The sequence below is a fragment of the Candidatus Harpocratesius sp. genome (genome assembly GCF_054039255.1).
The window spans coordinates 1-44,442 of record NZ_JBPLBG010000022.1 but is presented as its reverse complement, the minus strand read 5'-3'; the positions used below and the strand labels follow the sequence as shown (position 1 = coordinate 44,442).

At 30.6% G+C, this 44,442-nt stretch carries 45 protein-coding genes and 1 rRNA gene; 25 read left to right on the top strand and 21 right to left on the bottom strand.

All coding sequences use genetic code 11. The features are described 5' to 3' along the window. From rrf to ACXLDF_RS04745, 5 genes are all read right to left on the bottom strand, one after another. A 5S ribosomal RNA gene (rrf, locus tag ACXLDF_RS04765) occupies window positions 1-89 on the bottom strand; the annotation flags it as partial. A 635-nt stretch (window positions 90-724) separates the two neighbouring features. Next, window positions 725-1,834 carry an alpha/beta hydrolase gene (locus ACXLDF_RS04760; protein WP_457557352.1) on the bottom strand — a complete coding sequence of 370 codons (1,110 nt, stop codon included), beginning with the start codon at window positions 1,832-1,834 and terminating at the stop codon, window positions 725-727. A gap of 202 nt (window positions 1,835-2,036) precedes the next feature. Further along, entirely contained in the window at window positions 2,037-2,600 is a 564-nt protein-coding gene (locus tag ACXLDF_RS04755) for a Rab family GTPase (RefSeq protein ID WP_457557351.1), read from the bottom strand. A 424-nt stretch (window positions 2,601-3,024) separates the two neighbouring features. Further along, complete coding sequence (locus ACXLDF_RS04750) at window positions 3,025-4,593, bottom strand: DNA double-strand break repair nuclease NurA (RefSeq protein WP_457557350.1); 1,569 nt, start codon at window positions 4,591-4,593, stop codon at window positions 3,025-3,027. A 74-nt stretch (window positions 4,594-4,667) separates the two neighbouring features. Then, window positions 4,668-5,522 (bottom strand): TrmB family transcriptional regulator, encoded by an 855-nt coding sequence (locus ACXLDF_RS04745; protein WP_457557349.1) that lies wholly within the window; start codon window positions 5,520-5,522, stop codon window positions 4,668-4,670. 152 nt (window positions 5,523-5,674) lie between these two features. Between ACXLDF_RS04745 and ACXLDF_RS04740 the strand changes: the two genes are divergently transcribed. Together ACXLDF_RS04740 and ACXLDF_RS04735 are read left to right on the top strand one after the other, a co-directional pair. Continuing rightward, window positions 5,675-6,469, top strand: a complete 795-nt coding sequence (locus ACXLDF_RS04740) for an ABC transporter ATP-binding protein (RefSeq protein WP_457557348.1) — start codon at window positions 5,675-5,677, stop codon at window positions 6,467-6,469. 1 nt (window position 6,470) lies between these two features. Next, window positions 6,471-7,637: an ABC transporter permease gene (locus tag ACXLDF_RS04735; protein ID WP_457557347.1), complete on the top strand. Its 1,167-nt coding sequence runs from the start codon at window positions 6,471-6,473 to the stop codon at window positions 7,635-7,637. Window positions 7,638-8,085: 448 nt separating this feature from the next. Here ACXLDF_RS04735 and ACXLDF_RS04730 read toward each other — a convergent pair whose 3' ends face one another. Continuing rightward, window positions 8,086-8,724, bottom strand: coding sequence for a hypothetical protein (locus tag ACXLDF_RS04730; RefSeq protein ID WP_457557346.1), 639 nt, complete (start codon window positions 8,722-8,724; stop codon window positions 8,086-8,088). A 115-nt stretch (window positions 8,725-8,839) separates the two neighbouring features. Between ACXLDF_RS04730 and ACXLDF_RS04725 the strand changes: the two genes are divergently transcribed. Next, on the top strand, window positions 8,840-9,805 hold the full coding sequence (locus tag ACXLDF_RS04725; RefSeq protein WP_457557345.1) for a hypothetical protein: 966 nt from the start codon (window positions 8,840-8,842) through the stop codon (window positions 9,803-9,805). A 141-nt stretch (window positions 9,806-9,946) separates the two neighbouring features. Here the strand turns inward: ACXLDF_RS04725 and ACXLDF_RS04720 are convergent, their stop codons facing one another. Then, window positions 9,947-10,501 (bottom strand): YIP1 family protein, encoded by a 555-nt coding sequence (locus tag ACXLDF_RS04720; protein WP_457557344.1) that lies wholly within the window; start codon window positions 10,499-10,501, stop codon window positions 9,947-9,949. A 117-nt stretch (window positions 10,502-10,618) separates the two neighbouring features. Between ACXLDF_RS04720 and ACXLDF_RS04715 the strand changes: the two genes are divergently transcribed. The 3 genes from ACXLDF_RS04715 to ACXLDF_RS04705 all read left to right on the top strand — a co-directional run bounded on the left by ACXLDF_RS04715 (window position 10,619) and on the right by ACXLDF_RS04705 (window position 14,778). Beyond that, window positions 10,619-12,316 carry an AMP-binding protein gene (locus ACXLDF_RS04715; protein ID WP_457557343.1) on the top strand — a complete coding sequence of 566 codons (1,698 nt, stop codon included), beginning with the start codon at window positions 10,619-10,621 and terminating at the stop codon, window positions 12,314-12,316. Between the two features lie 160 nt (window positions 12,317-12,476). After that, window positions 12,477-13,793 (top strand): phosphopyruvate hydratase, encoded by a 1,317-nt coding sequence (gene eno, locus ACXLDF_RS04710; protein ID WP_457557342.1) that lies wholly within the window; start codon window positions 12,477-12,479, stop codon window positions 13,791-13,793. 166 nt (window positions 13,794-13,959) lie between these two features. Next, window positions 13,960-14,778, top strand: a complete 819-nt coding sequence (locus ACXLDF_RS04705; RefSeq protein ID WP_457557341.1) for an alpha/beta fold hydrolase — start codon at window positions 13,960-13,962, stop codon at window positions 14,776-14,778. 20 nt (window positions 14,779-14,798) lie between these two features. Here ACXLDF_RS04705 and ACXLDF_RS04700 read toward each other — a convergent pair whose 3' ends face one another. Beyond that, window positions 14,799-15,521 carry a CPBP family intramembrane glutamic endopeptidase gene (locus ACXLDF_RS04700; protein ID WP_457557340.1) on the bottom strand — a complete coding sequence of 241 codons (723 nt, stop codon included), beginning with the start codon at window positions 15,519-15,521 and terminating at the stop codon, window positions 14,799-14,801. A 25-nt stretch (window positions 15,522-15,546) separates the two neighbouring features. Continuing rightward, window positions 15,547-16,242 (bottom strand): METTL5 family protein, encoded by a 696-nt coding sequence (locus tag ACXLDF_RS04695; RefSeq protein ID WP_457557339.1) that lies wholly within the window; start codon window positions 16,240-16,242, stop codon window positions 15,547-15,549. A 100-nt stretch (window positions 16,243-16,342) separates the two neighbouring features. Here ACXLDF_RS04695 and ACXLDF_RS04690 point away from each other — a divergent pair, with 100 nt between their 5' ends. Together ACXLDF_RS04690 and ACXLDF_RS04685 are read left to right on the top strand one after the other, a co-directional pair. Next, window positions 16,343-16,948: an exosome complex RNA-binding protein Csl4 gene (locus ACXLDF_RS04690; RefSeq protein WP_457557338.1), complete on the top strand. Its 606-nt coding sequence runs from the start codon at window positions 16,343-16,345 to the stop codon at window positions 16,946-16,948. Between the two features lie 144 nt (window positions 16,949-17,092). After that, window positions 17,093-17,341 (top strand): hypothetical protein, encoded by a 249-nt coding sequence (locus ACXLDF_RS04685; RefSeq protein ID WP_457557337.1) that lies wholly within the window; start codon window positions 17,093-17,095, stop codon window positions 17,339-17,341. 33 nt (window positions 17,342-17,374) lie between these two features. Here the strand turns inward: ACXLDF_RS04685 and ACXLDF_RS04680 are convergent, their stop codons facing one another. Next, the gene (locus ACXLDF_RS04680) at window positions 17,375-17,794 is read right to left on the bottom strand and encodes a zinc-ribbon domain-containing protein (RefSeq protein WP_457557336.1); all 420 of its coding nucleotides are present in this window, start codon (window positions 17,792-17,794) and stop codon (window positions 17,375-17,377) included. Between the two features lie 77 nt (window positions 17,795-17,871). On the opposite strand from ACXLDF_RS04680, the gene ACXLDF_RS04675 reads away from it, so the two are divergent. The 3 genes from ACXLDF_RS04675 to ACXLDF_RS04665 all read left to right on the top strand — a co-directional run bounded on the left by ACXLDF_RS04675 (window position 17,872) and on the right by ACXLDF_RS04665 (window position 19,581). After that, complete coding sequence (locus ACXLDF_RS04675) at window positions 17,872-18,315, top strand: RpoL/Rpb11 RNA polymerase subunit family protein (RefSeq protein WP_457557335.1); 444 nt, start codon at window positions 17,872-17,874, stop codon at window positions 18,313-18,315. A gap of 105 nt (window positions 18,316-18,420) precedes the next feature. After that, complete coding sequence (locus tag ACXLDF_RS04670; protein ID WP_457557334.1) at window positions 18,421-18,951, top strand: ribonuclease III family protein; 531 nt, start codon at window positions 18,421-18,423, stop codon at window positions 18,949-18,951. Window positions 18,952-18,957: 6 nt separating this feature from the next. Continuing rightward, on the top strand, window positions 18,958-19,581 hold the full coding sequence (locus tag ACXLDF_RS04665; RefSeq protein ID WP_457557333.1) for an endonuclease dU: 624 nt from the start codon (window positions 18,958-18,960) through the stop codon (window positions 19,579-19,581). A 140-nt stretch (window positions 19,582-19,721) separates the two neighbouring features. Here the strand turns inward: ACXLDF_RS04665 and ACXLDF_RS04660 are convergent, their stop codons facing one another. Beyond that, on the bottom strand, window positions 19,722-20,183 hold the full coding sequence (locus tag ACXLDF_RS04660) for an ADP-ribosylation factor-like protein (protein WP_457557332.1): 462 nt from the start codon (window positions 20,181-20,183) through the stop codon (window positions 19,722-19,724). 227 nt (window positions 20,184-20,410) lie between these two features. Between ACXLDF_RS04660 and ACXLDF_RS04655 the strand changes: the two genes are divergently transcribed. Further along, window positions 20,411-21,196: a GNAT family N-acetyltransferase gene (locus tag ACXLDF_RS04655; RefSeq protein WP_457557331.1), complete on the top strand. Its 786-nt coding sequence runs from the start codon at window positions 20,411-20,413 to the stop codon at window positions 21,194-21,196. 14 nt (window positions 21,197-21,210) lie between these two features. Here the strand turns inward: ACXLDF_RS04655 and ACXLDF_RS04650 are convergent, their stop codons facing one another. Beyond that, window positions 21,211-21,885, bottom strand: coding sequence for a hypothetical protein (locus tag ACXLDF_RS04650; protein WP_457557330.1), 675 nt, complete (start codon window positions 21,883-21,885; stop codon window positions 21,211-21,213). Between the two features lie 154 nt (window positions 21,886-22,039). Between ACXLDF_RS04650 and ACXLDF_RS04645 the strand changes: the two genes are divergently transcribed. Continuing rightward, window positions 22,040-23,389, top strand: coding sequence for an MFS transporter (locus tag ACXLDF_RS04645; RefSeq protein ID WP_457557329.1), 1,350 nt, complete (start codon window positions 22,040-22,042; stop codon window positions 23,387-23,389). Window positions 23,390-23,480: 91 nt separating this feature from the next. On the opposite strand, the gene ACXLDF_RS04640 is transcribed toward ACXLDF_RS04645, so the two are convergent. Further along, complete coding sequence (locus ACXLDF_RS04640) at window positions 23,481-24,278, bottom strand: hypothetical protein (protein WP_457557328.1); 798 nt, start codon at window positions 24,276-24,278, stop codon at window positions 23,481-23,483. Window positions 24,279-24,399: 121 nt separating this feature from the next. Here ACXLDF_RS04640 and ACXLDF_RS04635 point away from each other — a divergent pair, with 121 nt between their 5' ends. After that, window positions 24,400-24,927, top strand: coding sequence for a GrpB family protein (locus ACXLDF_RS04635; protein ID WP_457557327.1), 528 nt, complete (start codon window positions 24,400-24,402; stop codon window positions 24,925-24,927). Window positions 24,928-24,968: 41 nt separating this feature from the next. On the opposite strand, the gene ACXLDF_RS04630 is transcribed toward ACXLDF_RS04635, so the two are convergent. After that, complete coding sequence (locus ACXLDF_RS04630) at window positions 24,969-26,240, bottom strand: aminotransferase class I/II-fold pyridoxal phosphate-dependent enzyme (RefSeq protein ID WP_457557326.1); 1,272 nt, start codon at window positions 26,238-26,240, stop codon at window positions 24,969-24,971. A gap of 540 nt (window positions 26,241-26,780) precedes the next feature. On the opposite strand from ACXLDF_RS04630, the gene ACXLDF_RS04625 reads away from it, so the two are divergent. Continuing rightward, window positions 26,781-27,881: an NAD-dependent epimerase/dehydratase family protein gene (locus ACXLDF_RS04625; protein ID WP_457557325.1), complete on the top strand. Its 1,101-nt coding sequence runs from the start codon at window positions 26,781-26,783 to the stop codon at window positions 27,879-27,881. Window positions 27,882-28,096: 215 nt separating this feature from the next. On the opposite strand, the gene ACXLDF_RS04620 is transcribed toward ACXLDF_RS04625, so the two are convergent. Both ACXLDF_RS04620 and ACXLDF_RS04615 read right to left on the bottom strand, forming a co-directional pair. Continuing rightward, complete coding sequence (locus tag ACXLDF_RS04620) at window positions 28,097-28,786, bottom strand: Ntn hydrolase family protein (protein ID WP_457557324.1); 690 nt, start codon at window positions 28,784-28,786, stop codon at window positions 28,097-28,099. A gap of 60 nt (window positions 28,787-28,846) precedes the next feature. Beyond that, complete coding sequence (locus ACXLDF_RS04615; RefSeq protein WP_457557323.1) at window positions 28,847-29,812, bottom strand: DUF2156 domain-containing protein; 966 nt, start codon at window positions 29,810-29,812, stop codon at window positions 28,847-28,849. Window positions 29,813-29,952: 140 nt separating this feature from the next. Here ACXLDF_RS04615 and ACXLDF_RS04610 point away from each other — a divergent pair, with 140 nt between their 5' ends. Then, window positions 29,953-30,177, top strand: a complete 225-nt coding sequence (locus ACXLDF_RS04610) for a hypothetical protein (protein ID WP_457557322.1) — start codon at window positions 29,953-29,955, stop codon at window positions 30,175-30,177. Between the two features lie 47 nt (window positions 30,178-30,224). Here ACXLDF_RS04610 and ACXLDF_RS04605 read toward each other — a convergent pair whose 3' ends face one another. After that, the gene (locus ACXLDF_RS04605; RefSeq protein ID WP_457557321.1) at window positions 30,225-30,821 is read right to left on the bottom strand and encodes a PaaI family thioesterase; all 597 of its coding nucleotides are present in this window, start codon (window positions 30,819-30,821) and stop codon (window positions 30,225-30,227) included. A gap of 49 nt (window positions 30,822-30,870) precedes the next feature. Next, window positions 30,871-32,658 carry a glutamate--tRNA ligase gene (locus ACXLDF_RS04600; RefSeq protein ID WP_457557320.1) on the bottom strand — a complete coding sequence of 596 codons (1,788 nt, stop codon included), beginning with the start codon at window positions 32,656-32,658 and terminating at the stop codon, window positions 30,871-30,873. 104 nt (window positions 32,659-32,762) lie between these two features. Between ACXLDF_RS04600 and ACXLDF_RS04595 the strand changes: the two genes are divergently transcribed. The 4 genes from ACXLDF_RS04595 (at window position 32,763) to truA (ending at window position 36,333) form a co-directional block, all read left to right on the top strand. Next, window positions 32,763-33,971, top strand: coding sequence for a CPBP family intramembrane glutamic endopeptidase (locus tag ACXLDF_RS04595; RefSeq protein ID WP_457557319.1), 1,209 nt, complete (start codon window positions 32,763-32,765; stop codon window positions 33,969-33,971). Between the two features lie 23 nt (window positions 33,972-33,994). Beyond that, window positions 33,995-34,990, top strand: coding sequence for a phosphate acetyl/acyltransferase (locus tag ACXLDF_RS04590; protein WP_457557318.1), 996 nt, complete (start codon window positions 33,995-33,997; stop codon window positions 34,988-34,990). An 81-nt stretch (window positions 34,991-35,071) separates the two neighbouring features. Next, window positions 35,072-35,425: a hypothetical protein gene (locus tag ACXLDF_RS04585; RefSeq protein ID WP_457557317.1), complete on the top strand. Its 354-nt coding sequence runs from the start codon at window positions 35,072-35,074 to the stop codon at window positions 35,423-35,425. Next, the gene (gene truA / locus ACXLDF_RS04580; RefSeq protein ID WP_457557316.1) at window positions 35,422-36,333 is read left to right on the top strand and encodes a tRNA pseudouridine(38-40) synthase TruA; all 912 of its coding nucleotides are present in this window, start codon (window positions 35,422-35,424) and stop codon (window positions 36,331-36,333) included. The genes ACXLDF_RS04585 and truA overlap by 4 nt, the downstream gene beginning before the upstream one ends. Before the next feature lie 33 nt (window positions 36,334-36,366). Here truA and ACXLDF_RS04575 read toward each other — a convergent pair whose 3' ends face one another. Beyond that, complete coding sequence (locus ACXLDF_RS04575; protein ID WP_457557315.1) at window positions 36,367-37,338, bottom strand: replication factor C small subunit; 972 nt, start codon at window positions 37,336-37,338, stop codon at window positions 36,367-36,369. Between the two features lie 324 nt (window positions 37,339-37,662). On the opposite strand from ACXLDF_RS04575, the gene ACXLDF_RS04570 reads away from it, so the two are divergent. Together ACXLDF_RS04570 and ACXLDF_RS04565 are read left to right on the top strand one after the other, a co-directional pair. Next, on the top strand, window positions 37,663-38,214 hold the full coding sequence (locus tag ACXLDF_RS04570) for an Lrp/AsnC family transcriptional regulator (RefSeq protein ID WP_457557314.1): 552 nt from the start codon (window positions 37,663-37,665) through the stop codon (window positions 38,212-38,214). A gap of 222 nt (window positions 38,215-38,436) precedes the next feature. Beyond that, window positions 38,437-38,985 carry an Lrp/AsnC family transcriptional regulator gene (locus ACXLDF_RS04565; RefSeq protein WP_457557313.1) on the top strand — a complete coding sequence of 183 codons (549 nt, stop codon included), beginning with the start codon at window positions 38,437-38,439 and terminating at the stop codon, window positions 38,983-38,985. 87 nt (window positions 38,986-39,072) lie between these two features. Here the strand turns inward: ACXLDF_RS04565 and ACXLDF_RS04560 are convergent, their stop codons facing one another. Together ACXLDF_RS04560 and ACXLDF_RS04555 are read right to left on the bottom strand one after the other, a co-directional pair. Further along, the gene (locus ACXLDF_RS04560; protein ID WP_457557312.1) at window positions 39,073-40,530 is read right to left on the bottom strand and encodes an ArsB/NhaD family transporter; all 1,458 of its coding nucleotides are present in this window, start codon (window positions 40,528-40,530) and stop codon (window positions 39,073-39,075) included. 294 nt (window positions 40,531-40,824) lie between these two features. After that, the gene (locus ACXLDF_RS04555) at window positions 40,825-42,081 is read right to left on the bottom strand and encodes an NAD(P)/FAD-dependent oxidoreductase (RefSeq protein WP_457557311.1); all 1,257 of its coding nucleotides are present in this window, start codon (window positions 42,079-42,081) and stop codon (window positions 40,825-40,827) included. A gap of 165 nt (window positions 42,082-42,246) precedes the next feature. Between ACXLDF_RS04555 and ACXLDF_RS04550 the strand changes: the two genes are divergently transcribed. The 3 genes from ACXLDF_RS04550 to ACXLDF_RS04540 all read left to right on the top strand — a co-directional run bounded on the left by ACXLDF_RS04550 (window position 42,247) and on the right by ACXLDF_RS04540 (window position 44,288). Then, entirely contained in the window at window positions 42,247-42,558 is a 312-nt protein-coding gene (locus ACXLDF_RS04550; RefSeq protein ID WP_457557310.1) for a glutaredoxin family protein, read from the top strand. Window positions 42,559-42,641: 83 nt separating this feature from the next. Next, window positions 42,642-42,980 (top strand): ferredoxin-thioredoxin reductase catalytic domain-containing protein, encoded by a 339-nt coding sequence (locus ACXLDF_RS04545; RefSeq protein WP_457557309.1) that lies wholly within the window; start codon window positions 42,642-42,644, stop codon window positions 42,978-42,980. Between the two features lie 60 nt (window positions 42,981-43,040). Continuing rightward, on the top strand, window positions 43,041-44,288 hold the full coding sequence (locus tag ACXLDF_RS04540; RefSeq protein ID WP_457557308.1) for an FprA family A-type flavoprotein: 1,248 nt from the start codon (window positions 43,041-43,043) through the stop codon (window positions 44,286-44,288). The last annotated feature ends 154 nt before the right edge of the window (window positions 44,289-44,442 follow it).

Below are 44,442 nucleotides of genomic sequence, written 5' to 3'. Positions count from 1 at the left end.
GAGATATCACTACTTACTTAAACGCATCGGAATTTAATTTCTGTGTTCGGAATGGGAACAGATGGAACTTCCGACCTATGACCGAGAGACAATTAATTCAGTAATGCAAAATATTTAAACTTGCCTTGTCGCGCCCAATTCCCACCATCCTTTTTGAACTTTCTTGAAATTGAATTGAAAAGGGAAATCCTGATAAAATAAGGAAAATACTGGAAAATATCAAAGAATTATTGTGGGACAATTTCAACAACCTTATTTTTAACATAATGTAAATGAAATACATCAATAAATATTTAGAACAATCATAGAAAAAAGAAAATTAAAAAATAAAAAAAATGTCTTTTTGGTTAAATTCTACTTTCTTCGAGGCCAACTAATTCTTGTTCACATATAATTTCGATCATGAGATATCAGTAATTTTCATATTCCATATTCTCTACTTTTTACCACCTTTAACTGAAATATCCATGTGCGAATAAATTTTTTTTTAAAATATTGAAATTCATTTTTAACTGAATTCTCTTATGATAGTATTGATTACTCGTCGATAACTTTAATCGCTAAATCATTTGAGCTAGCGAGCTTTGAATATAGATTACCTTTTCTTATTTATAAGAATTATAGAAAATTTATCTTTACAAAAAACCAAAAAAAATGAACATCTAGTTAAAAAAATTTGAAAAATTACAATTTCTCAAGATCGCTTCTATATTTTTATAGAATTCTAAAGAAAATCTTGGGTGCAGTATTGTAACGCATTCAGAAAATCAAAGGCAATACCAAAGATATGTGGAGAGAGCTCTGTTCGGGGATCATGCTCTAATGAAAAATAATGTGGAACATCCATTTCTTTTAAAAGATCATGCATATTTTGGGCAAACGAAAATAATCCATATTCATCATGAGAATCGCAAGACAACCAAATTTTCATAGATTGTAATTTTTCAGGATTCACTCTATAAATTCGTAATAAATCATATTTTTCCCAGTTTTTCCACGCTTGTTCATCATATGATATTAAAATTCCTTTAGAATCGAACTTTAAACTTGGAAGAAGGGGCCTATTTCCCGAAAAAATCATATCTTGAGTCTCTAAAATATCTTCAAACATCATTTTTCCAAATTTTTGAGCTAATCGATGTCCTAATAACCGTGAAATTAATGGAACAACCAATTCCCACTGTAATTGTTTTAATAGTGTATTAGCAGGACTCAAGGCGGCAAATGCACAAAAAAGATTAGAGAATTTGTGACCCAAATAAAGTGCGCCAAAACCACCCATTGAACCACCTATTAAGACGCGGTGTTCACGATCTGGAATGGTACGAAAGTGTGAGTCTATATATTTGATTACATCTTGAGAAATATAATCCGCATAATTACCAGAAAAAGGGGAATTGACATAAAAACTTCCTTTTGTTGAGCGGGCACCATCAAGACCTTTCAATCCTCCTTTTACTCTTAGATGCAAACTTGCATCAGGTTGAACAATAATCATAGGTGGAAGCTTATGATGTTTAATCATTTTATCAATATGAAGATACGTGGGGACTTTATCAATATGAAGTCCGTTTCCGATTGATTTCATTAATATTTTTATTGGTTGCCAAGAAATTAAATCCAAATCGGGCATTAAAAGCCAATTTCCTGCATGTCCATCATATCCATGTAAAACATAAGCCACTGGATAATTATTTTCAAAGTTAATATAATAATCTGGTGGAAGATAAACACTAATAATTCGATTTACAGGACTTTTGAGTGGGTTGTTTTCTAAATTACGAGAATGTATCGTATTCAACAAATATCGGGGGTGTTTTGATTGATATTCCATAATAATGACCAAAATTGTGGAAAAAACTATAATTGCAAACGATTTAACTCAAAAAACTTGATCTATTATATAAAGAGTGTTTTTAGTTGAATAACTATAGACCGCTCTATGGTTTTACTTTAGAATATGAATCGATTGAATAATAAATAATGTATTTTTTCCTTTTTTTTATTTTTACAGAATGTAGATTTCTTGATTTCAGTTACTGATTTGTTTCCTGCATTTGCATATATTCTTTAAAAAGTCTATTAGATTCTTCCAACAATAATTCTGAAATTAATGCAAAAGAATTTTCAACATTTTTACCTGTTTTGGATGAGAGTTCAATATGCTGAACACATGAATATTTCATGGCAATTTCTTGCGCAAATTCTGGTGAAACTTTACGGTAGGGCTCTAAATCGCATTTTGATCCAATTAAGAAAATAGGAATATTTCCTGCATTTTTCCTTACAATTTCTAACCAGATTCCAATACTCTCTAAGGATTTTTCAGATGTAATGTCATAAAGAAAAAGAGCTGCATTGGATCCTTTACTGTATGTAGGTAACAAAAATCTGAACCTCTCCTCGCCGCCAAAATCCCAAATCTGAAGTTTTACCTTCTTACCGTTGACTAATCTAACTTTTTTGGAAAAAAAATCGACACCAATAGTAAGTCTGGGCGAATCAATGAACACACCAGTAATGTATCGATGGGTGAGACTAGTTTTGCCAACTGACGCATCGCCTAACATAAGAAGTTTGTATGTAAAATCTGTGCTCAATATTGTCACCATATATAGGTTTGTTTTTTTTTCTATGAATAGGAAATATCTGGCCGTTTTTGAACGGGATAACTGGAATATAAGAATTCGAATCCTACAAAATAATATGTAGCACCAACTAATAAAGATTTATTCGATAAAGATAAAGTTGGAGTGAAAGAAAAGTTATAAAAAATATTTGAAATGAATATCAAGAAGAAATAAAAAAAATGAATATTGTAGCCAAGAGTGAGATTTATTTTCATCGATAGAAAATACCTTCTCAAATAAACACTATAGCTCTTGGCTATTATTAATAACTTAAATTCCATAATTAATATTTACTTTAATCAGAAAGAAAAGAAAGTAGGAAAATCAATAAAAAATTTTTAATTAACTGGAAAATGCAAATAAAATGAAATAGAAATCAGAAAAAAGAGAATGCTTAGAATATAGTATCAAGCCTTTTATGGCGATTGTCTAGAAATGGTGGCTGAAAAGATATCGTTAATTGTGGTTTTGAGAAATAATTGTTCTGATTCTCATGAATGATATCTGAATGAATAATCTGATTGTTGAATTTTGCTTTAGGAAAGTTCAATTGGGTTAAAAGTGGCTTTAAAATAAATTCAACATCTTTTTCTGAGAGATGTGAGCGTAAATGGGCTTCTATCTGAGGGAGTGGTAAAGTGCATTGTGGTTCAATTATAGCTAATGGTGTTAATTGATTGATGATTTGAATAAATTTTTTCTTATATTCTATTGAATTTAATTGAGCTGGACATAACATTTCAAAGCGAATTGGTAAATCTGAAGAAGAAAGTCGGAGATATGAATATAAAACATGATATTCTATTTTTGTATTGAATAATAAAGATGTTAGCTGAGGTTCATTTCTGCTTTGTGCATAATTAAAATCTTGAGTTATTGAAGATAATGAAGGTGGATTTATTTTGAATTTTCGATATTCTTGAATGATTACCGTACGAAAACCTGGATGCATAATTCGATAAAGCAATTCATAATCTGAAAATGCCATTAATTCTTTTCTAAAGTTAAAATGCATTAACGATGATGAAGATAAATTAAATCCTGAAGTATTTATATTTTTTAATAGAATTGGAAGACTTCGGATGATTAGATCCCTTAGTTGATTTGTTCGGGAATCTTTCACTGAACCAATTAAAGCAATGTTATTAGTAGAACACAAATTATAGAGATGATGATAACTATATATAACATCAAGACATAATTGTGGAGACTTCTGAATTATCCCGTAAAATCGATTACTAGGGGGAAGGTGGACACTTCCATCAAGTATTATTATATTTGGAAATGAATTTTCAGAATTTGGATTTAATGATGATTCATGTTCACATTTTTCAATATATTTGATCACCATCGAATTTTCAGCTAAAATTCTACGAAAATTTGCGACTGCAGAGAGATTTTGAGAACGATGAATTCCAAAATCAGAATAGAGAGTGAAATTTTCATCCTTTTCAACTGCAGGAAAATACGATATCTTAGGATGAGAAGGTTCTGTAAAATCATATTCTACAACAACTGCCTTAATTAGAGTCAGATCTAATCCTTGATATTCCCTGATTCCAAGACCTCCATCAACAGCTGCGATTTTTTTCCCTTTGAGAATTTTCATATCTGGAATTGCAGTATTAGACAGAGGTTGAAAAAAAGTAGACTCTGTAAAAGGATGAAAAGTTGATTTTCCATATTGAGTTAAGTCCAAAAAAGGGTGAAAGCAGAATTCACTACAAAAAACATCTAAAAATTTTTTTTTTTCTTCTAAGTGTGTTTTTATTGCGTTAATTTGAGTTTGAAGATCTAATGAAAGCAGTTCTATTCGAGAATGAAAAGGTGTTTTATTAAAATATTGTAGTGAATAAGTGCTAAAAGTATCATTTTCTAAATTATTTTTCTTGTATGATTTGCTTTGAGAAGTTGAAACAGGAGAAAAATATGATTCTTCCCATGCATTAAAATCACGCGTCATTAAGCATTCAAACAAAGGAATTTCCATTTGAAAATAAATAGTGTGAAGGTTTAGTAATTTATTAAAAGCACTTGTTATAAAAGAACTGCAGATTTAATAACTTGAGTAAGACTTTGATTATGGAATTCAACTAAATCTGGAAGATAGCTAATTACTGCTAAGGGTGTCTCAATAGGTATAGGAATAAGGAATAAGCTCTGTATTTTATCAACAATCACCAAACCCATATGATTATCAAGTTTTTCTAAAACACCTTCATATAATTGAAAACTTAATGATTCTTTCACTTTAGGTGGTAATAGCTTTGGAACTTTTTTTCGTGCGTTTTGGATAAATGCACGATCTTTTGAAGATATAAGGTAGCAACGTAAATTGCTTCTTTTTTGAATTCTACTAGCATACTGTTGATACTCTTTATTTGAATTGAAAATTAAATCGATTGAAATTGGTTTTTTTTGCTCGTTTATTGCTTTTATAACATTTGATGTCAATAAATCAGGAGGAAAAACACCTATTATGCTTATATTTGCTTGTTCCACAAGATGAATTAGTTGTTCTTCAATTTGTTTTCTACCAGCCACTCCAATTATTGATACTGGATGATTTTTTTCGGATAAATATAACGCATCAAGTTGTTCAATTATTTTTCTGTATATTGATTGATAATTCTTGAATTGGTTATCGAATTTCTCTCTTATGTATTGTTTTGGCTTAATTTGAATAATTTTAGATTTTCCTTCAGTAATTAAAAAAACAAAACCTTTTTCTTCTAATCGATTAACAACTTCATATATCTTAGATTGTGGAACTCGACTTAACTGTGCCAATTTCGCTGGTTTTAATTGATTATAGCGAACTAATGTGTCAATAACTTGAGCTTCATATTGGGTGAATTCAAATTTTTGTAAATTATCAATGAAAGTACTCATTAATAAAAAGAATAATTAATAAAAATTTAAATATTTACCACCACAGTAGTAACCTAGGACTTACCACCCTAGTAGTAATTTTTTTTTTTTTTTATTTATAAATATTCATCACAAATTATATCTATTTGATATGTAATTCAAAAGTGAGAAAAATGCAAAATATTACAGAAGAAAAAACACCTATTGTTGAAATAGCAAATCTTTCTGTTCATTTTGGCCATTTTTGTGCATTAGAAAATCTATCGTTTAGAATCGAATCAGGTCAAATTTATGGTTTGATTGGGCCCAATGGAGCAGGAAAAACAACAACAATTAATGCAATTTTAGGATTAGTGAATGTAAATCCAAATTCTCAAATTAAGTTGTTTGGAAAACAAACATCTGGTCAACTAAAGTACTGTGCTCATCGCGTTGGGTATATGCCTCAAGATATAACATTATATACAGATATTTCTATCTCACAAAACCTTCGATTTTTTGGAAAACTGTACGGACTCCCAAAAAAAGAATTAAAAAAAAATATTTCTGAAGTATTAGATTTAGTTGATTTAGATAAATTTGCTGATCGAATTATCTCGAAATGTTCTGGAGGGATGCAGAGACGCGCATCATTGGCTTGTGCACTTCTTCATAAACCTGATTTATTAATACTAGATGAACCAACAGTTGGGATTGATCCAGAGTTACGATTAATCTTTTGGGATTACTTTCGTACGCTTTCTAAGGAAGGAAAAACAATTCTAATCACAACCCATTATTTAGCAGAATCAATTAAATGCGATAAAGTTGGTTTTTTGAGGAGATCTTTAATTACTGAAGGTAGTCCTGAAATGTTGCAAAAGAGTGTTCAACTTGAGCAAAATCTTTCTGAATTACCTAATATGGAAGATGTTTTTATTTTTTACACAAAATCCATGAAAAAGGTCGAAAAATTGGAGGTTTCATAAAATGAATAAAAATAAACTTCATTTTAAAATAATTGTCGCAATTGCACAGAAAAATCTACAAATTTTGCTAAGAGATAAACGTACAGTTGGCCTTTTAATTGGAATGCCTATACTGTTAATGGTGCTATTTGGATATGGATTTGGTCAACCAATTCAACATATTCCAGTGATGGTGTTAAATTATGATCAAGGGCAATCTGGAATCCCGATTTTAGGTATTAATGATACCCAATTTTCAGATATTGCGATAGATTTCTTGGAAAACGATGAAAGAATGGATGTTTCTCTTGAAAACACAAGTACTGTCTCTGTTGATAGTTTAATAAGTGAAATTTATGGTGCAAAAAAATATTATGCTTTAATTGTGTTTCCAGAGAATTTTTCGGAGAATTTGATCAATTCTACTTCTAATATGTTCATCGATCTCTATATTGATGGCAGTGAAACAATTGTTACTTCGTCTATATTTTCTATTTGTGCCGAAATGATTGGTGAAATTGCTAAAAATCAATATTCTAATGCTGGAAAACTTCAATTGAATTTTACTTTTGTTGCAGGAAATGAAGACCTTCGTCCTATTGATACAATGGCACCTGGAATTCTAAGTTTTGCACTGTTGCTATTTATGATCCTAACAGTTACTGGTGGATTTACTAAAGAACGATTAAGTGGAACTATTCATCGTGTGTTAATATCTCCAGCATCAAAAAGTGATTTAATTATGGGTTATCTACTTGGAAATTCATTAATTGCTTTAATTCAAAGTGCATTATTATTGGGAATATGTGTTTTAATTTTCAATTTGAGTATAGTCGGAAATCTTGTCCTACTTTTTGCGATTTTGTTCCTATATGCAATTTCATCCGTGTGTTTGGGAATTTTGGCTTCAGCTTTCGCTGAAAATGAACTGCAAGCATTTCAGTTTATTCCTTTAATTTTAACTCCAAGTATGTTCTTTTCTGGATTTCTGTTTCCTTTGATCTCATTTCCCAAATTCTTCCAATATTTGTCATATATCATCCCAATGACATATTCCATAAGGATTAGTAAAGCTATTATGGTTAATGGATTTGGTATTCTTAAATTCTGGGATGATCTAGCAATTCTTTCAGGAATTACAATAATTCAATTGATTTTAGCAATAATTTTCTTTAGAGTTAAGAAATAGAATTAAAAGACCATCACACCAATTTTATATAATTTTTTTCATATAAATTGAATTTTTTTCATCTATTTCAATTATTTTTTCCTATTATATAATAACTTCATTTCTATTTGATGATGCTTTTCACAATAGAAATAAGGAAAATAAGAAAAATAAAAATAAAAAGTTGAAAAAAAAGAAAGGGATTCTTTTTATTCTAATAATAGACAATTTTCCCCGAGGTAAGAATCCCCCAAGAACCTCCCCACAATATCTAAAGCTAAATATACATATACAACTGTTCAATATTTCATAACTTCTAATCTAAAATATCTGTTGTACCTACCTTGCTTCAGCGTTACATATTTGGAAAATTCGAATATTTAAAGATATTGGTTTCTTGTTCTTTAATCTCCTTGTTAAGAACAGATGTTTTTTTATATTAGTGCTTTTTCTCATGTATTAATTGGTATTATTCCTCAGAATCACTTCTTTTGGCGGAAACTTTCTTAGATAAAACTTCAATCTCAATATGACACCGAGAACAGTAATAAACTTTTGAGTAATAATCTGTTTTACAACGAGGGCATTGGTAAACTGTAATGAATTGTATATGTTCTTGCTTTTTTCGATATTTTTTTTGAAGAAATTTGATAGAAAATACAATTATTCCACCTATTCCAAACTCCAAGCAAATATGAAGTAGAGTGTAACTTAAAAAGTTATCAAGGATCAAATCATTTTGTAATTGTAGTTTTTCAATTGTATTTCGCACCAAAACCCAATAAAAATATGGAAATAACGAATGTATTCCAAGAATTACAAAAAATGTGCTTTTCACTAACTTAAAATTCTTAGTTCTTATCTCAAATAGCCCTAAACTGATAAGAATTACAATCGATAGGAACAATGAAGCAACCATCATTATCCAATATTGATTTATACTTGAAGAATAACAAAAACTTGAGAAAAATCGAATCAATACAATTACAACAGGATCAATTTCAATTTGTGATAATTCTGTTGATTCTAAAGGTGCAAAGATATTGAAAATGAAGAGGAATATAATTAACCCGCTTAAATAAGTTGTAATTGGTATAATTTTTTTCATGAAATCTTCGTCAATCTCATAATTTGAAGGAATTTTTTAATTTTTCCTTTTTTTACCTAAAAACGAAAAATCATCGGATTCAAATAAGATCTGGCGTTAATTTACGCTAAGAACTATGGTTATCATTAAATCCAAATATTATTATATTAAACCATCAGATAGTAAAAATTGGTTGATTATTGGATCTCCATCGAATAAGGAGGTAGATGTAGAAATAAAGATATTGGATTATCTATTTCGCTGTAAACCAAAGGAAATTGAAGTGGATGGTATGCAAATAATGTGTTCGCGATTATGTTGCTATACAGGTTGTTATGTTTCAATGGAAGAAATTAAACGCGCTGAGGAATTACTGCCGAAAATTCTTCCAGATCTTCAAGAAGATGCCAAAAATCTGCTTAATATAAACAATAATCAAATTTATTTGCCTAATGATTATGATCGGGATGAGAATCTCTATAAAATTAGGTGTTCACCTGATGAATGGAATTTTGATGAAAATGATGATGACAATGAAGAAGATGGTGAAATCGATGATGACAATGAAGAAGATGGTGAAATCGATGATGGCAATGAAGAAGATGGTGAAATCGATGATGATAACGAAGAAGATTGTAAAATCGATGATGATAACGAAGAAGATGATGAAATTGATGATGATAACGAAGAAGATGATGAAATTGATGATGAATTTAGTCTACCTCCACGCAATCATTGCATTTTTCTAATGAATAATGGAATGTGTGCGCTTCATAAGTATTACATTGAATATAATCAGAACTGGATTAAAGAGAAATTCAATATTTGCACCACATTTCCCTTAGATTTAAGACCGCAAGATGGAACTATTGCATTCATGAAAGATTTTGATGATTTTACATTTGGTGAAGTAGAATGCCTAAGCAAAGATCGCAATTTGAAAAAACAACTTGGTTATCCTCAGATTATTGATTCCATGAAAGATGTTATCGTAGATCGCTTTGGAATTTCATGGTGGAATGCCCTAAATCACTGTGCTAAAGATTTCCGTCTTGGCAAAATTGATATTGATTATATTTATTCTGATACAAATCTTGCATAATCTCTATCTTTTTAAGGTGTTTGATCAAATTTTGATCAAATTGATTTTAAAATTTCAAAATTCATCATTATTTTATGAAAATTAATAACACCACTCTACATAAGAGAGTAAAGTTGAAAAAAGAAAAGAATAAAAAAAACGTTATGGAATAAAAAGCTTTAAAATCGTACCATAAAGTATCAAAAATCCAAAAATGATCATAAAACCAATAACAATACTTAGGAACGATTGCCAATATTTAGCTTCTGTATATCCTACCATCCCAATCATCAAGGCGATATTGAAAAGCAACCAAAATATTAATGTCAGCATTGAAAGGTTTTCTGGAAGAAATAAACCAATTAAATCACCAATAATTGACCAAATTACAACTGCACCCCATACTCTCAAAGTTCCATTAAAAGAAGGCTTCACTTTAAACAATCGAAAAATTAATGCAAGAATTGCTGCATATACAAAGGTTCCAATTAAAGAACTACCTAAACCTGCAAAAGCTGCCGAAAATCCTGTTAATCCTAAACCTGAAATACCACTTGATCCTGGATTACCTTTGAAAAAAGCAATTGTTGATTCTATAAGAGCATATAAAAGAATCATTATAAAAGCAGGTATGGTATCCTTTTCATTTTTACTGACATCTCCAAGTTCTTTCTGATTAAATTTTAATCCAGCTAAAATCATTGTTAAAAAAGTCATAATTTATAATTTGTTAATTAGCTTAATTATTTTTTTCTTTTTTTTTATACATAAAGAAACAACAATATTTTTATTTTGTTTGAAATAACTCAGAACAAAGGTTCCATAAATTGATTTATGGGACAATTGTGGGTTGAAAATTTTATGGCAATTAATAAACGCATTTTAGACGAGTTAGAAAAAAATCTGACCATCGGGAAATTAATTGATATTGTAGCTGAATTGTATCCTGATGTAGAAGCTGCAATATTTGACGATGTACGCAAAACATGGACGGAATTTCATGAAGATATAATGAAGTTTGCCATTGGTTTGCATAAAATGGGATTAAAAAAAGGAGATAAAGCAGGAGTTTGGGCAAAAAATATATATGAATGGATGGTGGCGTGGTATGCCCTCCCTAAAATTGGAGTGACTTTAATTCCCATGGATTCTTGGTATCAGCCTTTTGAAGCAGAATATATTCTTAAACATAGTGAAGCTGCAGGCTTGATATGCACATCTGATTACATTCCCATGATTGAGGGTTTTAAAGATGAACTTCCTAATTTAAAATATATCGTTTTAATGGATAATCCTGAAACGATCAATACATCTATGCAAGGGGTGGTTTCAATGAAATCGGTTATGGATGTTGAACTTTCTCCTGAAAATATCCAAGAAGTCCAAAACATTCAAGACTCGATTAATAAAGATGAAGTAACCTTTATTTTATATACAAGTGGAACTACAGGTAAACCTAAAGGAGCTCAATTAACTCATTATAATATTCTCCGTAACACCGTGGATACTGCAAATGTAATGCGATGTGGTCCTGAAGATAAATATTTAATTCCTGTGCCATTTAGTCATTGTTTTGGTAACACACTTGGAATAACAACAGCAACACTTACAGGTTCTTCTATGATTCCTTTGCTCGATCAAACACCATCTATTGCAATGACAAAAGTAATGAATGAGAAAGTAACTGTCGCACACGGTACCCCTACTCATTTCATCCGTTACATTAGATATTTGCAAGCACATCCAGAAGTAGATGTTTCTCATCTTCGTACAGGAATAATTGCCGGTGCCCCATGTCCACCAGACACATTAAGGGGAATCATGGATATAATGCATATGCAAGATATTGTTATCGGATATGGATTGACTGAAGCCAGCCCAATCATTACATTGACACAACCTGATGATCCATTTGAATATCGGGTAAATTCAGTTGGTAAAGCGATTCCAGATATTGATGTACGTATTGTTGATGATGAAAATAACGAAGTTCCTATTGGTGAATCAGGTGAACTTGTAGTTAAAGGATACAATGTAATGAAAGGGTACTATAAATCTGATTTCCAACCAATTGATGAGAAAGGATACCTGCATACTGGAGATTTAGCCACAGTGGATGAAAATGGGTACTATAAAATTGTTGGACGTAAAAAGGATATGATCATTTATGGTGGCTTTAATGTTTATCCCAAAGTCGTGGAAGATTTCTTAATACAACATGAAGACATTTTGGAAGTGGCGGTAGTTGGTGTTCCTGATGAAGAATATGGGGAATTGGTGGCTGCCATTATCCGAAAACCAGAAGAATCTACCTTAACTGAACAAGATGTTGTTGATTATTGTTACGGAACAATTAACAGCCCAAGTGTTCCTAGGTATGTCAGATTTGATATTGCACTGCCATTAAGTGGGCGTGGAAAAGTACAGAAATATAAACTGCGTGACACACTTAAGAAAATGAAAGAAGAAGGAACATTGGGACCAAAATTAGTTCCAACTGCTGTAAAAGAGAAAAAGAAGAAGAAACAATAATGGATTTTTCTTTTCTATTAATTTTTTTTGTTATTTTCCTGTTTATAGCATAATTTTTAGAAATTTAAGAAATGGTAAAGTTTTCTAAAAAGTTACATATTCTGTTAAACCTTTATGGAAGCAACCACTACTATATTATCGAAATTGAGGTGAGCTAATAATGAATTTCGAAATTAAAAAAATTCACGCCCGATGGATTCTTGATTCACGAGGTAATCCAACGGTTGAATGTGATATGTGGGCGGGCGACAATGTTTTTGTGCGCGCTGCAGTTCCTTCAGGAGCATCTACGGGTGAGGCAGAAGCTGTTGAATTACGCGACAACGATCCCTCCAAATTCGGCGGCAAAGGTGTGTTAAAAGCAGTCGAAAATATAAATTCAAAAATATGCAAAATTGTGATTGGAATGGATTGTTCCAATCAAAAAGCTATCGATCAAGCAATGATCAATGCTGATGGTACACCAAATAAAGGAAACTTTGGAGCAAATGCAATTTTAGCAGTATCCATGTGTGCTATGAAAGCAGCAGCTAAGATTCAAGATAAACCGCTTTACCAGTATGTTTATGAATTAGCTCATGAAGGTAGAACTGCTGAAAGATATCTTATGCCAATTCCATCTTCAAACGTACTTAACGGAGGGAAACATGCAGGTGGAGATTTAGCACCTCAAGAATTTATGATTCAAGCTATTGGTGCGCCTAATTTCCGTGAAGCAATACGAATGACTGCAGAAGTTTATCATACAATGAAGAAAGTAATTAAAGAAAAATACGGTGCAACTTCTGTAAATGTTGGTGATGAAGGTGGTTTTGCACCTGCATTAACCACTACTCGTGAAGCACTAGATATCATTATGGAATCAATAAAGAAGGCAGGTTATAATCCTGGTAGCGATATTGTTTTAGCAATGGATCCCGCCGCTTCAGAATTCTTTGATAAAGAAAAACAAGTTTACTATATTGATGGTAAAACTCTTAAACCCAGTGAATTAGTCGATTATTGGGTAAAAATTATTAATGAATATCCAATTAAATCAATGGAAGATCCATTTGATGAGGAAGGATGGACTGAATTTGCTGCACTTAAAGCGAAGATTGGAGATAGATGTCAAATTATTGGTGATGATTTAACAGTAACAAATGTACAGCGATTACAAAAAGCAATTGATATGAATGCAATATCTTCACTGCTTCTTAAAATTAATCAAATAGGAACAATAACAGAAGCAATTGATGCAGCCAAGTTAACCTTTAAGAATGGCTATACTGTCATGGTATCTCATAGATCGGGTGAAACTTGTGATAATACAATAGCAGATATTGTGGTTGGTCTGTGCACAGGCCAAATTAAATCAGGTGCACCATGTCGTGCAGATCGACTTTCTAAATACAATCAATTAATCCGTATTGAAGAAGAATTGGGTGAAAAAGCCTTTTATCCTAAAGAATATGCAGAATTTAAAGAATTTCAATAAATTATAAATTAGAATTCATACTTATAAAATTTTTAAGATGAAATTTTTTATTGTTTCTTTTTTATTTCATTCAAATTCATTCATTTTCTTTATTATGCCAATAATTCCATTAGAAATATTTTTATCTCTAAAAAATCAACAACTTAGCAATCTTTGAGGAATTTTTATGTATCTTAATATTAAAGGGGTAGATATTTATTACGAAATTCATGGAAACGGGATTCCTATTTTAATCTTACATGGATTTCCATTAGATCATAGGATTATGTTGGGTTGCATGGAGCCAATATTTGATGAAAACTTGAATACAAAATATAAAAGAATATATTTTGACTTTCCGGCTATGGGAAAATCTACTTCTGCATCATGGATTAAATCTACAGATGATATTCTCCAATTAACTCTTGATTTTATTTCAGAAATCATTCATAGTGAATCATTTATTGTTGTGGGAGAAAGTTATGGAGGTTATATTGCTGGTGGTGTTGTTTCCAGACTTCGAAATCGCATTTTAGGATTATTACTTATTTGTCCGATGATTATTGCCGATTTTTCAAAACGTCATCTTCCCAAACGCACAGTATTGGAGCGAGATATTGATTTCTCCTCAAAACTTTCACCAAAATTGCAAGAAGAATACGATTCAATTTTAGTTATAGAAAATGAGAGTGTTTGTACCCGTTATCAACAAGAGATTCCAGATGCAATGGCTTGTGCAAATATGGAATTACTAAATCAGATCCAGCAAAAAGCTTATGGATTTTCTTGGAATATACTTGATATATCTGATCCTTTTTCTTTTCCTACCTTATTTATATTAGGACGCCAAGATGATATTGTCGGATATCAAGACGCTCTTGAATTTTCGGCCAATTTTTCTCGAGCATCTGTAGCAATATTAGATAAAGCAGGTCACTATGCACAAGTTGAACAGCAAGAAATCTTTGAAAAGTTAGTAATAGAATGGCTAAATAGAATAAAATAATATAGAAAAAATGATTTATTTTACTTTATAAGGAAGTATGTTAGTAAAAGGCTGAGCGTGTTGTTCAATATATGCATAATGATGGGAATCATTAAATTCTCGCTTTTTTCATAAAAAATCGCTAAGAATATTGCCAAAATAAATGCCAAAATTCCTTGGATGATATTTAAATGCGAGATTGCAAATAACAAAGAACTAAGAATAATTGCCCATTGCGGTGCAAAAATTTTCCGTAATGCTTTAAATATTAATCCTCTATAGAAAAATTCTTCAACTACAGGCCCAATAATTGCAACAAGAAAAAAAATCAACCAGAAAAACTTATCATCTTTAAGAAGTTGGAGAATTCGATTATTCGGAGTTGATTGAAGGAAAAGACTCAAAATCCAACCTATAAAAATTCTAGCAAAAAATAACACAATTGTCGTGAAAATTATCCAAAAAATTATAATGAATTGTGATTTTTTCACAGGTTGGAAAAAGGATTCCCACGAAAATCGCTTTGATTTTACTCCAAGAAGCCAAAAAAGACCGAAATTTACTGAAATACTTAAAAATCCTGTTAATAATATTATTAATACAGGATTTTCTGTTATAAAAAAATAGGAAAAGAGTAAAAATCCAGAACCTTGATAAAGAATAAGGTTCAAAATCCACCATCCTGTTATTTTTCCCCATTCTAATAGTTTATTTTTCATATTTTCTGAGATCTGGATGTATATCTCTTGTTCTTCAGCGTTCATATTGATTAACTCATTTAAATGTTCTTTAATGGGAATAAAATCTCTTTTTGTAAGTAGGACATAGTATTCTGTAAAGATCAGCTTGAATAAATTTTCGTTTCTTTTTATGAAAACTATATGAACGTTTCAGCACAAGCTTTAATGGAAAAATTCGATCAACTGTCCCTCCTAATTGTAAAATCTTCTTGGATAGAAATTCTTGGTTTTTAGGATGGCTTAGATGAAGTGAATATATAATATCTGCGACAGTTATAGATTTTTTGATAAATGCCAAATCTGAACCCCGCTTTTTCACCCCAAAAGGAGGATTTGACACCACAATAATTGGCCTTAATTGTTCAATTGGTTGTTTTAGATGATTAAAAATTACACTTTGTAAATCCATAGTTTTAATATCACCTTGAATCAGAGTAATTTTCTGTTCTAATTGCAAAGAATATATATTTCTTCTACAAATTTCCAAAGCTTCTGGATCAATATCAATTCCTATAACTTTACGTGCTCCAAGTAGGGCAGCTGCTATTGTCAAATTTCCTCCGCCGCATCCCAAATCTAAAACGATCTTATCTTGAAGATCATTCTGTTCAAAGGCGATGTGAAAGAAGATGTCTGCTGTTGCTACTGCATCAGTAAAATACTGCTCATATTGCAACTTGGGTGATTCAAAAGTTTCTAAACTTTGAATAATATTGATCAATTCAGATTTTTTCAAATACATCATATATTCTGAGAATTCCCGCTAAATTGTAAAGTAAAAAAAGAATCGTTCATTCATTAACTATGCGATTTAAGAAAAATTGAAAATGTATAGTGAAGGGCTTATGAATCCACCCAAAAATCAAGAAAATCAGAAACAATTTGTGTATATTGGCGATGAACTGGGTTTTACTGAAGAATATTTAGGAGATCCTTCCACCACTTACACCGAAAATGGAAAAATCTACGCTGCAATAGCAGGTTATCTTACAGTTGATAAAAAAAACCGACAAATATTCATTGAAGGAAGTTATACAGAACGCCAAAAAATCCCTCAACCAGGTGATATAGTAACTGGTGTTGTTTACTCTATTCGAAAAAACTCTGTGGGTACAAAAATAAATACAATTAATAATTTGGTTGTTGTAGATATGGGTTTAATTGGAAATATCCATGTCTCAAATGTTTCAAAATCCTATGTAGATAAATTGGACAACATTTTTGATAAAAATGACATTGTTCGTGCTAAAATTGTGCGACAAGAAGGAAAAGAATTTCAAATTTCAACCGTAGATTCTTCTTTAGGTGTTATTAAAGCGTTTTGCAAGTATTGCGGTCATGAGATGCAGAGAAAAGGAAAAACTCAAGTAATTTGTCCATTTTGCAGCAATGTCCAGAGAAAAATGATGGCAAATGATTATGGAGACATTGAAGAGATTTTACATTTCTAAAAAATCAGCAATTTCATTAATTTTTTCTTTTTCTTTTAAATTAAGCAGACTAAAATCAGATATAATCTTAATAAATAGATGGAGTATTGTAAAATAATAATGAATTATATTGTATCTAAAAAATAACACTCAGGAATGAACAAAATGGCTCGAACAGGAAAGAAAACAATATTATTACAAATTTCTAACATAGATGAATTAGAGGATATTATAAAATATGCCCAGAAACGGGCAGATAATGTTGGATTACGTTTAACTATTGATTATACTCACGACGTTGGTTTAAAATTAATTGTAGCTGGTCCTCGGGATAAGATTCAATTATATGAACATCAAATACGTGATGCTTTGCGTGAAGATGAAGAAGAACTTATTCGCACCGAACTAAAATAGATAAATCTTTTTTTTAAATTGGTGCTTTTTTTTTCATTTTAAAGGAGAATTACAATTTTTACAAAATTTTGCGCCTATTTGATTGGATTCTCCACAATAAGAACAAATTGATTCTACTTTTGAATCAAAATTATTTGAGAAATCTCTATTCTGTGTAGGATTGACATTTAAATTATTTTCATAAGCAGGATCATATTTAGTTGGCAATTCACTCTTCGAAAAAGATGAGAACTGCTTAAATCGACCAAATGATAGAAGTATCATCCCAATTACTAATAAAATAAAAGCTAGAATAAAGAAAGGAAAAATTAAGAATACATTACGAGTAAATACAGGAATTAAAACGCTGCTAAAAAACATTAGAATTCCTATTACAAGCATTATTATTCCCACATTTACTTTAGGAGATTTCCTTGCAGTTGAATTTTGATTTGGAAATCGCGAAAATGACATAGTATTTTATAATTATTTTTTATTCAAAAATTTTTTTTGAAATGGTTCCTTTTTTGAATTGTTGGTGTCACAAATTCATGGTAGGAAAAAAAAAGTCGATTGATGAAGAATTAGACGAAGAATTTTTAGGGGAAGATATTGACTCAGATTTAGATTCAGATATTCCTTCAGAGAAATCCAAAGATGAATTAGCCGAAATGCTCTCATCACAATTGGAAGAAGAGATTTCCCAACAAGATTACAAATACTTAAAACTTTATATTGAGCAAGAAAGTAAATTTGAATATTATGTCACAGTAGAACATCAATCTCATGGATTTATGAACTATTTAGTCTCTAAAGTGCTAAAATGTGCAGGTGTTGAATTTGCTGCATATAAACTAACAAGTTTAGATCCTGCTAAATTATATATTCGGATTGATCCCTCACGAGATATTAAAACAATATTGAAAGAAGCATTAGTTAAGATGAAAACTGAATGGAAAGGCATGAAAAATGCCGTTGCTGCCATGAAATTATAAGTGCGAATAAGTTTTTTCATTAACCTTTATTTTTTGTATTTACAATATATTTTATTCAAATTACATTATATCCAAAATTTTTTCATTTCGTTTTTGTTTTTATACATGAATCAGATGCCTGATATAAAGGAAGATATTAATAAAATAAACGAAGAATTAAAAGAAGAAATAAACGGACAATTTTCTCTCAAAGGGAAATTAGCTGCTTTAATTCATGATATGGGAATAAAAGGTTTCAAAGATATAGGTATAAATAAACAATTAGCAAAATTTGGAGATGCAATTACCAATACAATTTATTCAATGGCAAAATCTGCTGTAATTCATCAATTTACTCAACGAAAAGTAAACCGAACTGTTTTATCTCATGCATTAAAGAACGCACAAATGAAACCTTTTGCAAAAACACGCTCTGATGCCCATGCCATGGCAGATAGTGCAGAAGCATTTATTGGATATGTTTTCTGTGCGGAAGGTTGGAATTTGGAAAAAATGGCAACTCAACTATATAATTCTCTAAAAAATTATAATCTGTATGAGCAAGTTGAAGAAACTCAGGCAGCTATTGAAGGTTTCACAAAATTGCTCGAAAAGATTAAAGAATACCTTGAATATAAATATAGATGGGAATCTTGATTACGTGTGAAGCGAAAAAGCTGCATTTTAGCATTTGATGATGGTAAACATGAAAAAACAGATCTTTTACGCTATCGAAAAAATGAAGTAAACCAAAAATCAGCAAAACTCCATAGAACAGATCTGATTGGGGTAGTTACTAAAGGATTGCAACTGATGCATGTTTCTAATTCACGAATAACTGTGGATGGAGATGATGCAACCACTCAAATGCTATCCATTTTTGAACAGAATCCCTTTCGAAATGAAATTCAAATCATTTTAATAGACTCTCCTACAGTTGCTGGTTTTAATATCCCTGATCCATTTATAATCCATGAAATGAGTCAAATCCCTGTTTTATTAATTCCAAGCAATCCTCCTACCCATATAATCGCTGAAGTATTCGAGAATATATTTCCTGATCGAAAAGAAGATCTTTCGATTTTAAAAAATTTACCTCCGTTAGAAAAAATCGAAGTCTCAGTAAATATTTCTCCTACAATCAAGAAAAAACTCTGTTTTCACCCTATCGGTATATCAAAAGAAGAAGTTATAGATCTTTTGAATTTTCTCACCCACTTTTCTGCAGTTCCTGAACCATTGAGATTGGCTCATTTGATTGCATCTAGATCAAGAATGAATATTTAATTGAAAAATCGAAAAAATGAATCTACACTGAAAGACAATAAACATTTGTAGAATAATTCAATTCTTGATTCAGAAAAACATAAATAAAAAAAATTTACTTTATAGTGTTTTCAATCAACTATTTAATCAATTATCTTTATTTATTTTAAATGACGTTCGATAATTTTTCGGAGTTTATTTTCGTTTTGTTGATTTATTCCAACCATTCCATAAGTAGGTACTCCCAATGCGGCTTCAATTGCAGTGGGATCCATTCGATCTTCCAAATCTTGCTTATTTGCAATAGCAATAATTTTTGAAGCTCCTTTATTCAAATGTCGCTCAATTAAATCTTTAGTTAGCATGACATTTCGAGCAGAAGAATCTGTCACCAAAATTGTAAGTTTGGAGCCTCGAATGAACTCGTCCCACAAAAATTGGAACCGTTTCTGGCCAGCCAGGTCCCATACGCACATATTTCCCAATGCAGTCGGAACTTTGGAGATTTCAACTCCAACAGTTGGTTTTCGTTCATCTAAAGGATGTTCACTTTTTAAAAGCTTCGTTAATGTTGTCTTTCCGACGTTAGATTCTCCAATCAAAACAGCTTTAAATGCGTTCATAGTGTTTCACTGGTATCAATATTTTAGTGTTATGAAGAAAATGATGAACATCCTTATTCAAACGAGATAACACAAGTTTGATATGTTGATAATATGTCGATGAGATCACAAGTGTTATTATTTTTTAAAATTCAATCAAATTTTTAATCCGTTTTCTATCTATGATGAGATTTTTACTAATTTCCAATAGTTAAAAATAAATAAAAGAAAAAACTATGAAATTTCATATGGAAAATCTAAGAATCATTCAAATTACTAAAGAAAATGAAGATCTATTTAATAATTATGTAAACGGACGAGAAGATGAATTCTTTTTTTTTATTCTCGATTTTGAGCAATACCCAGAAAACACGCAATTATTTGTTGCAATTGATCAACAAAATAATATTTATGGGCTTTATATTATATGGCGTAATCAAACGATTCAAATACGTGGGTCTTTAGAAGGAGCAATAACATTTCTCCAGTTTTTAGATAAACAATCTATTTCTATTAAAGAAATTACCGGAACTCTTATTCACAAACCTCTTTTGGAAGAAAAGTTTACACATTATAAAAATAAATTTCACACGTATCGTATGATTTTAGAAAAAGGAGATGAACAGCTATTTGAGCAATATTCGTATGAAATCCTGCCTAGTGGAAGTGAAGAAATAATCGCAGGATTTTTACGGAAAGTAGATCCAAAATTCTGGGGTAAATACCAAGCAACTGATATAATTATGGATAATGCGCATCCTTATTTAGCAATTAGAAAAAATGAACAGATAATTTCTCTGGCAGGATTATGGATTGATGAAAAAATGGGAATAATAAGTGTTGTTGGCACAGATCCACAATTTCGAAATCAAGGTTATGCTACTTCCATCGTTTCAAGTGGAGTTAAGTATTTAGTAGAAAAAACAAATAAAATTTTAATTCACGTAAGAGTGAAGAATACACCGGCTGTAAAAATATATAAAAAAGTTGGATACCGTCCCAAGTACGAATATCTGGTTATGAAATTAAAATAATGAAACCTTTTTTTTTAACCAATAGAAGGATCTTCACAAAAGACTACTAAGCTTTCTTTATCATTACCCTTGATCATTACAGCTCCAGTTAATCGAACATTTTCTCCAGGAAGATCAGTAATATCTTCATCTTCAAAACCATTTGTTGGTTTTGCATAAATTATCAAGCGAAGTGCATTTTCTTCAAATTGTGGTATACTATTGAGATTATCATTATCTTCCGCTGATTGTTTTTCCTCTTGTTCTTTGGATGTTTCAGCCAGATCAATTTGGAAATAGGGTTTTCCTTCTAAATTAGAAGGGGAAATTTCCATTTTTACAAACATATATTGAATTTCTTCAATAACATCATTTCCTTCATCTTCTTCATCATCTTCATCTTCATCACTATCATCTTCTTCTTCATCATCTTCTTTCTCTTCATCACTATTATATTCTTCATCATCATCTTTTTCAACATGATCACTATTTTCATCATCTTGGTTTCCGAATTCTTCATATCCCTTTTCACTAGAGATATATTGTAGAATATTCAATCCATATATTGTTTCTGTATCCATACCTACAATTAAATCGATTTCAAACTCATCGTCATCATAAAATGCTAACAACAATCCTACTTCTTCATTAAATTTATCTAAGAAATAATTGAAGAAGGCTTCAGATTCTTTACGTTCATTTTCAAACATTATTTTCACTCAGTGGAAAAAATTTGCTCTTATCTTTTTCAAATCGGCTCTGAATAAAAAGGATCTTCTTGTTTAGCTGAAATAGGTATTTTTTCATTTTTATTTTCCTAACATTTAATTATAAAATTAAATTTTCCGCACTTGCTGCAAAAAAATGTTATTAACACAATTGAAAAAAAGTCGACCAAAAAAGATATGGAATAATCTGAATTACAACGTTAAAATTGTATTATTATTCACATTATTTCAATCTATTGGTCGAGGTATATGGATGGGAAATGTTCTCTCTAGTTATATTTATATTATTGCAGGGAATTCAAATGAATTATTAGGTTGGACATCAGGAGCAACGGGAATAATGATGACAATTGTCGTTTTTCCTGCAGGTGCTTTAGCTGATCGATTCCGAAGAGATTGGATGTTATTCATTGCAGGAGGTATAGGAATTATTGGAATGATTATTTTATTTTTTGCAGATAATTTACAATTAGTTATCATCGCCTTATTATTTTGGGGGTTATATCAAGGAGTAACTAGACCTGCACTAGAGTCTTTATTTGCAGATTCTGTTCCTTCGGGAAATCGATCTCGAATATATTCCATCCGCCAATTTATACAACAATTCGGAATGATGGTTGGTCCTATGGTGAACATTATTTTATTTTCTTTCTTTGGAGATGAATGGCATTTACCTATATTGAAGAAAGTAATGGGTATAGGGATTATTTTTTCCATAGGTTCTCTTGTTCTGATGTTTTTCTTTAGCGATCGCAAATCATTAGGTGCAAAAAGTGATGCTATTGATAATAGAGAAAAAATAATACAAGATCATTCAGAGAATAAATTAAATGTTTCTAATAATTCGCTTATTAATTCAAAATCTTCAAATATCAATTCCAATTCCATAATGAAACGTAAATTTACCTCAATTCGTATTAAAAAGAAAGCAATTCCTTATATTTTAGTATCTTCAAATATTCTAATTGGTTTAGGAGCAGGTATGACAGTAAAATTCTTTCCTATCTTCTTTATGGAAATTTATGGAATGAAACCCATTCTTGTACAGGGAATTATGGGAATAACCTTCTTAACAACAGGAATTTTAGGTTTAATCGCACAGCATTATTCGCGCGCAAAAGGACGAGCTCAAATGATTTTTACTGTGCAATTCTTAGCCACGCTATGTTTAATTGCAATCGCTTTTTATCCTCCTGAAATATTATTGATAATTATTTTTATTGCTCGAGGTTCATTGATGAATGCAGCTCAACCACTCAGTAGATCAATTTTAATGGATATTGTTCCAAAAAATAAACGCGGCAAGTGGAATTCAGTAGAAGCTTTAGCGTGGGGCTTATTTTGGAACGCTTCGGCAGTTGTAGGTGGATATTTAATAGGATCTGGTAATAATTTTCAGCTTAATTTTTTAGTTACCGCAGGAATATACGTTCTCAGTTCATTGCCGCTTTTAACATTATTTAATGCCGTAGATAGAGAACTATAGGGTGATTTTGAGTATTATTGAGAACTTAAGGAAAATATAGAGAACTATATAATAAAAAGAGAAATTAATCTACACATGATTATTGCGTTATTTATGAATATCTGGAAGGCTGTGGTTCATAGCGGAAGATAGCAGACAAAATCATGAAAAATCCTTCGAAAACTAAGATTATTCCCGATAACCAGTAAGAGCTAGCAGTTACACCCAACATTAATTTCAAAACAGCAATCCACATTGGTACTTCAGATACATGATAATGGTTCACTAAATATCGTAAAATGAAGAAATCAATGAGTAATGCACCCCAAGCAAGATAATAATAGATTAAATTCCATGGATCTGATTGTATGAAGGGATTTTTCAATATTAATATAATAAAACCTAAGCCAGAGGCAAATTTATTTACAAATGAATACAAGATTTCTCGAAATGTTTTATTATACTTCCAGGCAAAAACAGCACGATCAGTTAAAGCAATAATCATTACGAATAAACCCTTTATCATTAAATAAAAACCGACAAAATATCCAAATATTGTTCCTAATAATCCAAAAAAGAAAAAATCTATACCATAATTTGCAAGATCCCTTTGCATTATTTTCTTGGATGCATAAAATATATCATAAATAACTAAAATTGAACCCACAGCCACTGGAATAAGATTTCCAATAAGAACTCTTGGAAAATCGGATATTGTATCTTTTTGAGGGAGTAAATGTAACAAAACAACAAGAAGAATAATGAGTGTGTGAATTGCAGCAAGTGTGATGGTTGCTAAATTCATACGGGCAAAATAAGTGTATTTCTGTCCCAAAAATGGGGGATTTTCTTGTGCTATGAAGCGGGAATTACGCTTGTGCCTAAAAAATGGTGCATTGGGATCTGACATGATTCAAATTTAACCTCAGCACATAATTAGTGGGGTAGGTAATAAGGTTCTTTATTCGCATATTAAATTTATAGTTAATTCAATTTTTAAATTTTAAATGAGATATAAGATTTTACAATTTATGTGTCCAAAATCGGTAATTGTTGTTCCCTACGATCCAAATTGGCCTGAATGGTTTGGAAAGATAAAAAATTATTTTCTTCCAGCCCTAGGATCATTGACACTCGCTATAGAGCATGTTGGTAGCACTTCTGTACCAGGTTTAGCTGCTAAACCAATTATTGATGTTGATATAGTGATTCATAGGGAAAATTTTCTTAAAGTTCGAGAGAAGTTAGAACAACTTGGCTTCATTCACGAAGGAGATTTTGGAATTCATGATCGTGAAGCATTTAAGCCAATTTCAAAAGAAATTGAGTCAAAGCTTCCACCATTACATCTTTATGTATGCCCTGAGGATTCAGAAGAACTACATCGCCATATTAATTTTCGAGAATATCTAAAAGATCATCCAAGTATCAGTGCTCGTTATGGAGCAGTTAAAATTGAAAGTGCAAAGAAATATCCATTTGATATAGATGCTTATATCTCTGCAAAATCCCCCATTATCCAAGAGATCTATGAGAATATAAAAAAAACGAAAGAATGAAAAATCAATTCCAAAGTAATTTTAATTAATTGAATATATGATTAATTTTGCTTCTTTTTTGTTTTTTTCCGCCTTAAAACTCTACATTCTTTTGCCACACGAGTTAAGATTTCAACCGCTTCATCAATATCTCTTTGTGTATGGGTTGCCATTAAACTTGTACGTAACATTGCTTTCGGACTCGCTGGTGGAACAACTGGATTTGTGTAAACACCTGCTTCGATTAAAGCTTTATTATATTTCAACATTTTCATGGTATCTCCAATAATTATGGGAACAATTGGCGTGGGTGTCTCTTGTGGGATTGTAGAAAATCCTGCTTCTTCTACTCCTTTACGAAATGCGGCTGAATTAATCAAAACTTGTTTGCGCAATCCTTCTTCTCGTAAGAATATATCAACTGCTTTTGAGGCTGTTGCTGCTGAAGGTGGAGGAATAGAAGCGCTATAAATAAGACTTCGTGCATGATGTGTGATATATTCAATTAAATCTTCATTCCCAACACAGAATCCACCAATACTAGCAAACGATTTTGAAAATGTACCAACAACTAAATCAACCCGATCCATTAATTTAAAATGCCCAAGGGAACCTTCTCCATGATCTCCAAGATAACCTACCCCATGTGCATCATCGATGATGACTCTCGCATCATATTGATCAGCAAGTTCTATAATACGGGGGATTTGAGCTAAGTTTCCTTCCATTGAGAAAACTCCATCTGAAATGATCCAACGATTTCCTTCTTCAGGCAAAGTTTTTAAAACTCGTTCTAAATCTTCCATATTATTATGTTTGTATACTTTTGTGTTTGCATATGAAAGACGGCAACCGTCTATTATACTTGCATGATTTTTCTCATCTGATACAACCCAATCTCCTTTTTTGGTTATTCCTGAAATAGTTCCAAGATTGGCTTGCATTCCAGTGCTGTAACAAATTGCACCATCTTTTCCCATAAATTTTGCTAATTTAGTTTCTAATTCTAAGTGTAAATCTAATGTTCCATTAAGGTATCGCGAACCTGTGCAACCTGTTCCATATTTTTCTATTGCAGAAATGGCTGCTTTTATCATTTCAGGATGATCTGCTAATCCTAAATAATTATTTGAACCTAACATGATTGTTTCTTTACCACGGAGATGAACTCTAGGTCCTATTCTTCCAGTATTTGGAATGAAGTATGGATATAATCCCATTTCTTTAGTAAGGCGCGACATTTTAATTGTTGGAGAGGGTGGAAAATGTTCAAATTTACCAACTCGCTTCTTAACTTCAGCTGATTTTGATGTTTTATATTTAACTTCAGTCAATATAATCACTTCATTTAAAAACATTAAATTTGATCAAACAAAGATTTAATTAAATAATAGTAGATTGGAAAGAATTTAAAGTTTAAGGCAAAAGTGTTCATGAACTTATTCAAAGTAAAATTAAACTGTATTAATATAATTATCACTATGTTAGAATAAAAAAATGAACAAATTTGATAATTTTTGAAATCAATTAAAATAAAATTAGGATTCTCTACATATTATTATGTTAATTGGTGCGAATAAGTGCCGATTAGCTTTAATTTCTATATTTATTAAAAAAATCACTCAATGAAAGCAACAACACCAATAATAAAAATTTAACCATTTCTTATCTTTTACAAAAAATTATGTAATCATCTGTTCAAAAATTGTAAATTTTCTGTTTTTTGGAGATTATCGCTCATTTTACTATATTCTCAAAATTAGAAATTTTTGATAAGTATAAATTTAAATAAGTTGATCAATATGTAGTTATATGTAGAATTGTTTTTTGTCAATATATAGATCAAAAAAAACTTTGATGAATGGAGGAAGATTATGCAAATTTTATTAACAGGCGCTTTTGGAAATGTTGGAATGAGTGTTTTGAGCGAATTATTGAAAAGAGGATACCATGTTCGAATATTTGAACTCCCAACCAAACGAAATAAGAAAATAGCTCTACAATTCGCACAAACTCATAATGTCGATATTTTTTGGGGAGATCTTCGAAATTATGATGAAGTTTTGAATGCTATAGAAAATGTAGATTATGTTTTTCATATTGGTGCAATAATCCCACCAATGGCTGATAAATTGCCTGAATTGGCAGAAGCAGTTAATGTTGGAGGAACGAATAATATATTAAAAGCGATAAAAGCTCAAAAAAATCCTCCAAAAATATTGTATACATCTAGCATTAGCGTTTATGGGGATCGACGAGATAATCCTTGGATTCGTACTACAGATCCGCTTAATCCAAGCCCAAATGATAAGTATGGTGATCAAAAAAAACGTGCTGAATTAATGGTTCGTAATTCTGGTTTAGAATGGTGTGTATTTCGCTTGACTTATATTACTTCAATGAATAAACTTAATCTGGATCCATTAATGTTTGAAATGCCCTTAGAAACATGTATCGAAATTTGTGATACAAAAGATGTTGGATTAGCTGTAGCCAATACAATTGAAAATGATGCCGTATGGGGAAATATATTTAACATTGGCGGTGGAAATGCATGCCGAACTACTTTTGGAGAATATTTAATCACAATGTTGAATCTTTTTGGCCTTGGTGACGATATTTTACCTGCAGATGCATTTTCTCATGAAAAATTCCATTGTGGATGGTTGGATACCCATAAATCTCAAGAAATGCTTCAATATCAGCGTACTACACTCGAATCTTATTACAAAGAAGTAAAGAATAAAGCAAGATTTACTCGTGTATTTGCAAAGTTATTTAGACCTATTGCAAAAGCCATCATTTTAAGACGATCTCCTTATTTTAAAGATATACAAAAGTCAAATAGGATTCGTCGTCGAAAACTGCAAACAATTGGAGAGTATCTTAAACAAATTAATAGATTTACTTCTCAAATTATGAAATCTGAGCCAAAGATTATAAATATTTCAAAAAGATCTCAAATTGTACAGTAATTTTTTTGCTTTCTTCCTTAATTAAATTTTATAATATCCCAATCTATCGCTGAATTCTGATTAATTATACCACTTTTCATTAACTTCTTTATTTAATTAATAAAATTAACCAAATATTTTCAATAATAAATTAATTTCTCTGAAAGATAACGAAGATAAACAATCTCTATAAAGAATAAGAGAGAAAAAGAATTAACAAGTGAATTCCATGAATATTATTCAAAAGCTAATGGGCCTTCAATTGCCTTGAATCCATTTTTGGTAATAACACAGATTTGCATTCCGTATCCTGAGCCTGCATCTCGATTTTTGGCCGCAGTTAAAGCTTGTTTTACAAGATCAATTCCTTGTTTTTCTGTCATATTATTTTTATAATTTGCTTCAAGAACTCCAAGAGCAAAAGTTGAACCAGAACCTAAACTAGCAAAATCTTCCTGCTCAGCCATATAACCAATAAAATCTATGGGAAAAATCTTACCTCGTTTTTCTTTAGTATCATATCCTCCAACAATCATAAAAGCATAGAAATAACTACGCCCGTTGAATGCAATATTGCGTATAATATTTGCTATATACGATGTGGTTGGTTCTTTTCCATTATGTTGAATTTCCATCAAACGACTAATTGCTTGGGCTTGGCTCACCATATATTGGCAATCTGCAACTCCACCTGCAATTGTCATTCCGCAGTGTTCATTAATTTTGTATAATTTCTGAGCTTCTTTAGTTGCAACAAAAAATCCTGCAGTCGCTTGAGACTCAGTAGCTAAAATCACACCATCTTTAATTACCAATCCTATCGTCGTAGTTCCAGTCTTCAACATTTCTAAATTTTGAGTATTAGATTGTGATTGGTAATCTGAATTCTGTGAACGAAATTGAGGAGGGATGTTATTCATTGTCATCAATAATAAAAACGTATGAAGGGAATTTTAAATTATTTTGGATTAGCTAAGATAAGCATATTAATTATTATTTTTCATTGCTTTTTGAAAGAAAGAAGGATTGAGAAAAACGCTAGATTTCTCAATGAAATGATGTGGATGATAACGTAATTTTGCAGTTCGTAGGTTTTCTTGTCCTAAATCTTGCTCTCGATTAATATATTCTATATGAGACGGAAGTTGTTGGCAGAATTGATTGACCAGTGTTTCATAAATGCCCCGATAAGACGTGTCTGCTTTTTCAGCATGAATTACAACTGTATTATTAGAAATTTCTTCTGCAATTGTAAAAGCTACAATTTTTTCATTAACCCACAACACTCCGCCAATTAAATTGAATTCATCCCATTTTCGAATTAGTTCATAAATGGCTTGATCTTCATAAGAAAGCCCTAAATCATCTTTACATGCATGAAAATTGCACCATTGTGCTTGCAGATTGAGAATTTCTTTAAAAATTTTAGAATTAATTGTTTCATAACGCCATAAATTCTGCGATTTGAATTTATTCATAATTTTTCTAAAATTTGCATATTTTTTCCCTTTCAATTCTCCTAAATCGTTTCGTAGGTATACGTAATCCCAATTTGCACGATCTTGTTCAATTTTAAGATAAGGAGAAATTCCGGGATATTTTTTTATATTATCTACTATGAAATTCGGGACGCGATGAATTGCAATTTCATCATTATTGCTTATGTTCCAAGAGTTCATAAGATTTATTGCTTTTTCCCACATTGTCGAATCAAGACAAATTGGAGGAAAAAAAAAGATCTTTTCTCTTTTATTTTCAGATTTATTTTTATAAAATGCTCTAAGAAAGAAAATATCATCTATAAATGCCCAATGGAATGAGTAATAATCCCTCCACATATATAAATTTGTGAAAGTATATTCTGAAATTTGATATTTTGATTTTAAAAGAATTTGTGAAATAATATCTTTATGTTCTAAATGAATGGAAGAAAAAAAAGAAGGTAATTGCATATTGAAAAAAGTAAAATTTCAATATTAAAAAATTCTTATTATAATTTAAGATTAAATCTTGTATTCTTTTGATATTTTAGAAGATTCATTAGATCTTTTTGATTTTTTCAAAACAAACTTATTCGCACACACTAATAGAAATGAAAGCAAATAGATTTAAAGGAGAAAATCCAGATATTCGGAATTTTTCTCCAGAAGAACGACTTCATCCTTTATTCCATAAAATTTTTTGGGCAAATTATGTTTTATTATCAGTAGTTATTCCAGAATTTGAAAAAAGATTGGATTTAGCAACTTCAATATATAAAAATAGCATTGATTCACTGAAAAATTTTTTATTAACAATTGAGGAAAATTTAAAATAAAACAAATCAAAAATTAAATACTTACTGTAGAAATAAAGGATTTTACATTATTGATTTGATTTATTCTCTTGATAATTTAGAATATAACGCTCTAAAGGTAGAATTACCATCTCTGCAAATGCCTCTGTATGAATTTTTGGATTTGGATCATCAAATCCATTAGGAGTTGAATATATATTTCCATGCACTTCAATTACTTTTTTTTGCCTGATTTCACCAGATGAATATTGAACTGAAACTTCTCCTTTAATATAAATTATTTGGTCAATCAAAACAGGTTTACGATATTTTATTGTCATCTCTTTGGTGACTCCGTATTTTCCATATCCTCTATATACAGCATGTGCCATTACTTCATCTAATAAAGTTGCTAAAATTCCACCGTGACTAAATCTTGGAAATCCGCAGTAATCATATTTTACCTTAAATTTAGAGTAAACAGAAAATTTTTTTTCTCTAAAATTACCTTCATCTTCACCCAGTGGGGGTGAAAAAAATTGTAGATGAAGACCAATGGGATTAGAAGAAGAACACCCAAAACAATAATGATCAATTCCTTCTGGGACAAATACTTCTAATTTTTCTAATCCTGCAGTATAAAATTCTTCATAATGATTTTTTTCCTCAAGATTTTCTTCATTCATTTTCTTCATCTTCTATATTTAATTCATTTCCTTAAATTCAATATAATCTTTAATTATTTGTAAAATAGCCGTATATTTCATCTTTAGAAATTTGCTTAAGCTTTACATATCCATAACGTTCAAATTGAACGATCTCACCAACTTTTAACTCTTTCAAATATTTGGTTGCATATCCTGTTGTAATTATTCCATCTGGTTGTAATACTTTAGTAAAAATACTTTCATCTGCAGGTACAACTTGAATTTTTCGAGAATTGTGGCTCATTTCTTGTGAATGGAAATTTACTTTTATTGGATCATTCATTTTTTTAACTTCTACATTGAACATATCTTTAAATCTTAAAATTTGACCCACATCTAATTTTGGATATATTAATTTTCCCCGTTTATTTCTATATTCATGTAAATCTGCTTCTGCTATGTATACTCTTGCTTTACCTTCTTTTATAGGTAATTCAATTTTACGAGTTCCTCTTTCTGGAAAATTTGGATGGAGCAGTGGTTCAGCAGTAAATTTATCAAATGGAATCTTTTCGATAAGCACAGAATGTGGATTTTCGACAAACCAATAACGATTTGCATGTTCATCGATTAGTTTTGTGTTTTTTGCATATACCCATTTTTTATCAAATTCAATTCCTCTATTTGACATACCCAGATCTAATAAAGCTTCGCGAACTGCTGATGGCTGGATGCCGCGAGCAGCCAATGATTGCAGACTCCAAGTGCGAGGATCACTCCAACCTTCATATTCTCCACTGTAAACTTTTTGTCGTGCGAGTGTTTTTGATAATTTAAATTCACCAGAAAATTTCAACCGACCGTAAAGTTGAATTTCAGCGTGGGGCCATCCATAAAGATCCCAAATGAATTTTTCAATTTCCCCTTCTTTTCGAAGATCTATTCCTCTAACAATATGGGTAACTCCTAAGAGGTGATCATCTAATCCCCAAGACCATTCTAAAACAGGCCATAATCTTACTTTAGATCCTATTCTAGGATGAGGTGCATCTGAAATTCGCATTAAAATATGATCTCTTAAGGCAGGATCTTTTTGATTCATACCTGTTTTTAAACGAACTACTGCACCTTGTTCTGCGATTGTCCCATCCTTCATTTTTTCATACATATCCATATGGTATTCTATAGATTTTCCTCGACATGGGCAATCTTTTCCAGGACGTTTGTATTCTTCCCGAAATATTTTAGGATCACAAGTACAAACATACGCATGTCCTTGTGCTATTAATTTTTCCGCTTCTTCTTGATAGATCTGGACACGATCGCTTTTATAGTAAACTTCATGATATTTGACGCCTAACCACTCTAATCCTTCTGGAATTAAATCATAAGCTTCTGGAATAACATATTTTGCCTTAGGATCATCCATTTGAGCAAGTGTTGTTCCGATAGTATCATCAAAGACTAATAAAAGTTTTCCTTGATATCGTTTTACATATTCATCATTTAGTACAACCATTCGAGCATTGCCAATATGTAGGGCACCTGATGGATATGGGGCTAGTCGCATAATTACTTTTCCCTTTTCTGCATTAGGTAAATCTGGAAGGATTTTTTCTTCCTTTTGGGCCTTTTCTTCTGGATCTAATGCATGGGGGTCTAGTTGTAATACTTTTTTAGTTTGTTCTTCAATGGTTAATTGATTAATTTGCTCAACAATTACTTGAACCTTTGGTTTTATCATTTTACCTTGAGAACGCAAATCAGGTCTATCTCGCATTAGTTTTCCAATAACTGCTTTATTATTCGCTTTTCCTTTGAAATGGATTGCATTTTTTAAACCTTCAATCCAAATAATTTTATCAATTTCATCCATATTTCAATAAATACAAAATGAATATTGAAATTTTGCTTTAGAAGATGAACATTGAAAAGGGAGCGTTTCTATTTATTTAAATATAATAAATAAGGTCGAATTGCATGAGTCACGATAAAACACCAGAGAACCTTACAAATTCTTCTACAAATACTGATCAAAATCATATAAATGAAAAAAATATTTCTCAAATCTCTTCAGATATTCAATCTGACACCTTCTATTGTGGAAAATGTAATAAAGAAATGCGGTTTAGTGATCATCCAAAATTTTGCATTAACTGTGGTACTCCTTTTGTATTTGATGTTCATGGACAGATTTTATTGGATAAAAATAGACATTCATATATTAAACCACAGAATCCATCAATGCAATTTGATCAAATTACTCCAAAATCAGATTCTTATTCAAATTATCCTTCGCCTAATCAAACTTCAAGTTTACCTGAAGTATATCAAACCAATGCTACTCCCTATATAAATGTTCCATCAAATATGTATTCTGGTAAAAAACACTGGAGAAAAAGACGAAATTGGAATGTTTTAGCAGGGATATTTCTTCCTTTTATAACATATATAGGAATCATGATTATTAGTGTCATTATTCTAATTCCTGTCGTTTTTATTAGAGGTTTAGAATTTTTATCTAATCGATCTCAATGGTGGGATTTTATTATCAGTGCATTTTCCATTCTATTTTTTATAGTACCTTATTTTTGGATAAAGCGATATTATCCAGGAAAATTAACTAAAAAGCAACGCTTAGCAGAATTGGGATTGGATTTCACAAAATATTCAAAACCTGAATTATATCGTGAAATAATACTTGGAATATTTTTGGGTTTTTTTGGAGTGCTTATCGTTATAGGATTACAAGTTGTTGGAGGATGGTTAGTTAAATGGCTTTTTAACATAAACATGGAAATGTTAAGTCAATCAGATAGTTTTTCACAATTTAATCCAACAGTGCCTCAATCTCTTGGGCAACTCCTTCTATTTGTAGCCACAATGGTATTTTTTGTTGGAGTTCCTGAAGAAGTTTTGTTTAGAGGATTTGTTCAACGTTCTTTTGAATCGAAATTAAATAAACCTGCTGCTTTATTACTTACTGCTGTATATTTTTCCCTATATCATATTTATATTTATATTTTAGTTCCTCCACTATTTTTCTATCTAAGTGTTTCATATTTAGGATTGTCAATATATTTAGGATTAATCCGTAATTGGCGCGACGATATAATTGCAGCTTCTATATTGCATATGGTATATAATTCTACTCAAATTATCATCATTTTTCTCATTTTTGCTAATTAAAATAATAGATGGGATTTGATTAAATGAGAGAAAGAGATAGGAATTTTCTAAATTTTTTTCGAAATCATGCCTTAGACTGTTCGCAAACAATTCTAATTGGTGTATCATCTTCAAATAACCTATCATTTTATCGAAATCTTATTCCAATCCTTCACAGTTATATTTCTCAAAGTAAACTTAAATTTATTCTTATTGGAGAACACCCACTAGTAGATTTACAAGAATTTTCTGATTTAAAATTGGTATTAGAACAAGATGGACGGATAGAAACAGTCTCTAACCAACAACCCGAATTATTTTTGATAAAATGCTTATTCAATTCTTCAGAATTTATAACTGATCAAGGGCATAAAATTATAAGTCCAAAAGCTGCAATCAGAGGTGCATTTAGTTCTTCCAAATTTCTTTTTACATTACGTAAATTTCTTGTAAATACTGAACCAATTGAGAATATTCCCTTCATTCCTAATAATTTAGTCTCACGCTTAGCTTTACTGGAAACTGCACAAGGCAAACAATTCTTTTTTGCTGGTGTTGGAATTGATGAGGTTAATTCTTTGGAATCAAAGCAGGCAATGATTTTATTATCTCGAAAATTGTTCCAAAAATTGGGATGGAATCTGCATGTTGGAATTCTCAGTGGTGGAAGATTGTCCGATAAAGGGCGTGATCCTCGGGTTGATCAAACTATAGATGAAGCTCGACAACTTGAAGATATTTTTTCTTCAAAAGACCAAGAAGATCAAAATAATTTGGAGTTCAAGGTAAACCATTACCAAATTTTGATTGAACAGTCAATTTCTGATAAAGCTAACTTATTAATTGCTCCAGATGGAATATCCGGAAATTTAATTTACAGAACACTTATCCATTTGGGAGAAGGTAAATCATTTGGTGCGATATACCTTAATATGCTTTTACAATATGGGCGGATTATAATAGATTGCTCTCGTGTTGCGCCTATTTTTGAATTAGATGGTGCTATCTCCTTGGCTGCGGGATTATCAAAGTATTTCTAATTCAAATAGTATGATTGATTCATGATAATTTTTATTAAATACAAAATTTTTATGTTTGCTTTCTTTAAAATACTCATTAAAATGCCAACAATTGTGAAATATCAGATCAAATTATGGGTTAACGATCAACGTATCCCAATGAAACCTTATGTTAGTAATACTTTTGGTAATCTGTGCATTGCTTTTTTGAGTGAACTTAAAGGATTTGATCTTGAAAAACTTTCTAAAATCCAAATATTTCCTCAAAATCAACCTGAAAAATTAATTGATTTAAAAGTAGGGGAAGATTCTATTGATTTAAAAGAATTTGTACAAGTTCAAATGTGGAAAACACTTTTAGGGTTTATCTCAGTTTTAGATAAAGTTCCTGTTTCTCCTGATGAATTAGATAAAGCAATAATAAAAATTGAATTACTCAAGAGAAAAACAGAATGAATTCATTATCTGAGAAATCTGATGAAAATTTACTCAAAACACACAGATATTTATTAATTATTTGGTATATTGGGACTAATTATTATGGTTCTCAACGCCAACCAGGGAAGAGAACTGTAGAAGATTCTCTTATTCGTGCATTAAAACAGACTGGATATATTATTGATTCTGAATCTGGTCAATTTCGAGCAGGAATGAGAACCGATAAAGGAGTTCATGCACGAGAGGCCGCTTATTGCTTTTCTTCTGAGAAATCCATAATTCCTCGCCTAATCGACGCATATCTTCCAAATGATATGGGGATTGTGAAGTATGCAGAAGTTCCTCTTGGATTTCATCCTAGATGGTCGTGTTTACAAAAAGAATATCATTATTATTTACCTCTTTCTCAATCTGAAATTTTGAATCTAAATTTTGATATAATTAAATCTGGACTTCAGAAAATTCAAGGAACTCATGATTTTCGACATTTTTCTAAAACTGATCGTAATAAACCTAACCAATTCACAAAATTAACTATGATTTCATGTTCAGTAGAAAAAGTTGATAATGCAATAATATTTAAGTTTCAGTCTCAAGCTTTTCTATGGGAGCAAATTCGGAGAACCGTTCATTTTTTGATTAAATTGGGATATTCACAACGTAGTTTAGATGATTTAGATGAATTATTAAAATTAAACAGCAAATCAGAAAAAGTAAAAAAAATTCGTCGTGAAAAACCATATCCTGCAAGTGGACTCGTACTTTGGAAGGTCGTTTTCCCTTCAGAAATTAAATTTACACCATATTCAAACGCTCTAATCCAAAAAATTGGTTATTTTCAAAAAAATAGTTTAATTCAACAACAAAATATTCATTGGTTTCAATTTTTTGGTAATCTTTTACTAGATCATTCCAAAAATCGATAAAAAAAAGGCTTTGATTGGAAAGAGTGAAATTACTTATAGATCCATTATTGCTAATTTTGCCAGCATTGCATTCAGTTGTATTTCTTCTGTGGCACCTTGAGAAAGTCGAAATTCAAATTCTGCCAAAATCTTCAAGATATCAACCTTTGCTCGCTCTGAAATATCTAAATTAAACACTTCTTGATGACACTGCTTAATGATATTTCGACCAGAAAGACCATATTGTTTAAAAAGAGTGTCTAATTTACGCTTTGCAACCATAAATTCTCCTGATAGTGCTGCCTTAAGTAAATGTTGAATTTCTTGTGGGTTGATTTTACCTGTTATTCTATAAACCAGATCTTCGGTAATTTTTTCTCCTAAACTGGCTGCTGCTTGCAAATAATTAACGGCCCGTCGTAAATCTCCATTAACTACATATATTAAAGCTTCAATTGCTTCTGGTTCAATTTTTATTTTTTCATTTGAAGCAATGTAGTTAATTCTGCCAATGATTTCTTCTTTTGATAATGGAGAGAAACGAAACATACTGGTACGGCTTTGGATTGGTAAGATAATTTTATTTGAATAATTACAGATGAGAATAAAACGGCAATTATGTGTATAATTTTCCATTGTTCTTCGAAGTGCTTGTTGAGCATCAGCTGTAGTCGAATCTGCTTCATCTAACACCAATATCTTAAAAGGAACACCTTCTGGAGGCTGAGTTTTTGCAAAATCTTTTACATCTGTACGAATAACTCCAATACCACGAGCATCACTTGCATTTAATTCTAAATAAGTCGCATTACGTCTCATTTTTGAACCAAACATATCACGAATTAATGCTAATGCACAAGTTGTTTTTCCTGTTCCAGCCGGTCCCGCAAACATTAAATGAGGCATAGATTTTCCAGATGGTCCAGTAAATACTTGTAATCTTTTTATTATTTCTTTTTGACCAACCACATCTTTTAAGTGTCGTGGTCGATATTTTTCTACCCAAGGTTGTTGATTTAGTGACATCTGTTCTTATTTGGGTTTAGAGGCGATACCATTAAAATTTAAGTACTGTCAATTTAATAAAAATATTAGATAGAGCTAATTACCTATAATATATTAATTATTCAATTCTCTTTATAAATCAATTTTTTAATATAGAAGCTTAAAACCTCTTTTATTTGTTCCATTTTATACGGAATAGTAAATCATTTTTCAGAATTCGGCTTATTAAATCTGGTTCTTTGCTGAGAACTATAACAAACTAAATAAAGATCGATACATTTATTTAATTGTTCATCTGAGTTATATTGTATTGTTACTTATTAAACATAAGTGAGTTCTAAATCTATGAGTACTATTAGTAAAATCGATGATATTGATAAATCAATAATAAATATGCTTCAAAAAAATCCATCTATTACTCATTCTCAAATTGCTAAAGAATTGGATAGAAGTCAGCCTGCTATAGGTGCTCGAATAAAAAAACTTACCGAAAATGGTATTCTCGCAACTCAAATTGGTGTGGATTTTTCCAATCCAGAAGTCAATTCTGTATTAAATCTAGTTAAAGTAGAATTAACAACAACTCATCCAGAAGATGTATTTAATCTATCTAAAGTATGTCCTTATATAATTAATGCATTAAAAATCAGTGGAGAATATAATATTCTTATGTTTATGGCATGTTCCAGCTTAAAACGTTTGGATACTATTCTCGATCGTCATTTTCGCAATAAAGATTATGTAAAAAAAATAAGAATGGATTTGGTAACAAGTTATGCCCATTCTTTTATATTACCCGTGGATTTCATGGCAGAAAATTTCGATAATCCTGATGATCCTTGTAATGTAACAACATGTCCACATTGTGAGACAATTTTAGCAAAACAAAAGAAGTAATAATGAATTTATCTTGATATATTTTTTAATTAATGATCAATATTAATTCCAGAAATAACCATTTTTATCTATTTCTTGATCATTTAAAGGTATCAAAGTTCAATAAGTTATGAAAAATAAACTATTTCGATTAGATTATAAGTAAATTAAAGGGGTACAAATATATTGTTCTGTTGAATTTTATAAATAGTATATCTTATAAAAATTGAAATGATGGGTCCTATGAAATACGATGAAATCTTAGAAATTGATGAAACTGATAAGCAAATAATATCAATATTGCAAAAAAATCCTGATACAACCCATTCGGTGATTGCAGAGAAAGTTCATAAATCACAACCGGCTGTTGGTGCAAGAATTATAAAGCTAAAACGAAAATTTTTGCTTTCAGAATCTATTGGAGCAGATTTTAAAGAATTGGATTTAAAAATGGCTAGAATTGAAATTTCTGCGAAAAATGTCGAGAATCTATGGACTCGATTTAATAAATGTCCATATGTTATCAATTGTTTTAAAATGACAGGAGTTTATAATTTAATGATTGAATTAGTCGCGCCAAATGTTCGAACAATTGAAAATTTCGTTGATACATGCCTACGAAAAGATCCAACTGTAAAAGATGTTCGGGTTAATTTTGTGATTGATTCTTTACGCAAATATGTAATTCCCTTGAATTTTGAAATCGAAAGATATGAAGATCATGGATGCTCATTTGAGTGTGGTGGGCAGCTTTACAAGAAAGATTTAGCCGAATTACTTAAATCTGCTTAAAAGTAATTTTTATTAAAATTATTCACATCTTTTTTCATTTTAGCTTCTTTTTCTTTCATAAAAAGATATAAAAATGAGAAAAAGAAATTAAGAAAATTTTGGAAAAATATAGATTAAAAAAGCAATGTAAATAATTCCTAAAACCACATGAATAAGGGCAAATAGGCCTCCTAGCTTTGTTAGTCTTTTGTAATTTACATCTTCTATTCCATAATATTTACTTAATTCTAAAGTCATCATATCTGCAGCAGACCCTTGTGGAAGAAAATTGCCTCCTAGATTAATTCCTAAAATAAAAGCAATTAATAAAGGTGTTGAAGCAAATCCTGCATCATTAATTAAAATTCGAATAATCGGTAAAAACATTATTGTAACAGGTGCATTGTCAAGAAATCCTGATAAAAGAGATGAGATTAACATAACTACTATTGAAATAAAGAAAATATTATGAACAGCCAATTTTTCAATTCCATTTTCTAGCAATATAACAGTTCCATTATATTCCATTAAGAAAACTAACACAAATAGGCACATAAAAAAGTAGATGAGTTTATAATCGACTTTTCGAAGGTATTTAGATAAAGAAGGATGAAATCTTCCATTTTTATCCTTTTCAGAATTGAGAAAGACAAAAAGAAGCATTCCCAGTAATCCTGCTACATGAATTTGATGTATAAAGATAAGTAATAAAAAGAACACAAAAAGACCAATCAGGTTCTTAAGTAAATTAATTTTTGATGTTTTTATCGTAGATAAATTGGGATCCAAAGCTTTAATTGAAAGTGGTGATGTTAATAAAGTCGGTTTATATGCAGAATTTTCCATTTTCGATGGATTCTCAACAGAAGGTGACAATTTTTTATTCAAAGTATTAAGATTCTCTACTTTATCAGTGATTTTTTCCCACTCTTTATTAATTGATTTCCTTAATAAAATAACATCAAGTAATACTAGTGTTAATATTAAAGTAAATACAAAATATACTCCAATATTTGAAATAAAAAAGGGAAATGTGAGATTAAATTCATTTGCAATCATTACATTTTCAGCTGAACCGAATGGTGTTAAGGTTGAAGCTAAATTTATACAAATAGTCATACCATATAAAAATGGAGCCGGATTTGTCTTGATCTCTTTACATGTTAGAATAATTATAGGGATAAAGATAATCGCTACAGATAAATCTTCTAAAATAGAAGCAAGAAGTGTGGAAATAATGCAAATTAGATAATACATTACCCTGATCTTTGAATGAAATTTTTTTACAATAAATTTTGCAATTTCATAAAAAACATGCGCCTCATTTAAAATTTCTACAATCGTAAACATGGAAATTAAGAAGATTATTACCTCCCAATCAATTCCTTCAATATAATCATCAAGTATAGGTGGATTCGCTAAGTCTATACTTGTTACAATTGTGGAAATCATTAAGAAAAGAACAGAATATGTCAAATAATCTTGTTCATCAAAAAATAAAATAATAATAAGTAGAATAAAACAAATTATTACAGTTATCTGAGAAATGGGGTGCAAAAATGGCATAGAAAATTATTTTGTTTTAAGGAATTTAAGGTTTTCTTTTATGAGAGATTTAGGTATAGATTAGTGCGAATAAGTTTTCTTTGTAAAAAATTTTGAATTCAATTAATTTTTATTATATATTTATCAAAATTCTATCGTTTCTTTTTCAAGAATCTATGCTTGGTCAAATTAATCTACACTATGCAATTTTGGGTGTAATGAATCTAATTTTTACAGGAAATTGTTTCTAATCTTTGCAGAAACTAATTTGCTGCATTGATTTTTTTTTCCTTTAAAAAATTAAAATTATTAGGATTAAAATGTATTTGAGATATTTAATATTCTATTAATTTCATCTAAATCAATAACTTTACCTAGATTTTTGCGAAAGAATTTGTCACTACCTGATCCCATGATAATTGCTCCTGTAAGTTTTGATTTTTCGATTAATATCTTTTTGCAGATGAAATTTTCAGGATCAATTACTTGGATTATTTTTTTTTCCTTAGAACTAATATTTGGAGGTGTTGTTCCAATGCAGCTTAAGCTGATTCCTGCAATTTTTAACTTAGTATTCCATATTGTACCTTGATATGGGGATATTTCTTTTCCTAAAATATGATTCGCTACAATTTGAGCTTGCTCCATGCTCGCGGGTATAATTCCCCATATTCTTTTGTCGAATTGAATGCAATCTCCTGCGGCATATATATCTGGTTTACTTGTTTGCATATATTCATTTACTATTATTCCACGTTCAACCTTTAAGCCTGATTTCTTGGCTAAATAAGTTTCAGGAATTATTCCCATTTGTTGTAAGATCATTTCACATTTAATCATTTTCCCAGAGCTGAATTGAATACCTTTAACGTATTCTTTTCCAACAACTTTTTCTGCTTTTTCACCAAATAGGAATTTAAGCCCTATATTTTCTAAGTATTTTTGCAACAATTTTGCTGTTCCTTCATCAAGTTGACGATGTAAAAGATAGGATGAGAGTTCACAAATTGTTATTGATAAATCCAACTCCAATAGATGAAATCCTAACTCAATTCCAAGTAATCCACCACCAAGAATTACTACATTTTTAACATTATTCTTGTTGATAAATTCCCGAATTTGATTTGCATCATCGATATTTCTTAATGTGAACATCCCTTTAATATTTGGATTTCCGAAAGAAAATCGCCTAGGATTACTTCCTGTGGTAATTACGAGTCTATCATAAGAAATAGGTTGAATTACTTCTTCAATTTTTTGATCTGGCTCGAAATTTGGATCAATTAAGTTAATAGTATGTTTTGGATATATCAATTTTTTTTCTGGATCGATTTTATTGATTGGATTGTTCTTAAATAAAAAAATATTATTCTTTTTATACCAATCTTGATTTCGAAGGATCAGCGTGTCAAGTGTTCGTTTGCCTATTATATATAAGGGTAAAAATATTCGGGAGTAAAAAGGATATAATTCTTTAGTAAAAACAATAATTTCACTTTCATGATCTTCCTTTCTAATTTTTTCTGCTACAGTTTGGCCTGCTACTCCATCTCCAATTATTACAATACGCATACTATTTAGAATTAAAGGATGCCTATTAAAACTTATTCGCACTCTTATATTTTTTTGATTAAAATAAGTTTTTAGTTTCAGATTATAAATCATAAGTAAAAGCTTCAAGTTGAATTTTCTTTGATATGATAAGTAATATATTCCTTTCTGTGCGAATTAAATAATATGTATCAAGATATTCCTTTTACTTATGAAGATGGAGAAGTGAATAATAAAGAAATCTCTGTATTTGCTCTCTCTACATGTGGATTTTGTAGAAGAGGGTTACAATTTTTAAGAAATAATAAGGTTAAATTTCGATATGTATATATTGATAAAATGCCATATGAAGAAAAACAACAATTAAAAAAGCAATTACAAGAAAAATTTCAAAAACGAGTTGCTTTTCCTTTTGTTGTTGTAAATGATGAAGAAGCACTTGTAGGCTTTATTCAGAGACAATGGGAAGAGAAAATTCTTTCTAATAGAATCTCATAAAATCTGATAAAATTTAAGCAGTAATTTTAGAATAACCACTTTTTTATATTATTTCTACAAATTTTTATACATCGGTGATAAAATTGTCAAAATCAATCAAACCTAAAACAAAAGAGCAAACTCAGAAATTCATGGAAATGGTTGCAAAGAAACATGGATGGCACTTAAATCGTGATAAAGAGTTTTTGGATATGTTGGCTGAAGGACTTACCACTAATTTTAATCGTTATGGATATTATTCTTGTCCTTGTCGAGATGCAGATGGACAAAAAGAACTTGATAAAGATATTATCTGTCCTTGTGATTATTGTATTCCTGATCAGCAAGAATTTGGGCATTGTTACTGTGGGCTTTATTTAACATCTGAGTTTTACAAAACAGGAAAAGAACCTGAAGCAATTCCTGAAAGACGGCCATTATAATCTTTCGTTATTTATACTTAAAACTTTTTTTAAATAATTACTAATTGAGTTGAATTAAAAGTGAAAGCAATAAAAATTACAGATGGAATTTATTGGATTGGTGCAAATATCTCCTCAAATGACTTGTTTGAAGGGATTTGGCCAATTCCGAAAGGTGTTTCAATTAATGCATATTTAATTAAAGGTGAAAAAACTGCAATAATTGATTTAGTTCGCGATTGGGCTAGTGCTTCAACATATTTGCTGGAAGAGTTGAAATCTATTGGAATTTCTCCTAAAGATATTGATTACATAATATTAAACCATCTTGAACCAGATCATACAGGTGATTTACGTGCATTTCATGAATTATGTGAGAATGCCCAAATAATCACATCTAAGAAAGGTGTGCCCTTAGTTAAGTCATTTTATGGATTTGACGAGAATGTAAAAGGAGTAGGAACAGGAGATTCGTTGAATTTGGGAGCAGGTAAAATTCTTAAGTTTTTTGACATCCCAAATGTTCATTGGCCAGAAACAATGGCAACTTATGAAGAATCTACCCAAACTTTGTTACCATGCGATGCTTTTGGATCTTTTGGAGCTTTAAATGGTTTTCTGTTCGATGATGAAATAAGTGAAGAAGATCATCGAAATTACGAACGCGAATCTTTACGCTATTACGCCAATATTGTTGGACCCTTTTCAAATTTTGTATTGAAAGCAATTAATGCACTTGGATCATTACCAATTAAAATAATTGCTCCTTCACATGGTTTGGTTTGGAGGGCTAATCCTGGGAGAATTATTGAACGATATAAAAACTATGCAACCTATATGAATGATTTTGCAGAACCAAAAATAACAGTTATTTGGGGAAGTATGTATGGAAACACAGAAGTAATGCTTCGCTCAGTTTTACAAGGGATTGCTTCTGAAGGCGTATTAACAGAAGTTTTTAGAGTTCCTCATGATCACATTTCATACGTTCTTGCTTCAGTGTGGGAATCTGCTGGAATTGTGTTCGGAATGCCTACATATGAATATAAAATGTATCCTCCAATGCGTGATGCTTTAGGACAAATTGTTCTTAAAAAAGCTAAGCATAAAAAAGTATTTCGATTTGGAAGTTTTGGATGGTCTGGCGGTGCTCAAAAAGAATTTAATGAAATGACAGAAAAAATGCAGTGGGATATGATTGAGCCATTAGAGTTTCAAGGTGCACCAACAGGGGACGATTTGGAAGATGGATTCGCTCGTGGCGCAGCTTTGGCGCGTGAGGTTAAAAAAATACCCCGAAAATCTGCCGAATTTGTGAATTTTCAATAAATTTTTGAAACAGTCCCAGAATGAATGCTATCAATATAATTGGAGCAATTCCATATATCAATTCTACTGTAAGAAATACTGAACCAAATATTATAATTATTTTTGGTATTTTTTTCATTGGATTTTCTGTTATTACTGCAATTATAATTGCAAC

What these genes read in the sequence shown, in the direction of transcription:
- ACXLDF_RS04590 (WP_457557318.1), top strand. Translation starts at nt 33,995, where the DNA reads ATGAGAGAAAGAGATAGGAATTTTCTAAATTTTTTTCGAAATCATGCC.
- ACXLDF_RS04735 (WP_457557347.1), top strand. Translation starts at nt 6,471, where the DNA reads ATGAATAAAAATAAACTTCATTTTAAAATAATTGTCGCAATTGCACAG.
- ACXLDF_RS04675 (WP_457557335.1), top strand. Translation starts at nt 17,872, where the DNA reads ATGGTAGGAAAAAAAAAGTCGATTGATGAAGAATTAGACGAAGAATTT.
- ACXLDF_RS04670 (WP_457557334.1), top strand. Translation starts at nt 18,421, where the DNA reads ATGAATCAGATGCCTGATATAAAGGAAGATATTAATAAAATAAACGAA.
- ACXLDF_RS04600 (WP_457557320.1), bottom strand. Translation starts at nt 32,658, where the DNA reads ATGGATGAAATTGATAAAATTATTTGGATTGAAGGTTTAAAAAATGCA.
- ACXLDF_RS04740 (WP_457557348.1), top strand. Translation starts at nt 5,675, where the DNA reads ATGCAAAATATTACAGAAGAAAAAACACCTATTGTTGAAATAGCAAAT.
- ACXLDF_RS04620 (WP_457557324.1), bottom strand. Translation starts at nt 28,786, where the DNA reads ATGACAATGAATAACATCCCTCCTCAATTTCGTTCACAGAATTCAGAT.
- ACXLDF_RS04715 (WP_457557343.1), top strand. Translation starts at nt 10,619, where the DNA reads ATGGGACAATTGTGGGTTGAAAATTTTATGGCAATTAATAAACGCATT.
- ACXLDF_RS04690 (WP_457557338.1), top strand. Translation starts at nt 16,343, where the DNA reads ATGAATCCACCCAAAAATCAAGAAAATCAGAAACAATTTGTGTATATT.
- ACXLDF_RS04695 (WP_457557339.1), bottom strand. Translation starts at nt 16,242, where the DNA reads ATGATGTATTTGAAAAAATCTGAATTGATCAATATTATTCAAAGTTTA.
- ACXLDF_RS04595 (WP_457557319.1), top strand. Translation starts at nt 32,763, where the DNA reads ATGAGTCACGATAAAACACCAGAGAACCTTACAAATTCTTCTACAAAT.
- truA (WP_457557316.1), top strand. Translation starts at nt 35,422, where the DNA reads ATGAATTCATTATCTGAGAAATCTGATGAAAATTTACTCAAAACACAC.
- ACXLDF_RS04745 (WP_457557349.1), bottom strand. Translation starts at nt 5,522, where the DNA reads ATGAGTACTTTCATTGATAATTTACAAAAATTTGAATTCACCCAATAT.
- ACXLDF_RS04555 (WP_457557311.1), bottom strand. Translation starts at nt 42,081, where the DNA reads ATGCGTATTGTAATAATTGGAGATGGAGTAGCAGGCCAAACTGTAGCA.
- ACXLDF_RS04655 (WP_457557331.1), top strand. Translation starts at nt 20,411, where the DNA reads ATGGAAAATCTAAGAATCATTCAAATTACTAAAGAAAATGAAGATCTA.
- ACXLDF_RS04625 (WP_457557325.1), top strand. Translation starts at nt 26,781, where the DNA reads ATGCAAATTTTATTAACAGGCGCTTTTGGAAATGTTGGAATGAGTGTT.
- ACXLDF_RS04550 (WP_457557310.1), top strand. Translation starts at nt 42,247, where the DNA reads ATGTATCAAGATATTCCTTTTACTTATGAAGATGGAGAAGTGAATAAT.
- ACXLDF_RS04585 (WP_457557317.1), top strand. Translation starts at nt 35,072, where the DNA reads ATGCCAACAATTGTGAAATATCAGATCAAATTATGGGTTAACGATCAA.
- ACXLDF_RS04720 (WP_457557344.1), bottom strand. Translation starts at nt 10,501, where the DNA reads ATGACTTTTTTAACAATGATTTTAGCTGGATTAAAATTTAATCAGAAA.
- ACXLDF_RS04750 (WP_457557350.1), bottom strand. Translation starts at nt 4,593, where the DNA reads ATGACGCGTGATTTTAATGCATGGGAAGAATCATATTTTTCTCCTGTT.
- ACXLDF_RS04705 (WP_457557341.1), top strand. Translation starts at nt 13,960, where the DNA reads ATGTATCTTAATATTAAAGGGGTAGATATTTATTACGAAATTCATGGA.
- ACXLDF_RS04660 (WP_457557332.1), bottom strand. Translation starts at nt 20,183, where the DNA reads ATGAACGCATTTAAAGCTGTTTTGATTGGAGAATCTAACGTCGGAAAG.
- ACXLDF_RS04635 (WP_457557327.1), top strand. Translation starts at nt 24,400, where the DNA reads ATGTGTCCAAAATCGGTAATTGTTGTTCCCTACGATCCAAATTGGCCT.
- ACXLDF_RS04640 (WP_457557328.1), bottom strand. Translation starts at nt 24,278, where the DNA reads ATGTCAGATCCCAATGCACCATTTTTTAGGCACAAGCGTAATTCCCGC.
- ACXLDF_RS04645 (WP_457557329.1), top strand. Translation starts at nt 22,040, where the DNA reads ATGTTATTAACACAATTGAAAAAAAGTCGACCAAAAAAGATATGGAAT.
- ACXLDF_RS04685 (WP_457557337.1), top strand. Translation starts at nt 17,093, where the DNA reads ATGGCTCGAACAGGAAAGAAAACAATATTATTACAAATTTCTAACATA.
- ACXLDF_RS04610 (WP_457557322.1), top strand. Translation starts at nt 29,953, where the DNA reads ATGAAAGCAAATAGATTTAAAGGAGAAAATCCAGATATTCGGAATTTT.
- ACXLDF_RS04680 (WP_457557336.1), bottom strand. Translation starts at nt 17,794, where the DNA reads ATGTCATTTTCGCGATTTCCAAATCAAAATTCAACTGCAAGGAAATCT.
- eno (WP_457557342.1), top strand. Translation starts at nt 12,477, where the DNA reads ATGAATTTCGAAATTAAAAAAATTCACGCCCGATGGATTCTTGATTCA.
- ACXLDF_RS04760 (WP_457557352.1), bottom strand. Translation starts at nt 1,834, where the DNA reads ATGGAATATCAATCAAAACACCCCCGATATTTGTTGAATACGATACAT.
- ACXLDF_RS04730 (WP_457557346.1), bottom strand. Translation starts at nt 8,724, where the DNA reads ATGAAAAAAATTATACCAATTACAACTTATTTAAGCGGGTTAATTATA.
- ACXLDF_RS04725 (WP_457557345.1), top strand. Translation starts at nt 8,840, where the DNA reads ATGGTTATCATTAAATCCAAATATTATTATATTAAACCATCAGATAGT.
- ACXLDF_RS04575 (WP_457557315.1), bottom strand. Translation starts at nt 37,338, where the DNA reads ATGTCACTAAATCAACAACCTTGGGTAGAAAAATATCGACCACGACAC.
- ACXLDF_RS04650 (WP_457557330.1), bottom strand. Translation starts at nt 21,885, where the DNA reads ATGTTTGAAAATGAACGTAAAGAATCTGAAGCCTTCTTCAATTATTTC.
- ACXLDF_RS04570 (WP_457557314.1), top strand. Translation starts at nt 37,663, where the DNA reads ATGAGTACTATTAGTAAAATCGATGATATTGATAAATCAATAATAAAT.
- ACXLDF_RS04560 (WP_457557312.1), bottom strand. Translation starts at nt 40,530, where the DNA reads ATGCCATTTTTGCACCCCATTTCTCAGATAACTGTAATAATTTGTTTT.
- ACXLDF_RS04605 (WP_457557321.1), bottom strand. Translation starts at nt 30,821, where the DNA reads ATGAATGAAGAAAATCTTGAGGAAAAAAATCATTATGAAGAATTTTAT.
- ACXLDF_RS04565 (WP_457557313.1), top strand. Translation starts at nt 38,437, where the DNA reads ATGAAATACGATGAAATCTTAGAAATTGATGAAACTGATAAGCAAATA.
- ACXLDF_RS04615 (WP_457557323.1), bottom strand. Translation starts at nt 29,812, where the DNA reads ATGCAATTACCTTCTTTTTTTTCTTCCATTCATTTAGAACATAAAGAT.
- ACXLDF_RS04700 (WP_457557340.1), bottom strand. Translation starts at nt 15,521, where the DNA reads ATGAACGCTGAAGAACAAGAGATATACATCCAGATCTCAGAAAATATG.